The sequence below is a fragment of the Amycolatopsis sp. NPDC051061 genome (assembly GCF_040682935.1).
Classification (GTDB): Bacteria; Actinomycetota; Actinomycetes; order Mycobacteriales; family Pseudonocardiaceae; genus Amycolatopsis.
Genome location: NZ_JBFBBZ010000053.1, coordinates 1 through 56,731, shown reverse-complemented (window position 1 = coordinate 56,731; position 56,731 = coordinate 1). Strand labels below are relative to the sequence as shown.

The 56,731-nt window shown below is 68.4% G+C and carries 55 protein-coding genes (1 of these 55 cut by a window edge); 26 read left to right on the top strand and 29 right to left on the bottom strand.

Going from position 1 to position 56,731, the window contains the following annotated elements:
• Positions 1-479, bottom strand: the 5' portion of a protein-coding gene (locus AB0N03_RS43385) for an NUDIX hydrolase (protein WP_364385549.1). 7 nt of this gene lie to the left of the window's left edge; the window shows 479 of its 486 coding nt (coding positions 1-479); its start codon is at positions 477-479; its stop codon lies off the left edge, out of view.
• A 570-nt stretch (positions 480-1,049) separates the two neighbouring features.
• Between AB0N03_RS43385 and AB0N03_RS43380 the strand changes: the two genes are divergently transcribed.
• Positions 1,050-1,379: a hypothetical protein gene (locus tag AB0N03_RS43380; RefSeq protein WP_364385546.1), complete on the top strand. Its 330-nt coding sequence runs from the start codon at positions 1,050-1,052 to the stop codon at positions 1,377-1,379.
• A 123-nt stretch (positions 1,380-1,502) separates the two neighbouring features.
• Here the strand turns inward: AB0N03_RS43380 and AB0N03_RS43375 are convergent, their stop codons facing one another.
• Positions 1,503-5,321 carry a helix-turn-helix domain-containing protein gene (locus AB0N03_RS43375; protein WP_364385543.1) on the bottom strand — a complete coding sequence of 1,273 codons (3,819 nt, stop codon included), beginning with the start codon at positions 5,319-5,321 and terminating at the stop codon, positions 1,503-1,505.
• Positions 5,322-5,497: 176 nt separating this feature from the next.
• Here AB0N03_RS43375 and AB0N03_RS43370 point away from each other — a divergent pair, with 176 nt between their 5' ends.
• The 4 genes from AB0N03_RS43370 (at position 5,498) to AB0N03_RS43355 (ending at position 9,755) form a co-directional block, all read left to right on the top strand.
• Positions 5,498-6,664, top strand: coding sequence for a GH25 family lysozyme (locus tag AB0N03_RS43370; RefSeq protein WP_364385540.1), 1,167 nt, complete (start codon positions 5,498-5,500; stop codon positions 6,662-6,664).
• Between the two features lie 14 nt (positions 6,665-6,678).
• Complete coding sequence (locus AB0N03_RS43365) at positions 6,679-7,620, top strand: peptidoglycan-binding protein (protein ID WP_364385537.1); 942 nt, start codon at positions 6,679-6,681, stop codon at positions 7,618-7,620.
• Between the two features lie 65 nt (positions 7,621-7,685).
• The gene (locus AB0N03_RS43360; protein ID WP_364385534.1) at positions 7,686-9,014 is read left to right on the top strand and encodes a peptidoglycan-binding protein; all 1,329 of its coding nucleotides are present in this window, start codon (positions 7,686-7,688) and stop codon (positions 9,012-9,014) included.
• A gap of 15 nt (positions 9,015-9,029) precedes the next feature.
• The gene (locus tag AB0N03_RS43355) at positions 9,030-9,755 is read left to right on the top strand and encodes an AfsR/SARP family transcriptional regulator (RefSeq protein WP_364385531.1); all 726 of its coding nucleotides are present in this window, start codon (positions 9,030-9,032) and stop codon (positions 9,753-9,755) included.
• A 40-nt stretch (positions 9,756-9,795) separates the two neighbouring features.
• Here AB0N03_RS43355 and AB0N03_RS43350 read toward each other — a convergent pair whose 3' ends face one another.
• The gene (locus tag AB0N03_RS43350; protein WP_364385528.1) at positions 9,796-11,385 is read right to left on the bottom strand and encodes a peptidoglycan-binding protein; all 1,590 of its coding nucleotides are present in this window, start codon (positions 11,383-11,385) and stop codon (positions 9,796-9,798) included.
• Positions 11,386-11,607: 222 nt separating this feature from the next.
• On the opposite strand from AB0N03_RS43350, the gene AB0N03_RS43345 reads away from it, so the two are divergent.
• Positions 11,608-11,979 carry a peptidoglycan-binding domain-containing protein gene (locus AB0N03_RS43345; RefSeq protein WP_364385525.1) on the top strand — a complete coding sequence of 124 codons (372 nt, stop codon included), beginning with the start codon at positions 11,608-11,610 and terminating at the stop codon, positions 11,977-11,979.
• Between the two features lie 653 nt (positions 11,980-12,632).
• Here the strand turns inward: AB0N03_RS43345 and AB0N03_RS43340 are convergent.
• Complete coding sequence (locus AB0N03_RS43340) at positions 12,633-12,926, bottom strand: hypothetical protein (RefSeq protein ID WP_364385522.1); 294 nt, start codon at positions 12,924-12,926, stop codon at positions 12,633-12,635.
• Between the two features lie 734 nt (positions 12,927-13,660).
• Here AB0N03_RS43340 and AB0N03_RS43335 point away from each other — a divergent pair.
• Together AB0N03_RS43335 and AB0N03_RS43330 are read left to right on the top strand one after the other, a co-directional pair.
• A complete protein-coding gene (locus AB0N03_RS43335) occupies positions 13,661-14,215 on the top strand; it encodes a sigma-70 family RNA polymerase sigma factor (protein WP_364385519.1) in 555 nt (184 codons plus the stop codon).
• Between the two features lie 29 nt (positions 14,216-14,244).
• On the top strand, positions 14,245-15,273 hold the full coding sequence (locus tag AB0N03_RS43330; RefSeq protein ID WP_364385517.1) for a hypothetical protein: 1,029 nt from the start codon (positions 14,245-14,247) through the stop codon (positions 15,271-15,273).
• Between the two features lie 385 nt (positions 15,274-15,658).
• On the opposite strand, the gene AB0N03_RS43325 is transcribed toward AB0N03_RS43330, so the two are convergent.
• Complete coding sequence (locus AB0N03_RS43325) at positions 15,659-16,324, bottom strand: hypothetical protein (protein ID WP_364385514.1); 666 nt, start codon at positions 16,322-16,324, stop codon at positions 15,659-15,661.
• On the opposite strand from AB0N03_RS43325, the gene AB0N03_RS43320 reads away from it, so the two are divergent.
• The gene (locus AB0N03_RS43320) at positions 16,325-16,993 is read left to right on the top strand and encodes an ABC transporter permease (protein WP_364385511.1); all 669 of its coding nucleotides are present in this window, start codon (positions 16,325-16,327) and stop codon (positions 16,991-16,993) included. It begins immediately after the preceding gene.
• A gap of 270 nt (positions 16,994-17,263) precedes the next feature.
• Here the strand turns inward: AB0N03_RS43320 and AB0N03_RS43315 are convergent, their stop codons facing one another.
• From AB0N03_RS43315 to AB0N03_RS43285, 7 genes are all read right to left on the bottom strand, one after another.
• Positions 17,264-18,466, bottom strand: a complete 1,203-nt coding sequence (locus AB0N03_RS43315) for an ABC transporter permease (protein ID WP_364385508.1) — start codon at positions 18,464-18,466, stop codon at positions 17,264-17,266.
• Entirely contained in the window at positions 18,463-19,155 is a 693-nt protein-coding gene (locus tag AB0N03_RS43310) for an ABC transporter ATP-binding protein (protein WP_364385505.1), read from the bottom strand. Before AB0N03_RS43310 ends, AB0N03_RS43315 begins: the two co-directional genes overlap by 4 nt.
• Complete coding sequence (locus tag AB0N03_RS43305) at positions 19,152-20,225, bottom strand: peptidoglycan-binding protein (RefSeq protein ID WP_364385503.1); 1,074 nt, start codon at positions 20,223-20,225, stop codon at positions 19,152-19,154. Before AB0N03_RS43305 ends, AB0N03_RS43310 begins: the two co-directional genes overlap by 4 nt.
• On the bottom strand, positions 20,222-20,770 hold the full coding sequence (locus tag AB0N03_RS43300) for a hypothetical protein (RefSeq protein WP_364385500.1): 549 nt from the start codon (positions 20,768-20,770) through the stop codon (positions 20,222-20,224). Before AB0N03_RS43300 ends, AB0N03_RS43305 begins: the two co-directional genes overlap by 4 nt.
• 56 nt (positions 20,771-20,826) lie before the next feature.
• The gene (locus AB0N03_RS43295) at positions 20,827-22,596 is read right to left on the bottom strand and encodes an ATP-binding protein (RefSeq protein ID WP_364385497.1); all 1,770 of its coding nucleotides are present in this window, start codon (positions 22,594-22,596) and stop codon (positions 20,827-20,829) included.
• Positions 22,589-23,278, bottom strand: a complete 690-nt coding sequence (locus AB0N03_RS43290) for a response regulator transcription factor (protein ID WP_364385494.1) — start codon at positions 23,276-23,278, stop codon at positions 22,589-22,591. The genes AB0N03_RS43295 and AB0N03_RS43290 overlap by 8 nt, the downstream gene beginning before the upstream one ends.
• Before the next feature lie 307 nt (positions 23,279-23,585).
• On the bottom strand, positions 23,586-24,791 hold the full coding sequence (locus AB0N03_RS43285; RefSeq protein WP_364385491.1) for an IS110 family transposase: 1,206 nt from the start codon (positions 24,789-24,791) through the stop codon (positions 23,586-23,588).
• 408 nt (positions 24,792-25,199) lie between these two features.
• On the opposite strand from AB0N03_RS43285, the gene AB0N03_RS43280 reads away from it, so the two are divergent.
• Positions 25,200-25,694: a hypothetical protein gene (locus AB0N03_RS43280; RefSeq protein WP_364385590.1), complete on the top strand. Its 495-nt coding sequence runs from the start codon at positions 25,200-25,202 to the stop codon at positions 25,692-25,694.
• On the opposite strand, the gene AB0N03_RS43275 is transcribed toward AB0N03_RS43280, so the two are convergent.
• A complete protein-coding gene (locus AB0N03_RS43275; RefSeq protein ID WP_364385488.1) occupies positions 25,586-25,981 on the bottom strand; it encodes a transposase in 396 nt (131 codons plus the stop codon). The two genes, AB0N03_RS43280 and AB0N03_RS43275, sit on opposite strands and share 109 nt — an antisense overlap.
• A 381-nt stretch (positions 25,982-26,362) precedes the next feature.
• On the opposite strand from AB0N03_RS43275, the gene AB0N03_RS43270 reads away from it, so the two are divergent.
• Complete coding sequence (locus AB0N03_RS43270; protein WP_364385485.1) at positions 26,363-26,743, top strand: hypothetical protein; 381 nt, start codon at positions 26,363-26,365, stop codon at positions 26,741-26,743.
• A gap of 55 nt (positions 26,744-26,798) precedes the next feature.
• On the opposite strand, the gene AB0N03_RS43265 is transcribed toward AB0N03_RS43270, so the two are convergent.
• Together AB0N03_RS43265 and AB0N03_RS43260 are read right to left on the bottom strand one after the other, a co-directional pair.
• Complete coding sequence (locus tag AB0N03_RS43265; RefSeq protein WP_364385482.1) at positions 26,799-27,239, bottom strand: rhodanese-like domain-containing protein; 441 nt, start codon at positions 27,237-27,239, stop codon at positions 26,799-26,801.
• Positions 27,239-27,694 (bottom strand): hypothetical protein, encoded by a 456-nt coding sequence (locus AB0N03_RS43260; protein WP_364385479.1) that lies wholly within the window; start codon positions 27,692-27,694, stop codon positions 27,239-27,241. Before AB0N03_RS43260 ends, AB0N03_RS43265 begins: the two co-directional genes overlap by 1 nt.
• Positions 27,695-27,764: 70 nt before the next feature.
• Between AB0N03_RS43260 and AB0N03_RS43255 the strand changes: the two genes are divergently transcribed.
• The 3 genes from AB0N03_RS43255 (at position 27,765) to AB0N03_RS43245 (ending at position 29,500) form a co-directional block, all read left to right on the top strand.
• Positions 27,765-28,550, top strand: a complete 786-nt coding sequence (locus tag AB0N03_RS43255) for an MBL fold metallo-hydrolase (protein WP_364385476.1) — start codon at positions 27,765-27,767, stop codon at positions 28,548-28,550.
• A 274-nt stretch (positions 28,551-28,824) separates the two neighbouring features.
• A complete protein-coding gene (locus tag AB0N03_RS43250) occupies positions 28,825-29,214 on the top strand; it encodes a carboxylesterase family protein (protein ID WP_364385473.1) in 390 nt (129 codons plus the stop codon).
• Positions 29,147-29,500 carry a hypothetical protein gene (locus tag AB0N03_RS43245; protein ID WP_364385587.1) on the top strand — a complete coding sequence of 118 codons (354 nt, stop codon included), beginning with the start codon at positions 29,147-29,149 and terminating at the stop codon, positions 29,498-29,500. Before AB0N03_RS43250 ends, AB0N03_RS43245 begins: the two co-directional genes overlap by 68 nt.
• A 278-nt stretch (positions 29,501-29,778) precedes the next feature.
• Here AB0N03_RS43245 and AB0N03_RS43240 read toward each other — a convergent pair whose 3' ends face one another.
• On the bottom strand, positions 29,779-31,206 hold the full coding sequence (locus tag AB0N03_RS43240; protein ID WP_364385470.1) for a carboxylesterase family protein: 1,428 nt from the start codon (positions 31,204-31,206) through the stop codon (positions 29,779-29,781).
• A 95-nt stretch (positions 31,207-31,301) separates the two neighbouring features.
• The gene (locus AB0N03_RS43235; protein ID WP_364385467.1) at positions 31,302-32,366 is read right to left on the bottom strand and encodes a hypothetical protein; all 1,065 of its coding nucleotides are present in this window, start codon (positions 32,364-32,366) and stop codon (positions 31,302-31,304) included.
• 243 nt (positions 32,367-32,609) lie between these two features.
• Here AB0N03_RS43235 and AB0N03_RS43230 point away from each other — a divergent pair, with 243 nt between their 5' ends.
• The 4 genes from AB0N03_RS43230 (at position 32,610) to AB0N03_RS43215 (ending at position 37,237) form a co-directional block, all read left to right on the top strand.
• Positions 32,610-33,518: a helix-turn-helix transcriptional regulator gene (locus tag AB0N03_RS43230; RefSeq protein ID WP_364385464.1), complete on the top strand. Its 909-nt coding sequence runs from the start codon at positions 32,610-32,612 to the stop codon at positions 33,516-33,518.
• A 69-nt stretch (positions 33,519-33,587) separates the two neighbouring features.
• Entirely contained in the window at positions 33,588-34,010 is a 423-nt protein-coding gene (locus tag AB0N03_RS43225) for an organic hydroperoxide resistance protein (protein WP_364385461.1), read from the top strand.
• A 210-nt stretch (positions 34,011-34,220) separates the two neighbouring features.
• Positions 34,221-35,753, top strand: a complete 1,533-nt coding sequence (locus AB0N03_RS43220; protein WP_364385458.1) for an amidase — start codon at positions 34,221-34,223, stop codon at positions 35,751-35,753.
• Positions 35,754-35,776: 23 nt separating this feature from the next.
• Positions 35,777-37,237 (top strand): amidase, encoded by a 1,461-nt coding sequence (locus AB0N03_RS43215; protein ID WP_364385455.1) that lies wholly within the window; start codon positions 35,777-35,779, stop codon positions 37,235-37,237.
• A gap of 13 nt (positions 37,238-37,250) precedes the next feature.
• Here the strand turns inward: AB0N03_RS43215 and AB0N03_RS43210 are convergent, their stop codons facing one another.
• Positions 37,251-37,670 (bottom strand): IclR family transcriptional regulator C-terminal domain-containing protein, encoded by a 420-nt coding sequence (locus AB0N03_RS43210; RefSeq protein ID WP_364385581.1) that lies wholly within the window; start codon positions 37,668-37,670, stop codon positions 37,251-37,253.
• A gap of 136 nt (positions 37,671-37,806) precedes the next feature.
• Here AB0N03_RS43210 and AB0N03_RS43205 point away from each other — a divergent pair, with 136 nt between their 5' ends.
• Entirely contained in the window at positions 37,807-38,748 is a 942-nt protein-coding gene (locus AB0N03_RS43205; protein WP_364385452.1) for a hypothetical protein, read from the top strand.
• Between the two features lie 960 nt (positions 38,749-39,708).
• Here AB0N03_RS43205 and AB0N03_RS43200 read toward each other — a convergent pair.
• Positions 39,709-40,905, bottom strand: a complete 1,197-nt coding sequence (locus AB0N03_RS43200) for a multidrug DMT transporter permease (protein WP_364385449.1) — start codon at positions 40,903-40,905, stop codon at positions 39,709-39,711.
• Between the two features lie 32 nt (positions 40,906-40,937).
• Between AB0N03_RS43200 and AB0N03_RS43195 the strand changes: the two genes are divergently transcribed.
• Positions 40,938-41,336 (top strand): hypothetical protein, encoded by a 399-nt coding sequence (locus tag AB0N03_RS43195; RefSeq protein ID WP_364385446.1) that lies wholly within the window; start codon positions 40,938-40,940, stop codon positions 41,334-41,336.
• 579 nt (positions 41,337-41,915) lie between these two features.
• Here AB0N03_RS43195 and AB0N03_RS43190 read toward each other — a convergent pair.
• The 3 genes from AB0N03_RS43190 to AB0N03_RS43180 are packed head-to-tail and all read right to left on the bottom strand — an operon-like array spanning position 41,916 to position 43,766.
• A complete protein-coding gene (locus AB0N03_RS43190) occupies positions 41,916-42,491 on the bottom strand; it encodes a TetR-like C-terminal domain-containing protein (RefSeq protein WP_364385443.1) in 576 nt (191 codons plus the stop codon).
• Positions 42,484-43,320 carry an alpha/beta hydrolase gene (locus tag AB0N03_RS43185; protein WP_364385440.1) on the bottom strand — a complete coding sequence of 279 codons (837 nt, stop codon included), beginning with the start codon at positions 43,318-43,320 and terminating at the stop codon, positions 42,484-42,486. Before AB0N03_RS43185 ends, AB0N03_RS43190 begins: the two co-directional genes overlap by 8 nt.
• A gap of 50 nt (positions 43,321-43,370) precedes the next feature.
• Positions 43,371-43,766, bottom strand: a complete 396-nt coding sequence (locus AB0N03_RS43180) for a hypothetical protein (protein WP_364385437.1) — start codon at positions 43,764-43,766, stop codon at positions 43,371-43,373.
• A gap of 994 nt (positions 43,767-44,760) precedes the next feature.
• Here AB0N03_RS43180 and AB0N03_RS43175 point away from each other — a divergent pair.
• Complete coding sequence (locus AB0N03_RS43175) at positions 44,761-45,426, top strand: response regulator transcription factor (protein ID WP_364385434.1); 666 nt, start codon at positions 44,761-44,763, stop codon at positions 45,424-45,426.
• A gap of 9 nt (positions 45,427-45,435) precedes the next feature.
• Here the strand turns inward: AB0N03_RS43175 and AB0N03_RS43170 are convergent, their stop codons facing one another.
• Together AB0N03_RS43170 and AB0N03_RS43165 are read right to left on the bottom strand one after the other, a co-directional pair.
• Entirely contained in the window at positions 45,436-46,359 is a 924-nt protein-coding gene (locus AB0N03_RS43170; RefSeq protein WP_364385431.1) for a Rieske 2Fe-2S domain-containing protein, read from the bottom strand.
• A gap of 141 nt (positions 46,360-46,500) precedes the next feature.
• A complete protein-coding gene (locus tag AB0N03_RS43165) occupies positions 46,501-47,505 on the bottom strand; it encodes a hypothetical protein (protein WP_364385428.1) in 1,005 nt (334 codons plus the stop codon).
• Positions 47,506-47,930: 425 nt separating this feature from the next.
• Between AB0N03_RS43165 and AB0N03_RS43160 the strand changes: the two genes are divergently transcribed.
• Positions 47,931-49,229, top strand: coding sequence for an MMPL family transporter (locus tag AB0N03_RS43160; RefSeq protein WP_364385425.1), 1,299 nt, complete (start codon positions 47,931-47,933; stop codon positions 49,227-49,229).
• Here AB0N03_RS43160 and AB0N03_RS43155 read toward each other — a convergent pair.
• The 3 genes from AB0N03_RS43155 to AB0N03_RS43145 form a co-directional block, all read right to left on the bottom strand.
• Positions 49,198-50,646: a HAMP domain-containing sensor histidine kinase gene (locus tag AB0N03_RS43155; protein WP_364385422.1), complete on the bottom strand. Its 1,449-nt coding sequence runs from the start codon at positions 50,644-50,646 to the stop codon at positions 49,198-49,200. The genes AB0N03_RS43160 and AB0N03_RS43155 overlap by 32 nt on opposite strands.
• Complete coding sequence (locus AB0N03_RS43150) at positions 50,643-51,326, bottom strand: response regulator transcription factor (RefSeq protein ID WP_364385578.1); 684 nt, start codon at positions 51,324-51,326, stop codon at positions 50,643-50,645. Before AB0N03_RS43150 ends, AB0N03_RS43155 begins: the two co-directional genes overlap by 4 nt.
• 474 nt (positions 51,327-51,800) lie before the next feature.
• Positions 51,801-52,007, bottom strand: coding sequence for a hypothetical protein (locus AB0N03_RS43145; protein ID WP_364385419.1), 207 nt, complete (start codon positions 52,005-52,007; stop codon positions 51,801-51,803).
• A 497-nt stretch (positions 52,008-52,504) separates the two neighbouring features.
• Between AB0N03_RS43145 and AB0N03_RS43140 the strand changes: the two genes are divergently transcribed.
• A complete protein-coding gene (locus AB0N03_RS43140) occupies positions 52,505-53,062 on the top strand; it encodes a DinB family protein (RefSeq protein ID WP_364385417.1) in 558 nt (185 codons plus the stop codon).
• Positions 53,063-53,823: 761 nt separating this feature from the next.
• Here AB0N03_RS43140 and AB0N03_RS43135 read toward each other — a convergent pair.
• A complete protein-coding gene (locus AB0N03_RS43135) occupies positions 53,824-54,732 on the bottom strand; it encodes an SDR family NAD(P)-dependent oxidoreductase (RefSeq protein ID WP_364385414.1) in 909 nt (302 codons plus the stop codon).
• Positions 54,729-55,346: an NAD(P)H-binding protein gene (locus AB0N03_RS43130; RefSeq protein ID WP_364385411.1), complete on the bottom strand. Its 618-nt coding sequence runs from the start codon at positions 55,344-55,346 to the stop codon at positions 54,729-54,731. The genes AB0N03_RS43135 and AB0N03_RS43130 overlap by 4 nt, the downstream gene beginning before the upstream one ends.
• Before the next feature lie 78 nt (positions 55,347-55,424).
• Between AB0N03_RS43130 and AB0N03_RS43125 the strand changes: the two genes are divergently transcribed.
• The 3 genes from AB0N03_RS43125 to AB0N03_RS43115 all read left to right on the top strand — a co-directional run.
• Complete coding sequence (locus tag AB0N03_RS43125; RefSeq protein ID WP_364385408.1) at positions 55,425-55,994, top strand: helix-turn-helix domain-containing protein; 570 nt, start codon at positions 55,425-55,427, stop codon at positions 55,992-55,994.
• 213 nt (positions 55,995-56,207) lie between these two features.
• Positions 56,208-56,351, top strand: a complete 144-nt coding sequence (locus tag AB0N03_RS43120; RefSeq protein WP_364385406.1) for a hypothetical protein — start codon at positions 56,208-56,210, stop codon at positions 56,349-56,351.
• A 9-nt stretch (positions 56,352-56,360) separates the two neighbouring features.
• A partial coding sequence (locus AB0N03_RS43115) for a transposase (RefSeq protein WP_364385405.1) occupies positions 56,361-56,731 on the top strand: 371 nt, incomplete at its 3' end.

The following is a 56,731-nucleotide window of genomic DNA, read 5'->3' as shown; positions in this document are numbered from 1 at the left end:
GCCGAAGTACCGACCACACGCTTGGCGATCTCCGCGTCCAGCGGACTCATGTCCTCGCTCACTGGTTCCGATGGTTTCCACCAGCGGAAGTCCAGCGCTTCGTCGCTCACTGTCAGCCGCGGCACGACCTGGAGCTGAACCCGATAGACAGCAAGTAGCTCCCGGCGCTCCGGCTTTGTGAGATCGAACTCGGCCACGGCAGCGACGGCCAGGTCCGGCAGGTGGAGACCGGTCTCCTCGCGCAACTCCCGCACCGCTACTTCGCGTGGGGTTTCACCGGGCTCTTGCGTTCCTCCGGGAAGTTCCCACTGCTTCCGCCAGCTGTCGAAAATCATCAGGACGGCGTCCGAGTGGCCGACAACCACCAGTGACGCGGGCACAATCACTTGCTCCACCAGACATGCCAGCTCCTGTTCTGTGACGGAACGAAAGTCGACCAGGGCGTTGCCGGCGCGGTCACGGATCGGAAGTGCGGCCATGATGCCGATCCAACCTCAACACCGGCAGTGGCATGTGCGACGAGCCACTCGAGTACGCACATCGGCATGAGCGGATTTCCGGTGAGGCGAATAGCCGCCATGGCAGTCTCGACGCCACTACGTCGCGGCTTCGAGATGCCCGACGAGTGGGTCCTCCGTCGCGGAGGCGGCGGCAGGTCGTAACGGGTTTGCCGGTCCCGGCAACGGGGCACGAAGTGGTCGCAGGGAGATCATCGTGGAAGTCCGACTTCCGACCATTGCGCTACAGGCCGAACGGATTAACTTTCCGCAATAGAGGTACGTCAGACCGTCGCACGGCGGCATATATCTTATAGGGCAGGCCTAACTGCGGCAGCGAGTGATCCATTTCGAGATTTACCCGATCAGCTAGACGGAGGTTGCAGTCGGGTTCCCGTCAATTACTGTCCGTAAGATACTGGTCGTTCAAGTAGGCAGGGAAGTGCAACAATGCGTCCTACTTCTGATCTCGTGCGTACTCGTGACAGCAGGGCCGTCTTGCCCGTCTTGGCCGCAGCGCTCCTTGGCCTGTTTGCGTTCGGGGTGATACTGGTGATCACTGCCCCGTTCGATGGGCAAGCCAGGAGTAGTCTGGGTGGAAGCCTCATCAGTGCCGGCGGTATCGGTGGTGCTCTCTTTATTGTTGAAGTATTGCTTGATCGCCGTCAACTTGCACGCGAGCGGGTGGTCTCCGAGGCGCTCCGCGTCGACTTGCTGGACGGGGCTAACGCGATAATGGCGTCTTCAGTGCGTGCTCATTGCGAGTTGCTCTGGTCGCGACTGGTGAGGAATCTCGATGCGGACCTCGATTTTCCTCCGGAAGGATGGTGGTCGGCGACACTCGCTTATCGGCATCGCGCTGATGGCCGGTCTGCGGCATGACAGGACGTTCGTGATGGGCGGCGTGACGACGGCGGAGCTTTCGTCTTCGGATTTCGATTCGAACGGGGAGGGCACGGATGTCCGGCGTCGTACCGACCGCGACAGACATCACTTGCCGAACAGTCATCCGCAGGGAGCGGGGAACGTGGCTTCGGGCACATGCTGAGCCCAGCGTTGTGGGGTCAGCACCCCCGCGGTGTCGGCGCAGATGTGCCGCGCCGCCTCCTGCACGTCCATCGCCGTCAGTTGAACGGTGCGATCGTCGCCGGCGGTCGCGAGCACCGTGCCGTCCGGGCTGAACACGGCGCCGTCGATAGGTGCCGTGTGCGTGGTCAGCGCCTGCCCGATAGGCGTGGCGTCGGCCGGATCGCGGACGTCCCACAGCCGGATCATGCCGTCCTGGCCCGTGCTGGCCAGGATGGCGCCGTCCGCGGTGAAAGTCACCTGGTAGACGAAGCTGGTGTGGCCGATGAGGGGCGCGCCGAGCTGCTGCGGCGTTCCCGTGCCGCTGACGTCCCAGAGCCGGACGGTGTGATCAGTGTCGGCGGTGGCCAGGTAGCGGCCGTTCGGGGCGAAGGCGACGCCCTGGACGCCGCCGGTGTTGGTGGTCAGTCGCCGGGGCTGCCCCGGGCGGCCGGGATCCGTGATGTCCCACAGCAGCACGGTGTCGTCGGTGCCGGATGCGGCCAGTTCGTGGCCGTCCGGGCTGATGGTCAGCCAGGTCACGCTCCCGGAGTGGCCGAGGAGGGTCGTGACCGGTGTGACGTGCTCGCGGTTCGTCACGTTCCACAGCCGGACCACGCCATCGGCGCCGGCCGCGGCCAAGATGTGTCCGTCCGGCGTGAAAGCGACCTCGGTAACGGCCTGGGAACTCCCGCTCACCAGGTCCGGCCATGCGGTGGCGTGATCGAGATCGGCCACGTCCCACAACCGCACGGTGCCGTCACGGCCGGCGCTGGCCAAGGTATGTCCGTCGGGGCTGAACGCGACCTGGTTGACGGCCTTGGTGTTTCCGGTCAGCGGCTGTCCGAGTGGTGTCGGGTGCCGTGGGTCGGTGGTGTCCCACAGGCGGACGGTGCGGTCGGTGCTCGCGCTGGCCAGGACTTTGCCGTCTCGCCGGAACACCACGCCGTTGACATAACTGGTGTGGCCGATGAGTACGGTCTCGGGCAGGCGCCACAACCGCACCATGCTGTCGGCGCCGACGCTGGCCAGAGTCTTCCCGTCGGCACTGAACGCGAGCCAGTAGATGTAGCTGGTGTGCCCGGTGAGCGGCCGGCCCAGCGGAACCGGGTCACTCGGCTGGCTGAGGTTCCACAACCGGATGGTTTGATCGGCTCCGGCGGTGGCGAGCACGGTGCCGTCGTGGTTGAAGGCCACCGCGAACACCGAGTTGGTGTGCCCGGTCAGGGGGTGTCCGAGTCTGGTCGGATGCGCTGGGTCGCTGACGTCCCACAAGAGCACGGTGTGGTCGTTGCCGACCGACGCCATGAGGTGGCTGTCCGGCGTGAACGCGGTCGCGTAGACGGTGTCGGAGTGCCCGGTCAGCGGCGGTCCCCACATCGTCGGGTCGGCCAGGTCGGTGACGTTCCACAGCCGGATCACGTGGTCGTGGCCGGAGCTGGCGATCGTGCGACCGTCCGGGCTGAACGTCGCCGAGGCGACCGCGTCGGTGTGGCCGACGAGGGGGTGCCCGATCGGTGTCGCGTGCGCGGGATCGGTCACGTTCCACAACCGCACTGTCCGGTCCGCGCCCGCGCTGACCAGCGTCCGCCCGTCGGGACTGAAGGACACGGAGAACACGATGTCGCTGTGCCCGAGCAGCGGCGGACCGGCGGGTCCGGCATGGGCGGGGTCGGCGACGTCCCACAGCCGCACGGTGTGGTCTCGGCCGGCGGTGGCCAGCAGCCGCCCGTTCGGGCTGAACGCCACCCACATCGCCCGGTCTTGATGTCCGGTCAGTGGTTGCGTCCACAACGTCACGTGCGTCGGGTCGCTGATGTTCCACAACCGCACGGCGCCGTCGGTGCCCACGGTGGCCAGGGTGCGCCGATCGGAGCTGAATGCCGCGCCGTACACGGTTTTCGTACCGCCGTCGACCAGCGAGGACAGTGCGACGTTCTGTGAGCCGAGCACTGCGGCGCGTTCTTGCGGCGCGTCCTTCATCCGCTCGGCGGCCAGCGAAAATTGGGCCGACAGCGAGATGTCGGTGTCGTGTACCTGCTGTGCTTCGTCTGCGGTGTGCATCGCTACGGCGGTGTCACGTTGCGCTTGAGCGATGTCGCGCTGCTGACGTGCGTACACCGCCGCGGTGGACGCCGCGACCGTAAGCACCGCCAACACGGCGACCGCGGCCCGGGTCAGTCGGCGGGCGCGGTTCTGCCGTCCCGTCGACGAGGCGAGAAAGCGCTGCAAGCGCGGATCCCGCTGCACGTCCTCTCGATGGTGGGTGGCCCATTCCGAGGCCATGGCCAACCGGTTTCCGCGGTACAGGGCGGCGGGGTCGCGGCCTTCTCGATCCCAGGTCAGCGCGGCGTCGAGGAGTTGCTGGTGCACAAGCAGGCCCTGCCGGTCCTCGGCCACCCAATCGCGCAGGCGGGGCCAAGCGTGCAGCAGGGCCTCGTGGGTCAGTTCGACGGTGTCGGCGTCGACCGTGACCAGTCGGGCCCGCACCATCGTGTCCAGTACCGGCGTGGCGTCGGCCGGCAGTTCGTCGTGTCGCGCCCGCCGCTTGGTGTCGTCGGCGCCGGCGTTGAGGGCGATCAGGCGTAGGAGGACCGCGCGCGCCAGTCGTTGCCGGTCGGGAGTCAGGCCGGTGTAGACGGTCTCGGCGGTCCGGGCCAGCGCCTGGTGCATTCCCCCCGATGCTTCGTAGCCGTTGAGCGTCATCATGGTGCCGCGGCGTCGGTACCAGGTTTCCCGCAGCGCGTGCGACACCAGTGGCAACGTGTTCGGCTGACCGGCCGCGTCCGCGATCACCTTGGCCAGCAGGGCGCTCTCCACCGCACCTCCGTCGTCCACCGTCGGCTGGCTGATCGCCCGGCGCAGCTCGTCGGTGGTCATCCGGCCGACGAGGAGTTGCGCGTCGCGGAGTGCCTCGACGAGTGCGGCGTGCTCGGCGCAGTGGGCGTAGAAGTCCGCTCGGACCCCGATGACGACACGGGTCCGGCTGTTGCCGGCCTGTGCGGCTGTCAGCACTGCGTCGATGAAGGCGGCGCGTTCGGCGGCGTCGGAGCACAGCGTGAAGAGTTCTTCGAACTGGTCGATCACCAGCAGCAGTTCGGCGTCGGCCGGCCCGTTCGCCAGTGCCTGCAACACGGTCAGGTGCAGCGCCCGGCGGTCGCTGCCCAGTTCGCGGCGCAGCGCGATCGCCGAACCACCGGCGAAGGCGGCGATCCGGGCCGCGCACTCGTCGAGCGGATCGGCGCCCGGCGTGAACACGATCACCGGCCCGTCCGGCTGCCGTCGCGGCACGAGACCGGCTCGGATCAGCGAGGACTTGCCGGACCCGGACGCGCCGAACACGGCCACGAACCGACGCTCGGCGACGCGTGAGACGAGATCCTGGGTGAGTGCCTCCCGACCGTGGAAGCGCTCGGCGTCCTCCGGCTGGAACGCGGCCAGGCCGGGGTAGGGACAAGGCGTGCCGGTGTCGAGGTCGTCCTCCGGCTGGTCGAGGGTCTGCGTACCGGCCACGTCGCGCCAGTGCTGTTCCCACTCGGCCGGGTCGCCGCCGCACGCCTCGACGAACGCCAACGTGACCGCGAGGCTGGGCAGCCGGCGCCCGCCGGCCGCGTCCGCGAGCGTGGTCGACGAGTAGTGCGCCTGCCGCGCCAGTTCGCGGTAGGGCGGCTTACCGGCCTTCTCCCGCAATTGCCGCAGCTCGGCGGCGAACCGGCTGAGCGCGTCGTCCCCCTCGAGCGGCCGCTCTGATCTCGGCACCGCCACCACCCTCCCCGGTTGTCGGCCACCCATTGTCCGAACCTCGATGTCCGGAGTCCAGACGACGAAGCCGGACAACCCCGTTTGCCGTAGACCGATAGCCATGCACCCCCGGCGAAAGGGTCACGCCAGTGGCTGAAAGAGGACGAACGGTAGCGGCGTTGATGGCCGCGACAATGTTGACCGCAACGGCGGCATTCCCCGTCAGCACGGCGAACGCGACGGGCGGACCGGAGGACCACCACGCCGGATCCGGTCTGGCCGCACGCACCACGCAGCGGTCGGCGCCGGCCACGACGGGATCGGTGCGCGGCCCGGACGTCAGCGGATACCAGGGCACCGTCGACTGGGCCTCGGTCGCCGCCGCCGGCGCGTCCTTCGCCTACGTCAAGGCCACCGAGAGCACCAACTACGTCAGCAGCTACTTCGGCCAGCAGTACAACGGAGCCGCCGGCGCCGGCCTGATCCGCGGGGCCTACCACTTCGCCCATCCCGACGCATCCAGTGGCGCCACCCAGGCGGACTACTTCGTGGACCACGGTGGCAGCTGGCGCGCGGACGGCACGACACTGCCCGGTGCCCTGGACATCGAGTACAACCCGCACGGCGCCACCTGCTACGGCCTCAGCGCCGCCGCCATGGTCTCGTGGATCTCCGCCTTCAGCAGCCGATACCGGGCACGCGCCGGCCGGGCGCCGGTAATCTATTCCACCACCGACTGGTGGCGCCAGTGCACCGGCGACTACGCCGGCTTCGGCGCCACCAACCCGCTGTGGATCGCCAACTACTCGGGCACGCCGCTGCCGCTGCCGGCCGGCTGGGCCAGCGACACCATCTGGCAGTACGCCGACTCCGGCACCTTCCCCGGCGACCAGAACACGTTCAACGGCACCCGCGACGACCTGCGCACCTTCGCCCTCGGTGACTATGCTCCCCCGCCTGTCCGCGCCTGGCCGATCGTCCAGCAGGGCGACCGCGGCACCTCGGTGACGACGATGCAGGACCTGCTCGACGCCCGCGGCGCGACGCTGACCGTGGACGGCGACTTCGGCCCGGCGACGCTCGCGGCCGTGAAGGCGTTCCAGTCCGCGCACGGGCTCACCGCCGACGGCATCGTCGGCCCCAACACCTGGCAGGCGCTCGTCGTCACCGTGCAGTCCGGCGACTCCGGCCCGGCCGTCCGGGCCGCCCAGACCGAACTCGTCGCGCACGGCGCCGCCGTGACCGTCGACGGCCGGTTCTCCGACACCACGCGTGCGGCGGTCGTCGCGTTCCAGACCGGCAGTCAACTCACGGCCGACGGCGTCGTCGGCCCGGACACCTGGCAAGCACTCGTCTCCTGACGGAAAGGATCACCGTGCACATCCACATCACCTCGAGGTGGGCCCGCCGTGTCGGCCTCGCCCTGGCCGCTCTGGCCATGACCGCCACGATGGCCGCCATCATCCCGGGACAGGCCCTCGCCGACACCGACGTCCGCCAGACGCAATGGGATCTCGCCGGCCTGGCCTACCTGACGTTCACCGATATCGACGGGGTGTCCGGCCCGCAGACCACCGGTGCCGTGTCGGCCTTCCAGACCGACCGCTGCCTGACCGTCGACGGCGTCACCGGGCCGGAGACCAACTCCGAGCTCGCCGCCCAGGTCACCAAGATCCAGGCGGCCGCCGGCGCCCCCCAGGACGGCATGTTCGGGCCGACCACCGAGGCGGCCGTGAAGGCCTGGCAGACCGCGCACAGCCTGAACCAGAACGGGCAAGCCGACGCCGCGACCATGACCGCGATGGGCATCGACCGGATCAAGACGCCGTGCTCGCGGCCCACCCAGGACGAAATGGTCCAGAAGATCCTGTCCATCGCGCAGCAGGAAGCCGCCAACTCCGCGCACAACCGCGAGATCGGCGGCTACAACTGCAACTACTACAGCACCCAGCTCGGCGTCGGCAGCGGCGGCTGCTCGAACGGCTGGCGCTCCGAGGCGTGGTGTGCCGACTTCGTGCGCTGGGACTGGATCAAGGCCGGGGCGAGCACCAGCGGCATCAACGGCCTCGCGTCGAGCCTGGAGGACTACGGCAAGGCACACGGCACCTGGCACACCAGCAACCCCAAGCCCGGTGACGCCGTGTACTTCACCTTCGGCCACGTCGGCATCGTCGTGTCCTCGACCGGCAGCACCATCACCTACATCTCCGGCAACACCTACAACCCGGCCACCGGCAACGACGACGGCCTGCTGCAGAAGACCATCTCCCGCACCGGCACCAGCATCGGCGGCTACGCCTCGCCCGTGGTCAAGTGACCGGCTCCACGCCGGCCGCGTCGAAGGCGCGGCCGGCGTGGACCAGGTTCGGAAAGGACAAGCAAGTGCGTGTCATCTCCCTTGCGGCCGCCTCGATCGGCGTGGCCGCGCTGTTCCCACCGGCCGCGATGGCCGCGCCGTTGCCGGGCTGGCAAGCCGACCTCGTCGCCGATGTCGCCCAGACCAACATATCCACTCAGGACGGCGCCATCACGGTACTCGACTCGACCTGGAGACAGGGCTACGCGGTGGATCTGCTCGCTGTGCACGAACTGTCCACGCCGACCGACCGGGTCGACGCCCGCCTGTCGGCCCGGATTCCGCCCGGCGCCCAGGTCGACATCGACGTCCGCGGCCGGCTGGCCGACCGGAGCTGGACCGAGTGGACGGCGGCCGGAACGGCGTTGCCGGTGGCCGCGACGGCCGTGCAGGCCCGGATCACCCTGCACGGCAACGGGCCGGCGGTCCCGACCGTCACCGGCTTACGCTTGTCCGCCGACCAGGCAGGGATCCGGCCGGCGGCCACCGGGACCCCGCTGACCTACCGCGCGTTCGCCACTCGTGAGGGCCTGACCGGCCAGACCACCGCGAACGGCCACGTCATCACGTCCCGGGACCACTTCGTCGCGTTGCCTTCCGGAAAGGCCTTGTCCGCCAAGGGGAGTTCCACCTACTCGGTAAAGCTGTGCAATCCGGCCACCAACAAGTGCGAGGTAGCGCCGGTCTGGGATGTCGGGCCGTGGAACACCAAGGACGACTACTGGAACCCGGCCTCGGTGCGCCAGTCGTGGAAGGACCTGCCGCAGGGCAAGCCGGAGGCGCAGGCCGCCTACCAGGACGACTACAACGGCGGAAAGGACCAGTACGGGCGCGCGGTGGGCAACCCGGCGGGCGTCGACCTCGCCGACGGCACGTTCTGGGACGGCCTGGGCATGACCGACAACGGCTGGATCCAGGTCACCTACCAGTGGACCGGCGCCGGCACACCGGCACCCGGCTGGCCGATCGTCGAGCAGGGTGACACCGGCACCACGGTGAAGACCGTGCAGTACCTGCTCAACGTCCGGCAGCAGGCAGGCCTCGCGGTCGACGGTGACTTCGGCCCGGCCACGCTCGCGGCCGCGAAGACGTTCCAGTCCGCGCACGGCCTGACCGTCGACGGCATCGTCGGCCCGAACACGTGGTCGGCGCTCGTGCCGGTGGTGACGTCCGGCAGCACCGGCGACGCCGTGCGGGCAGTGCAGAACGAGCTGACCGCGCACGACATCACCACTCCCGTGACCGGCGTCTTCGACGCCGCCACCGACACCAACCTGCGGAGCTTCCAGACCGCCAACGGGTTGTCGGCCACCGGCAGCACCGATGCGGAAACGTGGAAGGCCCTGGTGAACTGACCGGTGGCCGGCACGGTGACCTTCACACTCCTCGGGCCCGTCACGGCCCAAGACGAGGACGGGCCGCTGCCGGTCGGCGGTCCCCGCAGCCGGACAGTGCTGGCGGCGCTGGTGCTGGCGGCCGATTCCATGGTGACGGTGGAGCGGCTGGTGGACCTGGTCTGGGACGTGCGGCCCCCGCACACCGCTCGCCGGCAGGTGCAGAACCGGGTGTCGATGCTGCGGCTCGCCGGCGTGCCGATCGAGACCTGCCCGTCCGGCTACCGGCTCCGAGCGGACTGCACGAACTCGGATGTCGTGGCGTTCGAGAAGGCCGCGCGGGACGTACACCGGCAGCTCGGGCACGGCTTCCCTGACGCGGCAGCGATGTCGGCGCGACGGGCACTGGCGTTGTGGCGTGGTCCCGCACTGGCCGGAGTGAACCTGCCCCGCCACGCCGCGCTGCTCGAGGAACTGCGCTTGGACGTGCTGACCGCCCGGGTGGATGCCGACCTCGCGCTCGGCCGACACGGCAGTGTCGTCGTCGAACTCGCCGCCCTCACCATGCAGCACCCGCTGCGGGAACGGTTCGTCGGCCAGCTGATGACCGCGTTGGTCCGTTCCGGACGCCGGGGCGAGGCACTCGCCGCGTACGACTCGGCGCGGGTGCTGCTGCGGCAGCAGTTCGGCGTCGAGCCGGGTCCGCAGCTTCGCCGGCTGCGGGCGGACGTGCTCGGCGAGACCTTGGCGTCCACCGGCTGATCGAGGCGCGCGGGACCGCTGTCCCGCGCGCCGGCCAGGATCAGTTGATCAGGTCACGCCAGGTGTCGCGGCCGACGACGCTGTCCGCGGCGAGGCCGTTGGCGGTCTGGAAGGCCTTCAACGAGGTCACCGTCGCCGCGTCGAGGGTGCCGCTGATCGTGGTCGCCCAGCCGTGGGCGGTGAGCTCGGCCTGGACCGCGCGCACCGCGTCCCCGGTGCTGCCCGCGTTCACCGTCGGTACGAGCGCCGACCACGTGTTCGGGCCGACGGCACCGTCCGCGGTGAGGCCGTGCGCGGTCTGGAAGCTCTTGACCGCGGCGAGGGTCGCCGGGCCGAAGTCGCCGTCGACGGTCAGGCCGGCGTTGTGCTGGCTGTTCAGCAGGTATTGCAATGCTTTGACGTCGGTGCCAGTGCCCCCGTTCTGCACCAGTGGCCAGGCGAGCAGGGACTCCCGCATCGCGTACACCACGCGGCTTCCCGGGTCCTCCGACAGCGACCACAGCTCGTCCCGGCCGGGCCAGTAGCTCAGGTCCTCCGGGTAGGGCTGCAGCACGTTCTCGTACTTCGCAACCGATTGCCGGGCGGTATAGGAATACAGCGAACCGTAGTGGGCGCCGCTGGTCGAATAGCTGGTGGACGCGTAGTAGCGGCCGCGCACGGACGCGGTCCCCTGCGTCTTGAGAATGCCGGTTTCATACGCTTCGATCCCGTGCACCAGCCCGTCGGCCGAGGCCGCGAGGGTGTGGTCGGCGGCGTTGAGCGGGTACCGGACGATTCGATGGTTGTCGGTGGCCTGCGTGTTGTATTCCGAGATGACCATCGTGTCGGAGCCGCCGGTGCGGTCCAGGGCCGTGGAGGAAAACCGGAAGGCCGGGTAGCCGCCGGCGGTCGAGGTGTTGTAGGTGAAGGCCTGCGGCAGCACGTACTTGTAGCCGAAGGCCTGATAGGACCCGTCGGACTGAAGGCCGATCCCGTCGCCGCCGGTGTCGACCGACCAGAGGTGGTCGAGGTCGAAGACCCGTAGGCCGCCGGTGGTGTCGACGACGTAGATGTAGTTGCCGTACCAGAACATGCCGCCGCCGTGCACGGCGTCCCCGCTGCTGTTGGTCAAAGGCTTGAAGTCGGGCTTGCCTGCCGAGCTGGTCGTCGGCAGCACCAGCAACACCAGGCGGTACACCGGATGGGCCGGGTCCGAGTAGTCCACGAACGCGATCCGGTCACCACGGTCGACGCCACCGGCATGCCAATACCAGCCTGCGGCGAGCACGGTCTGCGCCTGGTAGGCCCCGGACGGGTCGGCGTCGGCGCTGGAGGTGATGCCCTGCGGGTACCAGTCGGTACCGTTCTGGTCGTCGGCGCCGGGCGTCGATTGCCAGCAAAACGCCTCCACCACGGCCGGAGCGTGCGCCGCGCAGGGCTTCGCCGTGCGGTTCGCGCTCCCGATCACATCCGGGAACTTCGCCGTGGGCAGCACCTTGTCCAGCGCGGCGATCGTGGGCGAGTAGGAACTCTGCTGCAGGCGGAAGTTCGCCGGGGTCAGTCCGGTGGGCGCCGCTGCCGCCATTCGTGGCGCCACCAATGCGAGGGCGGCGACCACCAGTATCGCGGTCGGCTTTTTCCAGTAGTGCATCACGGGGATTCCTCCTGATCGAATCGGTTCGACCACGGTGGCGCACCACGTCCTCGATCCGTCACAAGCGGGCGCACGGGCATGCCGTCGGTCCTGGCAGCGGCAGTTGTCCGGAGACTGTTGTCGGAGCCCGCAACCCGAACCCGGACAACGGCAACGTCGGTAGAGATGACGGCAGGGATGGAGCGAGAGGCTCCACCGAGGTAAATCAGGGAGGCCTGCATGAACACGATGAATGGTGCCGTTCGCGGCGGATTGGCGATCGGCGCGATCGCTGTCGCACTGGGCATGGTTGCCGCGCCCGCCGCGTCGGCGGCGACCCCGCCGAAGACCATCGTCAAGGGCGACAGTGGACACGGTGTGTGGTGCGTCCAGCGCGCCGTGAACAACTACTACAAGACCTATTACGGCAAGACCGGCAACGTCATCGCCGAGGACGCCCAGTTCGGCACCGGCACCGCCGACTGGGTGGCCTGGTTCCAGGGCCGGCACGGACTGTCGGCCGACAGCGTCGTCGGCAAGAACACCGGGCACTTCGTCATCATCGAGGACGGCTACTACGGAAACTACTGTAAGTCATATGTGCCGCACTGAGCAGCGGTGAAGCGATGAGGCCGAGGTAGGGGCGGCCTCATCGCTTCACGTCCCGCTGGATCAACACCAGGCTCACGCTCGTCACTGGAAAGCGTCGTCCACGTACGGCTCCAGGCGGCATCGACAAGATCGAGAGGCGCGTCGGGAAAATCGATGTTCACCGAGTGCACAGTGTTCCCTGGTCATCAGCATCTGCGGAAGCGCTGAGCCGTGGAGCACAATCGCTCAACGGCAGACCTGTTCGGGCGAGCATCCAGAATTTCAGCGTTCCAGGAACTTCTCGACGTTGCCGACAAGTGGCCGATGAGCGGACGGCTTGCACCTGTCTCCTGGACAACTACGTAAATGACAGCTTCCTTCGTTCAGAAAGTTCAAGGAGTACTTTCGAGCCTCGAGCCGGTCAGGTTGACGCATCTGTTCGCAGCATGCTGACCGTCGTCCGACCGGTCGCCCGGCTGCGAAAGCAACCGTAGCGCTCGGCTGCCCACTCATCGACTCGGAAGTGCTCAGGCCGTCCGCTTTGTCAGCCGTCAGCCAGCCTCAGCTCAAACGAGGCGAACGCGCTGATCGCGGCAGAGTAGGACGTTCGAGGCCGCGCTGCGTTCGGCGCACGGGCAGGCACGTGCCCTGGGCCAGTGGCTGGGCCAGTTCGGTCAGGACGGCCACCGGCTCGGTCGGGTCGCCGGTGACTCGCAGAGGGCGTGGGCGGCTTCGGCTCGGGTCCAGTCGTCGGTGGAACCGGTCAACGTCCGCAGAACATCGGCGCACGCGGCCGCGTGGGATTCGAGGTCCGCCAGCAGCGCGATCGTCGTGGGTCGGAGCCCGGGTTGGGTGATGTGGTGGGTCAACGCGGTGATGCCCAGACCGGGGTCCGCGGCGGTGCGCCACAGCGCCCAGACCACGGTCGGCTCGGCGACGTGGTCGCGCAGCGCTCGTGCGGCATCCACGGCGGCTGGTTTGGCTGCCCCTATCGCCGCTGGCGGGAGGGACAGTGTCAGTGGCCCCGCCCATAGGCAGCGGCAACGTGGCGCCGGCGTCCTGCGGCCTGGAGCGAGGTGCCCCAGAAACGCCCCAGGAGGGACCCCTGTGCACCTGTCGAAGTGGATCACACAAGATCGGCCCGGGACGTGAAGAAACCCCTCCAACCAGCCGAAACGACCTGATCGAAGGGGTTCTACAAGAGTGTGGAGCTAAGGGGGCTCGAACCCCTGATCCCCTCACTGCCAGTGAGGGTCGATCATGATCCTGACCTGCGGCGATAGGGAATCGCCTGGTCAAATGTTGCGCTTCGGCGCCGTTGTTGGCAACTGTGTGTTGTTGAGTGCAGTTGTGACAGGTGGTTTGCCCCAGCTGTGCCCCAGTGAATTAGTGAGAGGAATGGCGGCGCTCGTATCGAACATCCGGCGCAGCCAGCAGGCGACACGGGGCTTGGATCCACCCGAGCACTACCAGGCCGAGCCAGGTCGTGTTGCCGGCCCACTCTCGTGAGCGGCGTTGCGTGAGGGCCCCTACCGGGTTGAGGTGCCGCTGAGAGCGGCTCACCGGGACGCACGCTCTGCGGCTCCTTATCGCACACGTCGCCTGACCAGCGATGTTCGTCATGGGGTGACCTAACCTGAACGCTTTGGGCGGGCGTTGGCAAAGACGGGGTGTCAGGGCGAAGCGAAACCCGAGGAGCTTCATGTCGTCAGACGCGGAACTGATCGGTAGGTCGCTGCGCGGAGACACCGATGCCTTCGTGCAAGTGATCAGCCGGCACGAGACCGCGCTCGGGAACTATCTGGCGCGCAGAGTGGGGCGGCAGGCCGCCGAGGACGTGCTCGGCGATGTGTGGGTGGCGGCTTACGAGTCCCGTGCGAACTATGACCCTTCGTATCCCGAGGCCAGGCCTTGGTTGTACGGCGTCGCGCTGAACATGCTGCGCCGGCACTGGCGGTCCGCACCGGCCGAGGAGCCGGCGTCGGACCTGACCGGCGTGGCGAGTGACTGGAATCCCTGGCCGGCGGTGGATGCCCGCGTGGACACGCAGGCACTGCTGAGCAGGGCACTGGCTCGGCTCAAACCGGAAGAGCGGGAAGTGCTGGGCCTGGTCGCCTGGGAGGACCTGACCGTCGCCGAAGCCGGGCGGGTACTCGACATCCCGGCCGGCACCGCCCGCCGCCTGTTGCACCAGGCGCGCAAGGCATTGCGTGAAGCCCCCGAAGTGGTCGCGCTGCTGCAAGTCCCGACAACGTGAAAGACAGCCTCATGGATGAAATGGATCTCATGAAGAATCTACGTGACGTGCCGTCCCCCGGTCCCGAGGCCTATGACCGTGCCCGCACGGCACTGCAGACGGCGATGGGGGAACCCGTGGCCACGGTCGTGCGACCGAGGCGCTGGTTCTCCTGGCCCAAGGTCGGCGTCGCTGCCGTGGGCGCGGCAGCCGTCGCGGCGGCCGTGGTGATGGCTACGTCCGGCGGCAGCGTCCCGGCCGGCCCGTCCGGCGCGGCCCCGCAGGCGATCGAGGCACCGCAGGCGGTCGAGGCGCCGCTGGTGAAGCTGGCTTCCGCGGTCCAGGCGGCCGGCACGCAGCCAGGAGACGCGTCGCTGATCATCAACACGAAGTTCGGGCTGGACAACAAACCGGACCTCTACTACACCCTCTACACCGACAAGGGCCAGCAGTTCACGGGCGACTCGGCGAAGACCCTGGTGGACGCAGTCGCCAAGGGCCACGCCGAGCCTGCTACGCCGTACGACGGGAAGGTGATGGCGGCGGCCCGTCTCGCCGCGAACGGCGACGTCGACAAGGCCAGGATCGCGATGATCACCGCGGCCGGCAATGCCCTGGGAGTCGGCCTGAGCCCCGCCGAGGCCGACAAGGCCTGGGCGGACGCCCAAGCGGAGACCGCGGAGATGTTCCGCAAGATCGGCAAGCCGGTTCCGGCCCCCAAACCGCGTCCGACGGGCAAGGACCTGGAGAACCTGATCAACAACCACCTGTGGAGCAACGTCGAACATGCGCTGTTCGCCAACGCCGCCGATGCGGAGGTCCGCGCGGGCGTGCTGAAGCTGTACGCGACCATCCCGGACATGATCGTCGGAAAGACCGACGTCGACGGCCAGGCCGCGCTGACCCTCACTGCGCCCCCGGCCATCCTGGGCGGTAGTACGGACGTCCTCATCATCAACGCTGACAACGGCCTGCCGATCCGTGAGGAGATCACCTCGGCGGAATCGTCCCAGCACTGGGTGGTGAACTACAAGTCCTCCCGCGTGACCCTCGCCGACGTGGCCGCGGGCAAGATCTGATCCTCGTACCGAACTGTCCTGGGAGGGCCGAGATCATCTCGGCCCTCCCAGGACAGTTCTGTCCGTGCGTCGCCGCCGTTCTGCATCCGGTAGCTGCTCGTCTGCCGGAGTAGTGCGAGTGAGCTTCCCCGAGATCGTGGGGCGCGACCTTTGCACCGTCGCGGCTGAAATGCGTGTCGTCGTCGGAGTCCGGCGGTCGCCTGGCAAAGCTCGTGAAGCTCACTTGGCGGATCGCCCGCACATCGGCAGAAGAGGACGTTTGAGCGGTGGTGTGAGTTCCGCGAGGTGCCGCAGCGCGTCGACACCTGGATCAGCTTCCGAGGGTTGTCCGGACACCTTGGCGTTGCCCCGATCCTCCGGACCCTGACGTGAGGTGGCCGGAAATTCAGGCACGTCGCTTGCTCTTGTTCTCGCTCGTGGTCAGCCAGGACAACGCTCGTCTGAGCAGTCCCCTCGCGGGCCGGTGGCCCGGTTGGTCGTTGACGAGATCACCGGGTCCGACGCCGTACTCGCGGCGCAGGTCGCCGAAGCCGCGTTGGCGGTTCTCCATCTGTTCGCCGAACAGCTCGAGGATCTTGCGCTTGTGTTCCTCGATCGTCCGCTTCGACTTGTGCAGGCGGTCGGCGACCTCCTGGTCGGACAGACCGCGATCGAGCAGCGCCAGCGTCTCCTCGAGTGGCAAGGACAGCCGGACGTCCCGGCATTGCCTGATCAACTGGCGTAGGGCGTCGTGTAGGGCGGAGGTCACGATGGTGCCATTGCGGCCGATCTCGATCACCGCTTGCGCCAGTACGCCGTCGTCGCCGAGGTATTTGCTGACGTACCCGGCCGCGCCGGCGGCCACGCAGCGTGCGATGGGTTCAGGCCGCGCTTCGGCGGTGTAGATGAGGACGCGCTGGCCGTGTTCGTGCACGAGTTTGCTGATGGCTCGCACGCCTTGTAGGACTGCCGTATCGCCGGTTTGCCGGTTCAGGCACAGATCCAGCACGACGACGTGGCAACCGTGCTGTTGGAGATGGACGAAGTCGTCGATGGTCCCCCAACTGCCCACTTGAGTCAGCGGAAACCAGGGCCCGCCGTCCGTCTCGGCCCGAGCGACGTCGTGCTGCTGGGCCTGCTCGGTCCCCGGACCCGTCCGCTGCGGGCCGTGCTGTCCGCGCTGGGCATCTCGATCGGGATCGCCACGGTGATCGTGATCATCGGCATCTCGGCGTCCGGGCAACGGGCGCTCGACGAGCGGCTTTCGCTACCGGGCACCAACCTGCTGCGCGCGGAAGCGCAATTCGACCAGGGCACCCGGACTCTGCCACCGGTCCCGGCCGAGGCGGCGAAAATGACCGCGCGGATCCCACCGGTCCAGCTGGTCAGCCAGGTCGCCAACACGCACGCTCAGGTCCGCCGTTCAGCGGCCATCCCGGCCAGCGAGGGGTCGGGACTGACGGTGCTCGCCGCGGCGAATGACCTGCTGCCGGTTCTCGGCGCACACGTCGCGTCCGGTGTCTTCCTCAATCCGGCCAACGCCGCGTTCCCCACGGTCGTACTGGGAGCCGTCGCCGCGACCCGGCTCGGCATCACCTCGCTCACTCCGCAGGGACGGCAACCCGCGGTGTGGATCGGCGAACGCGCCTTCACCGTCGTGGGGGTGCTCGCCCCCAGCCCGCTGGCCCCGGAGATCGACGGTCCGTGCTGGTCGGCTGGCCGGCGGCGATCGGTTACCTGAAGTTCGACGACCATCCCACCGTGCTGTACGTCCGCGTAGACGAGGGGGCGCGCCGCCTCGACGACCTGTGCCCGGTGGCGAGTGATACCTTGCGCGGGCTTATGACAGCACGCCATCCGTTGCGTCGCGTCGTCCTTTCCAGCTGAGCGGCAACAACTTCCGCGTGGCGTAGCGGTCGGCACCGTCGACACTCCTGCGGGACTCGAGATCGTTCACCAGCATCGGCGACATGGGCTTGAAATCGGCCATGGGGCCGCATGTCGACTGCGTTCAGGTGGCCAACGCGTCGGTCGGCGACAGCTTCGACGCCCGCAACGCCGGGTGGAGGCCGGCGAGGACGCCGACGACCAAGGCGGATGCCACCCCGTCTGCCACACCGGACAACGGAATCGTCGGGGGCCAGCCACGCCACACGGCGTAGTCCACGGTGGCGAGCAGCCCGACAGCGACGCCGGTGAGCCCGCCGAACAGGCACAGCGCCACCGACTCGGTGAGGAACTGGCCGCGGATGTGCCGGCGGGTCGCGCCCAGGGCACGCCGCAGCCCGATCTCGCGAGTGCGCTCCAGCACCGAGATGATCATCGTGTTGGCCACGCCGACCGCGCCGACCAGGAGCGCGACGGCGGCCAGGCCGAGCAGCAACCCGGAGAACGTCGTCTCGGAGATCTGCTTGGCGGCCAAAGCGTCCGACGGCCTGCTGACGATGATCCGCCCGGGATCGGCGGGGAACATCGTCTGCGCGAGCACCCCGCGGACCGCGGTGATCTGGGCTTCGTCCACCCGGACGTACAGCACGGTGGGATGGCTGTCGAACTCCAGGTACTGGATCGCCGCGGGCCAGCCGACGAGCACGGAGCGTTCGATCTCCGGGGCCAGCGGGCTGGGGGCGAGCACCCCCATGACGGTGAAGGCGCGTTCGCCGATCCACACCTCGGGTTGCCGTCCCGCGGGGTCGAGCGACGTTATGCCGAGCCGGGTCGCGGCGACGGCTCCCAGTACGACCGTGGGGAACGCGGCGTTGGCCGGATTGAGGAAGACACCGGACGCGACGTGTGCGCCGAGAACCGGCAGCAGGTCATTCGCCGCGGCGAGCACCGTCAGTCCCGACCCCTCGCTGGCCGGGATGGCCGCTGAACGGCGGACCTGGGCGTGCGTGTTGGCGACCTGGCTGACCAGCTGGACCGGTGGGATCCGCGCGGTCATCTCCGCGGCCACGGCCGGGACCGGCGGCAGCGTCTGGGTGCCCTGGTCCACGCGAGCTTCCGCCCGCAGCAGGTTGGTGCCCAGCAGCGAGAGCCGGTCGTCGAGCGCCCGCTGCCCGGAGGTGGAGATCCCGATGACCACGATCATCGTGGCGATCCCGATCGAGATGCCTAGCGAGGAGAGTGCGGCGCGCAGCGGACGGGTCCGGGGACCGAGCAGACCCAGCAGTACGACATCGCCGGGGCCGAGGCGGACGGCGGGGCGCGTCACGCCGTCCCTCCCGGCGGCCGGGACGTGTCCGATCGGATGCGGCCGTCGAGGATCTCCACCCGCCGCGGCAGGCCCGCCGCGATCTCCCGGTCGTGGGTGATCACGGCGACGGTGGTGCCGCCGCCGTGCAGGTCACGCAGGAGACTCAGCACGGCACCGCTGGTGCCGGTGTCCAAAGATCCGGTCGGCTCGTCGGCCAGCACCAGGGATGGGTTGTTCACCAGCGCACGCGCGATGGCCACCCGTTGCTTCTCCCCGCCGGAGAGCTGGTGCGGCCGGTGACTTCGGCGATGGGCCAGGCCGACCCGTTCGAGCGCGGCCTCGGCCAGCGGCCGGCGCCGGCGCCGGGGCACCCCCGCATACAGCAGGCCGGTGGCGACGTTCTCGGTGGCCGTGAGCCCGTCGGTGAGGTGGAAGTGCTGGAACACGAAGCCGATCTCCCGGGCGCGGAGCGCCGATAGCGCGCGGTCGGGCAGCGCGGTGACGTCTTGCCCGGAGACCTCGATCGTCCCGCTGGTCGGGTGGTCCAGGGTGCCCATCAGGTTGAGCAGGGTGGACTTGCCGGAGCCGGACGGGCCGGCGATCGCCAGCAGCTCGCCGGACTCGATGGTGAGCGTCACGTCGGTGAGCGCGCGTACCCCACCGGGGTACTCTTTGCCTGCAGCGCGGAGTGCGAGCACCGGGGTCATGACACTGTCACCACTCGCTGGCCTGCGGCGAGGTCGCTCCCGGACACCTCGACCCGGCCGTCGGCGAACAGACCGGTTCGCACCGCGACGAGCGTCGTGCGTCCGTCGGCGACGACCTGCACGGCGTACCCGCCTTCCTGCAGCGCGAGCAGCGCGCCGACCGGCACCGCGAGCACGTCGTCGTGCCGGGCCGTGGTGACCGAGACACCGACGCTGCCGGAATCCAGGGAGGACACCTTGTCCTGGTCGTCGACGGAGATCGTCACCGTCTGCTCGGGCCCGGAGCGCGTTGTGTTGCCGCCCGGCGACGGGGTCGCGGCCCCGTCCGGGTCGGTGCCTACCGAGGTGACCGTGCCGGGCGTGTTCGTCCCGTCCGGCAGCGTGAGGCCGACCTTGCTCCCGGTTTTGAAGAGGGCGACGTCGACCTGGGTGGGATCGACCGGGGCGGTGACCTGCCGGGCGGTGCCGGTCAGGGTCAGCAGCTCTGCCGCCGCCGGTGCGCCCGGCTGCGCCTTCAGGGAGCCGATGCGGACTTCGCCGTTCAGCACCGCGACGTCACCCATCTCGAGCACGCCGCTCTCTTCGAGCTTGTTCTTGCGCTGCCACGCTTTCAGCGCGGTCGCGGTGCCGTCGCGGTACGCGTCGCCCGTGGGCGCCGTACGGTAGCCCAGCGCCCGGAGGTTCGCGTTGACCTCCCGGACGTCCGGTCCCGGTGTGGCGGCCGGATCGATCGTCCGGTACAGCGGGAGATCCCCGAGGAACAGCACGACGGGTTCGGCGTCGACCGAGTAGAGCCGGTCGCCGTGGTGCACGACCGTGCCTGCCGCGGGCAGCCAGGTCAGCGTCCCGGACTTTCGTCCGGTGTAGACGGTCGCCGGGCCGTGGCCCAGCGTTCCGTCGAGTGTCACCGAGGTGGACAGAGTCGTCTTCGCGACGACGGTGGTCACGGGAGGCGCCGGCTGAGCGGCCGCGGTGGGCGGCGTGGGCCGCGTGGCGAACACGTACGCGGTCGCCCCGCCGACGACCAGCACCATGACCGTGCCGAAGCCGGCCAGGGCGCGTTTCCTCATTTGCCGATGCCCTGGGTGGCAACGTCCTTCTCGCAGGCCGGCGTGAGCTCCATTCCCTTTGTGATGGAGGCGGAGTCGTTCTCCGGGCCGCCGAAGCTGAAGAGCATCCGCCCGTCCTGCGGTGGTTCCTCGTTGACGTACTTCACGCCCTTGGCCCGCAGGCACTGCACCACAGCGTGCACGAAGTCCGCGGCGTGCGGGTTCGAGGCGTCCAGCTCCCACGGGGGCAGCGGGTCCTTGGACACGCAGGCCGCCCGCGCCTTCGCCGCTGCCTGGTCGGGGTCGGGCAGTGTGGAGATCTTGGCCTTTTCGAACCCGTTCTGCGCCATGCACGTCTCGTAGATATCGGAGAGGGCCACCGCTTCGGCGTTGGTCATGTCGATGCGCTCACGCGGGCGGCCGTTGTCCGGATCGGCGGGCACGGCGGACGTCGTGGCCGAGCCGGCCGTGGGCAGCGTGGCCACCCGGTCGGGCGCGGGCGGGGACGAGCAGCCGGCCAGCAAGGCCACCGCCGAAGCGGCCAGCATGAATCGGAAAGGGGTCACCCGCTCAAGGTGCCCCATGACTGTGAAGATCTCGTGGAGACGGCACGAACGAACCTTCACCGGTCCCCGGGCGCGGGCAGACACAGCGTGAAGGTGCTGCCCCGGCCGGGCGTGCTGGTCACCGTGACGCCGCCGCCCTGTGCCTCGGCGAGCTTGCGCACGATCGCCAGGCCCAGGCCGCTGCCGCCGGTCCGCCTGGTGCGCGACTTGTCCGCCCGCCAGAACCGGTCGAACACGTGCGGCAGGTCCTCCGGGGCGATGCCGGCGCCGGTGTCCGCAACGGTGATCAGCACGGACGGGCCGTGGCGGTGTCCGGACACTGTGATCCGGCCGTCCGGCGGGGTGTGGCGGACGGCGTTGGCCAGCAGGTTGCCGACGATCTGCCGCAGCCGCACCGGATCGGCCTCCACGAGAAGGCCATCGGGAATGCTCACGTCGACGCGGGCGTCATGGGCCGCCGAAACATGTCGCAGCAGTTCCGTCGCGTCGACCTCGACCCGCTCCAGGCTCAGCATGTCCGCGTCGGCCAGGGCCAGGTCGCGCAGGTCGTCGACGAGGTGTTGCAGAAACAAGGTTTCCTGCACCAGCGAGGCCACCAGCTCGTCGTCGAGCTCGGCGACGCCGTCCTGGGTGGCGATCAGCCAGCCCCGGATGGTGCCCAGCGGCGTCCGCAGCTCGTGCGAGACGTCGCTGATCAGCTCCCGGCGCTGGTCCTCGGTCCGCGCGGCGTGCGCGGCCATCTCATTGAACGCCGTTGCTAGCTCCGCGATCTCCCAGCTCGCCCGCACCTGCGCACGGGCATCGGCGTCACCGGCCCGCATGCACCGGGTCGCCGTGGTGAGCTCGCGGACCGGCCGGATGACCCGGTTCGCGAGCAACATCGCCACCCCGATGGTCAGCACCAACACGATCGCCGTCGCCCCCGCGATCCGCAGCAACCCGTCGGGCGACAGTCCGAAGCCGGCCTGTCGATTGCTCCGCGCGCTGGTGACCTGCAGGTACGCGATCGGTGCGACGTACGGCCGCAACAGCTGGCGGCGGGCGTCCACGAGGCACTGGGTGACCCGGCGATCGTGCATCCCGGCGGCCGGGCGCACTTCGCCGTGGGCGTCGAGCGCGACGGTGACGCCCTCGCCTCGACCCAAACAGCTCTTCATCGCCGGCACCAGCTGCTCCAGGGCCGCCTGTTCAGTCGGGGTAGGGGTCACCTTCGGGGTGTCCTGGAAGCCGATCGGCCAGTTCGCCACGTTCAGGTCCTTCACGCAGTCCGGCGACGCGACGCCCTGAGCCAGCCGCAGGTACGGGCGTCCGCCGGGCACCTCGGCGATGGTCGCGGCGGCGCCCCGGGCCCGCAGGCACTGGACGTCGGCTTCGATGCGCGCTTCCAAATCTGCGTGTTCCGCGGTGCTCAGCCGGAACGGCCCGACCACGGCGGGGTCGATCCCGTCGGGGAACTGCGTGCGGGCCAGGGCGTTGTCGACCGCGAGGGGGTCGATCTGCAAGGAAGGACCGGTCTGTACCGGATCGGACGGGTCCGCCGAGCCGGCGATGGGCCCGCCGCCCACGGGGGTGAGCGTGATCCCGGCACCGAGGTTCGACGACAGCCCGGCGAGCGTGGGCCGCACGCCGCTCCAGTCGGTGTGCGTGGCCGCGTAGTCGACCAGGCTGCCGTACACCTGAGCGGACATCTCGTTCACCCGGACTTGTTGCTCGGCGATCGACCCGGTGGTTCCCTGCACAGCCAGCCAAGCGGTCGCCGCAACCGCGCCGGCGGCCACCAGCACCGTGCCGCCGAGCAACCGGACCCGCAGCCCGCGGCTAGCCACCGTCGGCGATCTTGTAGCCGACGCCGTACACCGTGTGCAAGTACTGGGGCCGCCGAGGATCGGCCTCGATCTTGCGGCGCAGGTTCTTGAGGTGCGTGTCGGCGGTCCGTTCGGTGACGAAGGTGTCTTCACCGTGCGCCCGGTTGAGCAACTGTCGACGGCTGAGCACGCGCCCGGGCTCGGCCAGCAGCGCCTCCAGGATCCGGAACTCGGCCGGTGTGCAGTCGATCGGACGGCCGTGCACGCGGACGGTGTGCCGGACCTGGTCGAGCACGAGCGCACCGATGCAGAGCGGCAGAACCGACCGGTGACCGGCCGGTCCCGCCCGGCGCAGCAACGACCGCACTCGCGCCATCAGCTCCCGGGGGTCGTAGGGCTTGGTGACGTAGTCGTCGGCACCGAGGTCGAACCCGGTCAGCTTGTCCTCCGCCGTCGACCGCGCGGTCACCACCAGCACCGGGACGTCGGAATCCCGCCGCAGGGCCCGCACCACGTCGAAGCCGTCGATGCCGGGCATCATCACGTCGAGGACGAGCAGGTCGGGTTGCCTCAGCTTCGCCTGGTCGACGGCCTCCCGTCCGTCGTGCACCACGAGCACCGAATGAGCCTCGTGCCGCAGATACCGGCGCAACAGCTCAGCCTGCTTGACGTCGTCCTCGGCAACCAGCACAAAAGCGCACATCGCCCGCCCCTTCTGATGGGAATCTTAGCCGGACACCAGAGGCAGGATCGCGAGCGTGAACACCGGGCTGGTCAGGGCATCGCCGTCGAGGAACGTGTCGAACCGGGAATTGGTCGCCAGCAGCTGGTCTTCGCCCAAGGCGATTCCGGTGGGGGTGTCGGCTTCCGGTTAGGTGCGTTCGAAGATGATCTTGGCCGTGCCGCCTTCCGACCTGCGGCCGGGTTTGTGCACCGTGATACCGGCAGCTGAACGCGGATGCGCTTGCCAATAGCGAAGAAGGTAACGGGGGGGTGTCCCTATGTGATTGTCAAGCCGCGGCTGCGGTGGGAGTGGGTTCGGGGTGGCGGTAGTGGGTGCCGTTGCGCAGCATGGCGTAGAGCACGTCGCAGCGGCGGCGAGCCAGGCAGATCAGCGCGGCGTTGTGCTTCTTGCCCTCAGCCCGCTTGCGGTCGTAGTAGGACCTGCTGACCGGGTCACGCAGTGCCGCGAACGCGGCGAGGAAGAACGCGCGTTTGAGCTTGCGGTTGCCGGTCCGGGCCGGGTGCTCGCCTCTGATCGACGATCCGGAGCTGCGCGTGACCGGCGCGATGCCAGCGTAGGCAGCCAGATGCCCGGAGGAGGCGAAGTTGGAGGCGTCACCGACCTCGAGCAGGATCCTGGCGGCGGTCCTGACGCCGATGCCAGGCATCGAGGTCAGGACCCCGGCAAGAGGGTGCGCATCAAGTATCCCCTCGACCTGCTCGGCGACGGCTTTGCGTTGCTGCAACACGGTTTTCAGGCTGTCGGCCAGCCTCGGGAGGACCGTGTCGGCGGCTGCGGTGCCCGGGACGGTGACGGTCTGCTCGCCCAGGGCGGCCATGATCGCCTCGATGAGTTTTCCGCCCATGCGTGGCGCGTGGACCTTCGCGATCGCGGTCAGTTTGCGACGACCGGCCTGGGCGATGCCAGTCGGGCCGCCGCAGCGGGAGAGAATCTCCAGCACTGCCGGATGCGAGATCCGCGAGCCGATGGCGCGTTCGAGAGCGGGGTGGATACCGGTGAGCAGGCCACGGATCCGGTTGCTGAGGCGAGTGGCCTCGCCGGCCAGGTCGTCGTCGAACCCGACCAGCACGTCCAGCTCGGCCAGCGTTTCGTCGCCGACGTCGACCGGGCGCAGCGTGTGCGGCAGCGAGCGGGCCGCGTCGGCGATGACGAACGCATCCCGCGCATCGGTCTTGGCCCGGCCGGGGTAGAGGTCGGCGATGCGGCGCATCGCCAGGCCGGGCAGGTAGGCGACCTGGTGCCCGGCGGCCCGGGCGACTGCGACCGGCAGTGCCCCGATGGTGGCGGGCTGGTCGACCACGACCAGCAGTGCTCCATGCGCAGCGAGCTTGTCGAACAAGGCTCTCAGCTTGGGTTCGGTGTTGGGCAGCGGCCCGTCATGCAGCCGCTTCCCGTCCGGGTCGAGACCGACCGCGTGGTGTTCGCCCTTGCCGACGTCCAGGCCGAGGAACACTCCGAAACTGCTGCTCATCCACCACGCCGTTCAATCGTCGGTTGTGGTCACCGGTCGAGCATCGATGGCCGGCACCCACGTTACGACGAGACCTACCTTGCGGTGGCCGTGTCCCTATCAGCGGTCCCTCGATGCCACCAGATCCGGTGACACCACCCCCCGGATCATGCGTGCGACTGGGGGCGTTAGTCATGCCGGGCCTGGTGACCACAGCTCCTTGATCAGGAACTACGAAGAAGGTAACGGGGGACGCAGCGCTTCCCTGCGGGAAATAGCCGCCCTTGCAGGTAACCGGTGGTCTCTCGATATCACCACGCCTCGCTGACGGGCGGTTCGCCCTGCCGTCCTTATGGGGAATTGTGCTGCCGTCCTATGGGAGATGTGGCGTTGTCGCTCGCGTCCTGAGCCAAGTTTGAAGTCCCCACCTTGGAGACCTTGATGCATGAACCTGACGAAACCGCGGTTGCTCCCCGGCGGTCGCCGCGAACCCGCCGGAACGCTCTGCTGATCGCTGCCGCTGTCATCGGAGTGGCCGCGGTGGCGGTGGTCGTCGTGCGGGTCGGGTCAGCCAAGCCGACTGGCAGCCCGTCGGCTCCGGCGCAGAGCACGAACCTCAGCACGAACCCGACCGCGAACTGGCCCGACATCAAGCTGATGTCGGCGACGCAGGTATGGGACCTGGCGGCCAACCTCAGCGTCGGCGCCGTCGACCAGCCGGTCCGCCCCGGGCAGTTCCGGTACGTCAACCAACACACGTGGGTCATGAACACTATGCAGACCGGTGACAAGACCGGCTACAGCTACGTACGTGTTCAGCTTGATGTTGTTGTGGGAGCGACCGGGAGCCATGGTCCGGTGGTGAATAGCTGGGTGAGTACGTCGAGGAGATCCATGCCGTGCTTGGTGGCAGTGGACAGGTAGGAACGCAGGACGGCGAAGTCGGCCAGCCCTTGGAGGCTGCGCCATGTCCCGGAGATCTTGAGTTGCAGCTTGGTGGGTCGCAGATCTCTCTCGCTTTGGTTGTTGCTGAACCAGATCGCGGTGTCGGTCGTGAATCGCAGGATGTCGGTGGCGTCGCGAGCGAACCGTTCGACCAGTTTCGCTGCTTTCCCGTCTGGTTCCGCCTTGGTGGCTGCCCGGCCGGCGCTGATCGCCCCGGCCCGGGGAGTGGGACCACCACGTCGGACGGCGACTGGACCGGTGGGCACTTCGTCGGCCAGTTGTGGCTCGCGGCCACGCGAGACAAGCGGTTCCCCGGTGCCGCGCGCGAGTACTCCGCGCGCCTCGACGGCCGCGAAAATTCACCGGCCGTGTTCCGCGGCTTTCTCTTCTACTACGGTGCGTTGCTGGGAGCCCGGCTCCTTGGTGACGACGGTGCGTGGGAGCGCGCGGTCCGCGGTGCGAGGGGCTGATGACGGCGTACAAACCCGGCGGCAGGCGTCACTCCGCTCGGGACGGCCGCGGAGGAAGCGCACAGCGTCGGTGACAGCGAGACCAGCATCGACGTCGCCACCGGTGCGATCGTCCGCCGGTACAGTCACAAGGGCTTCTGGGCCAAGAGCACCTGGGCGCGGGCGCAAGCGTGGGCGATGCTGGCGTTCGCGATGGCAGCGCACCGTCTGCTCCGGCCAGCCGGAGCTGCTGGACGCCGCGGTCACGGCGACCGGCCGGTGGACCGGAAACGTCCGGACGATCTGGTGGCGTACTGGGTCTTCGACGACCCCGGTATCCTCCGGGACACGTCGTCGAAGACAATCGCGGCGGCTGCGCTGCTCAAGCTGGCGGAACTCGTTCCCGATGGCGAGAACTACCGGCTGATGGCTCGGCGTACCGTCCAGGCACTCGTCGGCGGCTACTTGCGCACTGTGCCGGGAATGCCTCCTTCGATCGGGATGCTGGGGCAGGGGTGTTACAACAAGCTCCTCGGGCTGGCCACTGACCACGAACTGGTCTGGGGGATTACTGCCTGACCGAAGCGCTGTCCGTGATGGCGGGAGAGCTGAACCCGCTGTCCGTATAACGGGATCAACTCCTGTATCGGATCGCCGCCGACCCTCCGCGCTGGCCGGCTTGTTCTCCCTGGTGGACCCACGCGGCGTAGCCGCCGAGAAGGTCGGATACATCGGTGTGACCGGCGCGCCGGAGGACGCTGGCGGCGATCGACGAACGGTGTCCGCCCGCGCAGTGCAGCACGATCGGATGGTCGCGCGGGATTTCCGCGATCCGTCCGGGCAACTGAGCCAATGGGATGTGCAGCGAACCTGCGATGGCGCCTGCCGCGCGCTCGTCGTCTCCGCGAACGTCGACGATCAGTGGCGACGCGACGGCGGCCAGGCTGCGGCGGAGGTGATCCGCGGTGATCCGGCTCGCGCTGTCGAGTTCGTGGGCGATGGCCGGCAGGGCGGCGCTGGGATCGTCCAGGTGCCCCGCGACGCGGTCCGAACCCACTCTGGCCAACCGGGTCACTAGCTCGTCCTGCCGTTCGTCCGGTGCGACGAGGACGATCTCGCTCCCTGGCGGGATGACGGTCGCGGCCTGCTCGGCGAAGCGGCCGTCGGCGGGTACGTTGAGCGAGCCACCGAGGTGGCCCGACGCAAAGTCCTGCGGACTGCGACCACTGGCCCGAGTTCGGACAGCAGGTTCAGCACGGCGATGCCCAGCAGCAGCCGGTCGGGGCCGCCGTCGCCGGTGAGCACGCCCAGCGCGGCCCGCTGCCGCGCGGGTAGGACGTCCGCGCGGTCCAGCACGGGGCGCAGCAGCTGGTGCAGGCCAGCGAACGGGACATCGGTCTCGAGCCGGTGGCCGGACGCCCGCAGGACCAAGCCGTCTGCGTCGGCCGCGGCGCGGTTCAGGCGCGCGGTTTTGCCGGTTCCCGGGCCACCGACCAGGATCAGTGCCTGCCCTTCGGTGACGAGGCTCACCAGGCGAATCTACCTGATGCAGTCAGGTGACTGATTCGGCGAGGACCTCGGACGGGTCACCATCGGGCCCATGCCCGAAATCACCCGAGTGCTGGAGAAGGAGTGGCCGACCCGGCCGCCCACGGCGATGTTCCCGGACCTGCCGCAGTCCTTCTGGGACGTTCGTCCGCACTTCTGGGATCCGGCAGACGGCCGGCTCGTCAGCCGTACGTACACCTGGGTTGTTCGCGTGAACGGCCTGCTGGTGCTGGTCGACACGGGAATCGGCGACGGCAAGGAACGGCCGGAGATGCCCGCTTTCCACCGGCTCAAGACCGGCTTCCTGGCCCGGCTGGCCAAAGCGGGCGTCGAACCCGGCGACGTCGACGTCGTGGTCAACACGCACCTGCATGCCGACCACGTCGGTTGGAACACCCGCCTGGCCGGCGGCGAGTGGATTCCGACGTTCCCGCGCGCGACCTACCTCTTCCCCGCAGCCGACTACGAGCACTTCCGCGACGATCCGGTGATCGCCGACAGCGTGCAGCCAGTGGTCGACGCGGGCCAAGCCGTTCTCTGGCGGGACGGTCACCGCATCTCCGACGATTTGACGCTCGAGCCGGTTCCCGGGCACACCCCAGGCTCAAGCGTGCTGAAACTGCGCGAGGACGCCGTGTTCGCCGGCGATCTGCTGCACAACCCGGCGCAGGCGCTTGAACCGGACTGCAACAGCATGTTCTGCCTCGACGCGGCCGAGGCCAGGGCCGCGCGCCGGCAGGTCCTCGGCTGGGCGGCCGACCGCGGCGCGCTGGTGCTGCCCGCTCACTTCGCGGGCGGCCCCGTCATCCGGAAGGGATCGGGCTTTGCGTTCGCCTGAACTGCGTGGACGGCGCGAGAACGGCGTGTGGATCTACCAGGGCATTCCGTACGCCAGGCTCGAGGACCGGTTCGGGCCGCCGCAACCGCCGCGGGCGGGCTTCCGGGACGCCACGGCGCCCGGGCCGACCTCGCCACAGGGACAGCGGTCGTTTACCGGCACCGACTGTCGGCGATCCTCGGCGCCGGTTGGGAACCGGGGCCGGACTACTTGAACGTGAACGTGTGGACGCCGGACACGGTCGCCCGGGACCTGCCGGTCCGGCCACGCCCCGATGTACGACGGCACGGCTTTCGCTCGCGACGGCGTCGTGCTCGTGACCCTCAACTACCGCCTGGGTGCCATCGGCTGGGTCGACCTGCCCGACGCACCGTGTAACCGCGGTCTCCTCGACGTGCTGGCGGCGCTGGGCTGGGTCCAAACCCACATCGCGGAGTTCGGCGTCAATCCGGGCAACGTCACGCTGTTCGGCCAGTCCGTGGGCGCGATCCTAATTGCCGCGCTCCTGGCGAGCCCCGAAGCGGGGCGGATTGGTGCGCCGCGCGATTTCGCAAAGCGGCGGAGCGCACATCTTCACGCCGGCTCAGGCGGCCCGGGTGACGACGGCGCTGGCGGCGAAGCTCGGCGTGGCGCCGACGGCTCGGGCGTTCGCCGAGGTCGGTGACGCCGACTTGGTCCAGGTCAGGGCGGAGTTGCACGTCGACACACGTTACGGCCGTTCACTCGGGGTGAGTCCGTTCAAACCGGTGGTGGACGGCACTCCGCGTCTCGCGCCGATCGACCTCGTCATCGGCACCATCGAGAACGCGGCTGACCTGTACATTGCCGAACCGGTCACCGATGCCGACGTATTCGCCGCCGCGATCCGGCGGCACCCGGCCCCGGAGTGGCTGGCCGCGAGGTTCCGGGCCCGGTTCGCCGCCCGGCCGACCAGCGGTCCGCGCTGGTGACCGAACAGTTCGGGCCGGCTCGGCGCAGCTCGTCGAGGCGCATCGGGGCCGGGTGTGGACAAATCGATTTGCGCGCAACGGCGGTGCGCCGCACTGCGCCGAGTTACCGTTCGTGTTCGGGCGCGGGCCCCTGCACGACGCCTGGGTCCAGTTCGCCACGACCGGTGATCCCGGCTGGGCACCGCACCCGGCGACGAAGCGATTCTCCGTGACCGCGCACCCGGGGTGACCGCCCTGCCGGTCAGTTCATCGAGCGGACGTTTACCACCGGACGCGCATCAAGCGAAAACGCGAGTCGTGTCCTCGGCCCAGCCGGGCGTACCCGTCTTGATGAACCGGACCCAGGCGCCGTGGGTTTCACCAACCAGGGCCGGGTCCGGTGTTTCCGGCCCGAGCAGGTTCTGCCGGCCGTGCATCGACGGCAGGTCGGCGCGGTCGAAGACGAAGGGAAGTTCGACGCAGTGGCACGCTGCCAGCCGGCCGTCATAGGCGCCGGACGCCCATCGGAACTCGTAGGAAAAGGTCTTGCCCCGAGACCGAACCGAGTGAGCGTCGGCCAGGCGACGGCTGCCCGCGTTGAACGCGTCCGTGATGAGCCTGGCCAGTAGCTGCCCGTCGGACCAAGTGGGGTGCAGCGAGCGATAACGGTCGACTCGAACATCCGGATCGCGGAACCTCCGCCGCGCCGCCGCCATCAGTTCGGCGTCACCCGCGGTCTCAAGCAGTCGTGTCGGGACGGTGTACAGGTTGCCTTCGTCGGCGTTGCTGCCGATCAGAAGGTCGGTACCGAGGCGGGAACGGAGGGTGTCCGTGGGTTGGCCGGTGAGTAGCACGCCATCGATCACCGGTTTGAACGGGCTAGTGGCGATCGAGGTGTCGACAAAGCCGTGCCCGGCGTGGTCGAGGGGCGGCATCCTGGTCAGTAGTTCAGCGAGTTCGAGGTCGGTCAGTTCCGCGAGCGAGGCCGCGGTTGCTTCCCTCCCTAGCAACGCCGAGACAGCTCGAGTCGCCAGATTCGCTTGGGCCGGTTCGAATGCGCAGTCTCCAGTGCCGCTCTGGCTGATGGCGCGCTGGAACAGGCCTTCCGCCGCCGGGCAGGCCAGAAGCGTCGCGACGAGCATGGCGCCGGCGGACTGGCCCGCAACGGTGACGCGAGCTGGATCACCGCCGAAGGCCGCTATGTTGTCCGCCACCCACCGTAGACCGGCGAGCACGTCGAGAAGGCCGCGGTTGGCTGGGGCGTCGGGTACTGCGAGCCATCCTGCCGGACCGAGGCGGTAATTCAGCGTGACCAGGACGATACCGTCGCGGGTGAAGGACGTTCCGTCGTACATCTCGGCGGACCCAGTACCTGCTGTCAGACCCCCGCCGTGGAGGAACACCAGGACCGGTAACCCATGTGCGGTGGGGTTGGGCGTGCTGACTGTCGCGGTGAGATAGTCGGTGCCGGTGTAGCCACCACTTCCGAGGATCGAGCTCAAGTCGAGATCACCGAAGTGCCGTCGCGGCGCGGGAGCACTCGCTCCGGCAGCCGTCGCGTCGCGTACGCCGGTCCAGGGCGTTACGGGGGCAGGTGGCGCGAATCGCCGCGGGCCCACCGGCGGTGCCGCGTACGGGACGGAGTGGAAGACGACGCCGGCCGAGGTGAGAGTGCCCCTCAGGAGGCCACCGGTGACGTGTGTTGTGCCGGGCGGACACTTTTGCACAGGAGTCTCCCCAATCGTTCGAGTGCCATGCCGAATTGTCCGTTTGTGCGAGCCGGCCGGGCAGACCGCTGGTCTGCCCGGCCGGCTCACGCATGTCAGCGAGTGTGAACTTCGCGCAGCACGAAGCCGGAATTGGGCTTCTTCTGCAGAAGGTCGGCGAGGCCGCCACTCACCGTGTAGGTGGCACCGCGGGGCCCAGCAGCGATTCCGCTGGTAACCGGGTCGGGAACGGTGTCGGTGACGGTGACCTTCGCGCTGCGCCAGGAGTGGTCGAAGCGGATACGCTGGACGACGGCGTCCTTGCCGCTGAGCAGGCCGCTGCTGACGGCTGCGATCGAGCCGTCCGGCAGGCCGCGCAGCGATGCCGCGAGCGGCACCAGGTTGGTGTTGAGCTGGACGCGGGCGGCCTGCTTGGGGTGATCGACCGGCACTCGGACCAGAGAGCCGTCGGCCTTGGAGACGATCAGCAGGTTGTCGCGAACCAGCACCAGGGAAGTGGCTGCCGGGGAAAGCAAGACGCCCGGGACGCTGACGTCGGGGTTGCCCGCCAGGAGCGGGCTGTTCAGCAGGACGGATGCCTTGCCGTCGTGGGTGACCCGGTACAGGTTGGAACTCTGGGTGTCGGCGACGTAGGCGGTACCGCACGAGTCCACGACGACGTCGGCGGCCAAGTGCGCGCCTCCGTCGTGGGCGGTCGCGGCCAGGTCGGCGTACCACTGCCGCTTTCCGGTCCGCAGGTCGTAGCTGGCGAGCCCGGCGACCTTCAGCGGCCCCGCGGCGTTGGTGGTGTCGGCGACTCCGAGGTCGACGTTGGTAACCAGAACCCGGTTGCGCGCGCGGTCGACGCGGACACCCTGGAACGACACCATGGACGGATCGTCGACCAGCGTGCGCACGCTTCCGTCGCGGTTGACGATGGTGATCAGGCCCTTCTTCAGGGAGCCCACCACGAAGCTGCCGGTAGCCGGATCGTAGTCGGCGGAGTGCGGGAACACCTCCGGGCCGTTGACGTTGATGGTCGCCAACGGCGACCGCGTGGCCTGGTGGTGGCCGACGGACTGTGCTGCGGGGCCGGCGTAGGCGACCGAACCCATCAGGGCGGAAGTGGCCAGGGCGGCGGCGAGGAAGACCGCCGCAATTCCAGAAGATCGCAGTTTCATCGAATTCTCTTTCGGTGTCTGTTCCGCCTACCGGCTGGAGGCCGGTGATGGTGCTGCTGGGGCAGGTCGTTCCCCCCGCGCCTCGGCAGCGGATGAGTACTTGGCCGATCGTGGGGTACGAAACGGCGGACAGCCTGACCCTGGCGTTGTCAGGCTCACCGTCCATCGGTGACGGCTTGTCCGGCGCCAGACCCACACTGACAGGGTCAGGCAAACCCGGGAGACCGCTCCATAATGGGACCCATGACCATCAAGTCGGAGCTGGGGCAGTTCTTGCAGAACCGCCGAGCGCAGCTGAAGCCCGCTGATGTCGGACTGCCGATGTTTGACCAGCGGCGACGGGTGCAAGGCCTGCGCCGCGACGAACTGGCACAGCTGGCGGGGGTGAGTGAGTCCTACCTCACCCGGCTGGAGCAGGGACAGTCGCTCAACGCTTCACCGGAGGTCCTCGACGCCCTCGCGCAGGCTCTGCGTCTGGACGAGACCGAACGACGTCATCTGCACGACCTCGCCGGGGCTGCTCGGCAACGAGGCCGAGGCCGGCACCGGCGGCCGGCTCCCGAACGCGTCAACGCGGCGACGCAGCAGTTGCTCGACTCCCTGGACAGTACGCCCGCGGTAGTACTCGGACGCAACAGTGATGTGCTCGCCTGGAACCGCACCGGACACGCACTGTTCGCCGGCCACCTCGATCCGCTCAGTCCCGCGGACCCGGCTCGACGGCCGAACACCGCGCGCCTGGTGTTCCTGGACGCACACACCCGCGACCTCTACGACGACTGGCCGAAGAAAGCGCGAGACGTAGTGGGGAAGCTCCGCTTCGCGGTCGGCCAGTTCCCGGACGATCCGGGACTGGCCGCCTTGATCGGCGAACTGGTCATGCACAGCAAAGAGTTCACTGCCCTCTGGTCGGAACACCGCGTCCGAGACTGGAACATCGCCACCCACCGGATGCGTCACCCCCTCGTGGGCCCGGTGGACGTCATCCAGCAGGCGATGGCGCTCCCGGACGGACGTGGGCAGCGGATCGTCATCGTCTCGACCGAGCCGGGCTCACCCTCTCGAGCGGCACTCAGCCTGCTGGCTCAGCTCACTGCCCACCCTGAATACGAACGTACTGAAATGCAGACGCTCGCGCGCGAATCGAAGTAAAGGGAAAAATCTCGTTATTTTCAGTAATTTCCCACTGTCCGAGTTCAACCATTCCGAGAAGGAAAAGCCATGCCTGCCATCTATACCACCGAAGCGATTTCGACCGGCGACGGCCGCAACGGTGAGGTCCGCACCGCCGACGGGGCGCTCGACGAAGTCCTCGCGGTGCCCAAGGAGATGGGCGGCCCGGGGGGCGACAAGACCAACCCGGAGCAGCTCTTCGCCGCGGGGTACGCCGCTTGCTTCCACAATGGATTGAGGATCATCGCCGGCGAGCGGAAGATTCGCGTGTCCGACTCGACCGTGGCCACCACGGTGAGCCTGCTCTCCCTCGAAAGCGGCGGCTTCACGCTAGCGGTCGAACTGACAGCGCACCTTCCCGGCCTGGATCAGGCCACGGCGGACGAACTCGTGGAGGCCACCCATCAAGTGTGCCCGTACTCGAACGCGACTCGCGGGAACATCGATGTAGCCCTTGCCGCGAAGGTGTGACTCTCACCTGAAGTCGCCCAGGTACTGGCTCCTGAACGTGATGAATCTTCCCCACGGCGCTGGTCATCCATCCGGCTGGCTCCCGGGAACTGAACCGTCAGTTCGGCGGCGTCGATGCCCCGGGTCGCCGGCCGTGCCCCCGACCTCCGGCCGGCGGCCCGGACCCACTTCTCGCTCACTCCCGCCTGCATCGCCGAGCAAGGAGCCGCCATGCCTGTCCCGCGTCCCACCAACCATGCCCTTCTGGCCGCTGCCGAACATCACGGCTTCCGGCTCGGCCCTGATGACCTTGCTTCGTACGCGGCCCTGATCGACGCCACGCTCGGGTCCTACGACGTGGTCAATGACCTCTACCCCGCCACGACGAGCCCGGCCCGGGAGCATTGGGCACCTTCGGCCGAAGAGAACGTGCTCGGCGCCTGGGCGCGGCGGTGTGACGTCTTACCCGAAGCCGGCGGCGTGCTCGAGGGGCGCACGGTCGCGGTGAAGGACAACATCGCGGTGGCCGGCGTCCCGATGGTCAACGGGTCGGCATCGCTGGAAGGGTTCGTGCCCTCCGTCGACGCGACTGTGGTGACCCGTGTGCTCGGCGCGGGAGCGCGCATCGCCGGCAAGTCGGTTTGCGAAGACCTTTGCTTTTCCGGATCGAGCTTCACGGCGATCTCCGGGCCGGTCCGCAACCCGTGGGCGTCGTCGCGCTCAGCCGGCGGTTCCTCGAGTGGCAGCGCCGCACTCGTCGTGAGCGGAGCAGCCGACCTCGCCTTGGGAGGTGACCAGGGCGGATCCATTCGCATCCCCGCCTCGTTTTCCGGCGCTGTCGGTCACAAGCCCACCTATGGTTTGGTGCCCTACACCGGTGCGTTCCCGATCGAACGCACGCTGGATCACCTCGGCCCCATTGCTTCATCCGTTGCCGATGCTGCCCTCCTGCTCACGGTGCTGGCCGGGCCGGACGGAGCGGATCCCAGTCAGTCCGTGAGGCCGCCCGCGGTCACCGACTACAGCGATCTGCTCGACGTGCCGGTCGACGGTCTCCGCATTGGCTTGGTCCGAGAGGGCTTCGATCACGAGTCGTCGATGAACAGCGTGGACGATCTGGTCCGCTCGGTGGCGCGGGCGGTACCCGGCGCCGTCGTCGAAGAGGTCTCGATTCCGTGGCACCGGCAGGCGTTTCACCTCTGGAACGTCATCGCCACCGACGGTGGTGCTTATCAGATGCTGGATGGCAACGGCTACGGGTTGAACTCGTCCGGTCGTTACGACCCCGAATTGATGCAGTTCTTTGCTCGGCAGCGCATCGAGCGTGCAGACGAGTTGTCCGATACAGTCAAACTGGTTGCCATGTGCGGCCACTACGGGGTGCGGACACTGGGCGCTGCAAACTACGCGAAGGCTCGTAACCTTGTGCCGGTCGCCCGCGCAGCCTACGACGAAGCACTGAACAAGTATGATGTCCTCGTCATGCCGACCGTGCCCTTTACGGCATCACTCCTCGCTACGCCGGACGATACGCGGGCAGAGGTGATCGACAAGGCGCTCGGGATGATCGCGAACACCGCACCTTTCAACGTCACCGGTCACCCCGCAGTTTCGGTTCCCGCCGGTTTTGTCGACAGCCTGCCCGTCGGTCTGATGATAATTGGCCAGCATTTCAATGACGATCTTGTGCTACGAGTCGCCAGGCAGATCGAGATCGTGCGTGGCCCACATTCTTTCGCTGCCGGGGCGACTGCGGCCGTGTGACGTTACCAAAACTTGGAGAACCCGTGAGGATCGAGGAATACGCCGAGCAGGACGCGGTCGGATTGGCCGCGCTCGTCGCCGCCGGGGAAGTCACCGCCGCGGAGCTGGTAGCTGTGGCTGGGGATGCCATCGCCGCGGTCAACCCTCGGGTGAACGCCGTCGTGGAGACCTGGGATGTGGACGAAGGGGCGATTCGTCAGGTGGCTGCGAAAGGCGGTCCCCTGGCGGGCGTGCCGTTCCTGCTGAAAGACATCGGAGTCGCTCAAGCCGGAAGACCGATGGAGATGGGCTCTCGCCTCACCCAAGGCTTGATCTCGCCTGATGATTCCCGGCTCGGAAAGATGTTCACGGATGCGGGTCTGGTGTCCATCGGCCGTACGGCGGTTCCTGAATGGGCGTGGAACACCACGACCGAGTCAGCGCTGTACGGGGTGACCCGCAATCCCTGGGATCTGGAACGCACCGCCGGAGGATCGAGCGGTGGTGCCGCTGCCGCGGTCGCCGCCGGAGCGGTGCCGATGGCGCATGGCACCGACGCCGCGGGGTCGATTCGTATCCCGGCCGCGAGCTGCGGACTGTTCGGGCTCAAGCCGAGCCGGGGCCGGGTGTCCAACGGGCCGGCACTGGACGAGGGCCTCAACTTACTGGCGTCCCAGCTCGGCATCAGCCGATCCGTGCGCGACAGTGCTGCTTTGCTGGACGCCGTCTGCGGTTATGACATCGGATCGCCGTTCAACATCGCGCCCCCGGGCACGACCTACCGTCAGGCAGCGGAGGTGGATCCGCGACGGCTCCGCATCGGCGTCCGCACGGAGCCCCTCGGTGGTCAGAAGCCCAGCCAGGCCGTGGTCGCCGCGATCGAGGAAGTCGCCGAGCTGTGTGCGGAGCTCGGCCATCAGGTGGAAGCCGGTGGCCTTGACCCCGGAGTCGGCTGGGAAACGTTCGTTCACGACAGCTCGGTGCTGTGGGTGAGCAATCTCGCCACGTGGATCGAGGATGCGGCAGCCGGTTTCGGCCGACCGGTCGACGAGACCACCCTGGAGCCGCAAACGCTCGCCGTCCACCGAACTGGACGGGAAACTTCGGCGATGGATCTCGTTCGCGCCCTCGACGCTCGAAACCGGATGACCCGGGCAGCGGTCTGCGCGTTCGAAGAATTCGATATTTTGCTGACCCCGACTCTGCCCGACGTGGCCTTGCCGCTTGGCACTCAGCTCCGCGATCTGGACGGCATCGACGGGCACGGCTGGACGGAGAGGTTGTTCGATCTGTCTCCCTACACTCCGTTGATCAACACTGCCGGCCTGCCCGCGATGAACTGCCCGCTGTCCATGCATCCCGAATGCGGGCTTCCCATCGGAAGCCAGTTCGTGGCCGCTCCGGGCCGGGAAGATCTGTTGTTCCAGCTTGCGGGACAACTAGAGCGTTCGCGGCCGTGGCAGGGCCGCCGCCCGCCGATCTGGGCCGGAACTATCGACAGCTGAGGGGACATGCAGCTCAATGCTGTATTTCCTGCGCGACGCGCAGTAGTGTTGAGCGCGCGGTCCGCTGCCATTCGTTCGTGCCCCGGCGGGGAGGAGCGGCTACGCCGAGTGCCGTCATTGGCTTGCCCGCAATCACCAGTGGTACCGCGACCGAGACGAAGTCGGTACCTCGCGCCACCTCGTAGCCCCGCCGTCGGGTGCTGGCAAGTTTTCGCTCGAGTTCGTCTCGCGACATCTGCGGGACCCGATCGGTCGCCGGGACCGTCCCGTCCGGGTAAAGGGTGCGTACCCGCTCGAGCGGAAGAGCGGCGAGTAGGACCCGGCCGGCCGCACTGTTGCCGGCGGGCAAGCGCGTGCCGGTCTGATCGGCGACCCGGACGATTTGCGTCGATTCGACGCCACTGACGTAGACCGCGTTGGCGCCGCGCAGCACGACCAAATTTGTTGTCTCGTCGAGTTGTTCGCTTGCGCTGAACTACCTTGACGTGATCAGCCGGCATCTCCGCGACCAAGGACGCGAGGGGCTCGACGAGAAGTGGCGGATTCTCCCGGCTGGGGGAGCGTCCAACGTGCCCGCCTTCGTCGCTTTGCTCGGACGGAAGATCTCGGTGACCGTCCTGGTGGACTCGGGGACAGAAGGCGGCGGGAAGGTCGAGGCGCTCGGCAAGGCGCTCGCGACCGAGGCTGATACCGAATTGCGCCGGACACTGCTGCGACCTGACGAAGGCGGCACCGTCCGCGGTGTGCAAGCCGAGGTGACGGTCGAAGCCCTTGCCCTTGACATCTCGCTCGAATCCTCTCGCGCTGGCCTCGTGAAGGCCATCATGCGCGCCCCCAGTGTCCGCCCAGAAGCTGGAGAGGCACGCGCGGCACAACGCCTCGCCGATCTGCTCATTGACGGTATGGGGACCGACGCGCAAAAGCACCTGTCCGCATTCTGGGAACGTGCGGCCCGCAGGCTCACCAACCTCGTCACGGACCAACTGAAGAAAGTCGCCAACCAGGATGTTGTGTTCTCCGATGAGGTGAAGTTCCAGAGGCTGCAGAAGGAACGCCAGACCACCAAGGAGCACCTTGGCGGGCACTCGGAGCCGCACTCGAAGTCGGTCTCCTACGACGGTTGGAAGAAGTGCCTCTACGAGTACGCCTGGTTCGACACTTCACCTGAATACAAGGCCGCACAGGCGCTCGATGAGGCGCCCAACGTCGTCGTGTGGGCACGCCTCCACATCAAAGACCTGCCGATCACGTGGACGCAGGAGGGCCGCGAGTACAACCCCGACCTCGTCGCAATCGAGGAGGTCAACGGGCAACGAACGTGCTGGCTCATCGAGACCAAAATGAACAAGGAAGCCCACGCCGAAGACGTTCGGGCCAAAGCGAAGGCCGCCAAGACCTGGGCCAACACCGTCAACAACAACGGCAAGTGGCACTACATCCTCCTGACCGAAGATGACGTCAACGACGCCGGACTTGACTGGAACCAGATGAAGGCATTCGGGGCACGGTAAGTAACGCCCTGCCGTCATGGTCACGATGAGTGCGGCTCGGGGTATGGGAGAGCGAAGGCCCACGTCAGCAACGACCCCACCTTGATGAGACGACGCCTCCCGCGCACTCAAGCTCGCCCGACGCCCAGCAGATGCTCGACGAGCCACGCGCTGGACGAACTCACGGCACCATGGTCGCGCGAGCCGCTGATGGCGGCGGCAGGTGCCCGGCTTGCCGCCACCGCCGCAGCACCTTTCGGCCGTAGTTGTTCGTGCCCGCGATCCGGTCCAGCTCCGCGCCGGTCGGCGTAAAAGCCCTTGGACCGCTCGGTCACGTAGTGCGCCACATCCGCTGTACGGCGGACGAGGTTCGGCCGGCGGCCGAACCTCGTCCGGGACCCCGGCCCTTGTGTCGATCATGTTGGCCGTTCGCGGCGGCCTCCGGGCAGAGCTACTGTCGTGGACATTCGCAGGTCACGATAGGTGCGGATGTAGTCCGAGCCTGGTCGGGGGCGCGTGTGACATCTACACGACCCCTTGACGCTCGAGAACTGCGGTGTCTGTGACTTCTCGGGTTTCCGGCGGCTCATGCGCCGGCATCGAGGGTGCGCGCAGGTCAAAGCCGCGGGCTCTTCGCGGTCGGGGCCAAAGGCGATGAAGCTGGTTTGCTGGTAGTCCCTATCGAACGCCATTGCGCGGGGGCGATGTCGTCACCCCGGCCGCCGCCTCGGTCGATTCGTCCAGGAAGGCACCAGCTGGGTAGTTCAGGGGAAGCCGCCGGGTGAGGGACGAACAACCGCCGCGGACTTCGCGACGCAGGCTGTCAGCGGCGGATGTCTTGTCAGCGCTTGCCGGGTGACAGCTACTTCTTGGCGGCGGCAACTTTCCTGCGCGGCATACGCTTGCGGGTTGGCGCTGGAGGCTCTTGCTGTGCGCATTTGTACGCCGCGATGACATCGGACGTTTACCTAGTTGCTCGAATCATCTGCAGGCGCGCCACAGTGCGTCTTCAGCCGTGGTCTTGGAGTCCGCGACTGCTTTGTCCCATCGTGCTTGCAGGCTGTCGAGGAGGCGTTGTTCGACTGCGGCGGCGACGTGGGAGTAGGTCTCTTGGACTTTGTCTTGGAGGACGTGGCCGAGGCGGAGGGCTTGGGCGATTTCGGGTATGCCGTCGTCGATCATCCAGGTTTTGTGGCTGTGGCGGAGGCCGTGGAAGGTGAGGCCGGGCTTGGCGGGTTGGAGGCGGATGGCGGGGTTGGGGATGTGGAGGTTGCCGTCGGCGGCGGGGCGGAAGGCTCGGCGGGAGAAGTTGCTGCGGCGGTGCCATTCGAGGTTCGGGGTGACGAAGACCTGGCGGTGGCTGTGAGTGGTCAGGTGCCAGCGCAGGAGGCGGACGAGGAACGGGGGCAAGCTGATGGTGCGTTCCGACTCGTCGGTTTTGAGATGGCCGAGGTAGAGCGGACCAGCACAGGGTTCGTGAAGGGCGCCGACGTCAGGATCCAGGTGGATGGAGCCGGTGTCGTCGTCGTAGAGCTGGACGTTGCTGCGGTCGAGGCCGGTGAGTTCGCCCCAGCGGGCTCCGGTCCAGCCGCCGGTGGCGACGAGGACGGCGCCGCATGGTCCGTACTTGAGGGCGACCTGGTCGGCGACGTGGAGGACCTCGCCTGGCTCGCCCCAGATCTTTCGTGGAGTGCGCTGAGCGCGGCGACGTCGCCCGCGGCGGCGGGCGACGAGGGGATTCGCGGCGATCAGCTTCTCCGGGACGGCGTCGGAGAGCAGGAGGGAGAAGCACTTGATGATGCTGTCGACCGTGGTCTTCGCTAGCCCCGAGGCGCGGAGTTTCTTCTCCCAGGTGCGGATGCTGAGGTTGGTGAGTTCGGCGAAGGTGGTGTTTCCCCAGCGGGGGAGGATGTGGACTTTGAGGAAGCTGCGGTAGTTCTCTTCGGTGCGTTGGTCGATGTCGAGGGAGTTGAGCCAGGCGGGGGCGAATTGGGCGATGGTGGTGCGGCTGTCTTCGGGGTCGATCCAGGTGCCGGTGCGTTGTTCGTGGAGCATGGTGCTGATGTGGTCTTCGGCGGCGTCGGGGTTGGGGAAGCCGGAGATGGCGCCTTTGGTGCCGTTGGTGCGGCGGTAGCGGATTCGCCAGGTGTCGTCGCCGGCGGGTTCGGTCCAGGGCACGGTGAACTCCTGTGCTGTGGTGTGGGGGTCGCGTGGTGGTGCGTGTCCAGGACCGCTCCATAGGCGACAGAGGGGAAGCGTGTTCGGCGAAGAACCTCGTCGTGGTAACGAAGTGGGTGTCAGCGACGGGTGCGGCGTCGGCGTCCGGGGCGGCCGGTCTGGTCGTGGTTGTTCGGTCCGCGGTGGCCGGCGGCGACGATGGCGCGGAGGTTTTCTTCGGTGAAGCGCAGGTGCTTGCCGACGAACGTGCAGGGGATGAGGCGCTGGCCGGCTTTGCGTCGGAGCCAGGACTCGCCGACGGTCAGTCGCTCGGCTGCGGCTGCCGGCGTGTAGAGGAGCTGGCCTGTGTTGCCGGTGGGGGAGTCGTTGGGCTCGGACTGCCGAAGTGGGTCATCGGTTGGCAGGGCGGCCTCGAAGTGCGCGACGGGTAGTGGTCGCTGCTAACTCCGCTCGACTGCGTCCGGGGAGACAGGATGGCAGCGAGACGCGGCCAACCACCTCGAGGGTGGCGCAGGTTGGTGGCGGGACATGTGGCCGACGCCGTGAAGGCGCTGACTCAGAGAACCTTTGGTGATCCACCCTGTTCGGGGGACGCTACTGGGACACTTTTCGTGACCCCATTTCGCCGCGATCCGGCCGGTGCCCCAGTTTTGCCCCCGCTACCAGCTGGTAGCTGAACTTCTTCTTGGCGAAACTCAAGATCCGGGACAACGAAAAAACCGCCCTACCTGGATCTTTGGATCCGGCGGGCGGTGTTTCGTCAGAGTGGAGCTAAGGGGACTCGAACCCCTGACCCCCTCGCTGCCAGATCATGGTCCTGACCTGCGGCGATAGAGAATCGCCTGGTGAAATGATGCGCTTGACCGCCGTTGCCTGCAACTGTGTGTTATTCAGTGCAGTTGTGACAGGGGGTTTGCCCCAGCTGTGCCCCAGTGAAATTAGTGAGAGGAATGGCCGCGCTTGTACCTTCCGAGACCGACCGCCGCGCACCGCAGCCGTTCATCGGCAGGTCAGTGGCGGTCGTTCAAGGTGCGTAGACCGTGATCGATGAAGTCGATCATCCAGGTGAAGCTGACGTCGACATCCGCGTCGATCCGGAAGTTGCCGGCCGCTTCCAGGGTGGCGAATCCGTGCAGAACGGTGCGCACCATCCGCAGGGCGTGGATCTCCTGGCCCGGGTCGATCCGGTACCCGTGCAGCATGGCCGACCAGGAGGCGAGCACCCGGCCGGCCGCGGCGACGAGCGGGTCGTCGGGCCCGGTTGGCCTGACCGCGTTGCCCGCCGCGTAACGGCCCGGGTGTTCCTTCACGTACGACCACATCGCGCGGGCGCCGGCGATGAGGGCGTCGCTGCCGGCCCGGCCCTGGGTTGCGTCGCGGATGGCGTCGGCGAGTTCGGTCATGGCCAGGACGGCGATTCGGTGGTTCAGGTCGGCCTGGCTGGTGACGTGCTTGTAGAGCGAGGGCGTCTTGACCCCGAGCCGCTCGGCGAGCAAGCCCATGCTCAGCTGGGAGAAGCCGATGTCGTCCGCCAGTGCGGCGCTGACCTCGGTGACCAATGCCGGGGTGAGTCCGGCCCTAGGCACGGGTCAGCGTCCTGGCCAAGAAGGGCAGGGTCAGCGCGAGCACCTCATCCGGCGTCTGGACGTGCGGGTAGTGCCCGGCGCCCTCGATGACCGCGAGTTCACCGAGACCCGCAGGCAGGTCGGCGATGATCCGGTCGCCCTCGGCGCGGGGGTCTGCCCAGTCCGGGTCGACGCTGCCCTCGATGACCAGGACCGGGCACTTGACGTTGGGCAGCTGTTCACCGGCGTCGGCCGGGCTGCTCTTGCACATGGACTGCATCGCCTTCATTCTGCCGGGCTCGCTCAGCTTGGCCACGATCCGGGCCAATTCGCTGTGCCAGTCGGCGGGCTTGACCGGCATCGCGACGTCGAGGTACTTCTTCCAGCCCTCGATACTGCCTCCCATGATCACTTTCGCCATCTGGACGTAGCCGGCCCGGAAGCGCTTCACCCGCAGCAGCCCGCCGAGGTCGATCGACTGCTTGCGGGTGAACGGCGCCAGTTCGACGACACCGGTGATCACCTCGGGCGCGGTGGCGGCCGCAATGGTCGCGGCACCGCCGCTGATCGACTGACCGATGAGCACGGCCGGACCGCCGAGCCGGCGTACGACGGCGACCAGGTCGCCGGCGATGTCGGTCCGGCTGTAGCCGTCCCAGCCGGCGCTGGAGTCGCCACAACCGCGGATGTCGACGTTGGCGACCCGGTATCCCCGCGCGGCCAGGGCCGGGGCGAGGAAGCGGTAGGAGTGGCGGCTGTCGCCGATGCCGTGCGCCAGGACGACGAGGGGTCCTTGTCCGGTCACGTCGTAGGCGATGGTGTTGCCGTCGAAGCTCAGGTGCTGGGTCATGGTGCCTTCCGCGGAACTGGCTAAGGTTGATAGCCTTAAAGCTAGTGTCGTTAGCTAGCCGTGTCAACACGTCTTTTCGAGCAAGCGCTGCTGGTCAAAGCGGCTCGCCGAACCAGTGGACGAGCGCGGGTTCGAGGTCGTCCGGGTGGCCTGCGCAGCACGTAGCCGTCCGGCCGGATGAGCATCGGCTCGGTGCCGGCGCCCTGACCCGCGCGGTGTACCCGGTCCTGCCAGCGGGCGCCGACCTCGGCGAACTCGTCCGCCGGATCGAGCAGGACGCCGCACCCGCGCCGCAGCAGCTCGTGCGACCGGACCCGGCCGAGGTCCTGATCCGGCGCGGGACGGCCGACGAGCGGCTGGTCCCCGGCGCCCGGCATCGGGTAGCGGATGCCCATCCCGGACAACACGTCGTCGAGGTGGTACTGCACCGCCCGCAGTTGCGCCAAGGCCGCGAACAAATCCTTGGCCGCCGTCCGTGCCGGTACCAGGCGGCCTGCCGGGCCGCGTTCGTGATGCGGCGGGCGTACCGCAGTTCGACCAGGCGCACCCGGGGACCGAAGACGGCGCGCAGTCCCTCGCGGATCTCGTCCTCGGTGACCGGGACCTCCCGGGGCAGTGACCGGCCCGGGCCACTACGACTTTGATTCGGACGTGAAATTGCTGTCTTGGCCGAACGAAATCGCGACGAGTTGGCAAACCCCTATGAGCCGGTCTCCATCGGCGACCTTATCCGAGCCGCCATCCGCTGTCGCATCAGCATCACCGCCGCCGCAGAACGGATGACTCAACTCGGGTGCCGCGTACCCGACCTGGAGACTGTGCTGCCGCCACTACTCGCTCGCGTCCCGGCTAACCCGGGCTCATAGAGGCCAGTGGTGCCGTGAACAACGGCCGTGCGTGGGGCGCCGGTCTTCCAGGTGAGGCAAGTGCCTGTCTGTGCAGACCCAGAACTCTGACGCGGCGGAAAGCAGCGTCGCGTTCGGAAGTCGGCATCCGGAGCGATCATTGTCACAAGATACGGGTGGTCCGTATTCCGCAGGCGAAACTGGTTGCATCCTGCATCCGGGCTGGTCTGACGGTAGCACCACGTGCTGTTCATCCGCTCATCGGCAGAAGAGGACGTTTGAGCGGCGGTGCGGACTCCGATGCCATCGTGTGGTCGGTCCGGCCGACCGGGAGTGCGCAACGGTCAGCGAACCATCGCCGAAGTGCTGGGCGGATGTTCGAGGGCAGCGAAGCGCGTAGCAGCCGGTCCAGCTGAGCGCCGCTTTAACAGTCGTCTCAGATTCGCTCGATATGAAGTAGGCGTCGCCGGGCGACGCGGGTCTCGGCCTCGCCGGCATGGCCGAATGCGCCGCGCTCTACGGCGGCACGGTCAGCGCCGGCCCCCGCATCGGACGGCGGCAGGACCGTCTACGCGACCCTGAAAGGCAGCCGTTCATGATCTCTGTGCTCGTGGTGGACCCCCAGCCGCTGCAGCGCTTCGGGTTCCGCATGCTGCTGGAGAGCTCCCCCGACACCGAGATCGTCGGCGAGGCCGAGAACGGCGCCGAGGCCGTTCGGCGGACCACCGAACTGCGTCCCGACGTGGTGCTGATGGACATCCGCATGCCGGGCGTCGACGGGATCGAGGCCGCCCGGCGCATCGTCGCCGCCGGGGGGCGTTCGCGGATCCTGGTGCTGACGACGTTCGACATGGACCGGTACGCGCTCGCCGCGCTGCGGGCCGGGGCGAGCGGTTTCCTGCTGGAGGACACCCGCCCGGAGGTGCTGCTCGCCGGCATCCGGGCCGTCGCCGCCGGGGAGGCGGTGGTCGCGCCGGCGCTGACTCGGCGGCTGCTCGACGCGTTCGCCGACCGGCTTGGCGATGATCTCTGCGGGCCCGTGCGGGAGGATCCCCGGCTGGACTCCCTGACCGGCCGCGAACGCGAGATCTTCGTCGCCATCGGCCACGGCCTCACCAACGGCGAGATCGCGCAACGGTTCACGCTGTCGGAGTCGACGGTGAAGTCCCACGTCGGGCGGGTCCTCGCCAAGATCGGCGCACGGGACCGGATCCAGGCCGTCATCCTCGCCTACGACCTGAGACTCACCCTGCCGGTATAGCGCTTCTGGTTATGCGGTGACGACCTGCCCGTCGACGACTTGCACTGGCACTTTGGTCAGGGGTTTCGTCGCCGGTCCGGCGGTGACCTGGCCGCTGCCGTCGAAAGTGGAGCCGTGGCACGGGCAGCGGAAGCCAGAGCCTGCGGGCGTGACGGGGCAGCCCTGGTGTGTGCAACCTGCGAGGAATGCCAGGAAGGTGTCGGTCGAGGGGCGCACCAGGTATGCGGTGGAACCGTCCGGTGTGGTGAAGCTTGTCGACGAACCGACGGCGATGGCAGCCACCGCAGCGATCACTTTCGGGGAGTTCGTTGCTGTTGCTGTGGCCTGGCTTGGTTTCGGTTTAGTGGCAGTGATACGGGCAAGGGCGATGACGCCGCCGCCGAGGGCAGCGGCCGTCGCGGTGATCAGACCGCCCCAGAGCAGAATGCGTCGCTCGTCGTCCGGGGTGGGGTTCGGTCGGCGGCGACGTATCGCGGTGCGCAGGCGGGTCGTCGTGGAGAACAGGCCTGCGTCGCCGGCGATCAGCAGCGGGGTCCAGGCGGCGGCGAAGACGATGTCGGCGCCGAAGTAGTACGGGTCGGTCGTCCAGCTGACGGTGAGGAAGAAGCTCAACGCGAGGAGAAACCCGCCGAGTGCGGCGATGCGGGTGAACAGCCCGAGCAGAGCACCCAGCCCGACAGCGACCTCGCCGAAGGCGATGACCAGGCCGATGACGGTCGGGAATTCGGCCGCGAATGACACCAGCGGGCCGATCGGGGAGGTGGCCGCGGCGTGCAGCATCTGGGCGTGGACGCCGAGGGGTGAGGTGTCGTCCAGGTAGTGGGTGTCGAGGATTTTGGAGAGGCCTGCGTAGAGGAATGTGCCACCGAGGAAGACGCGCAGCGGCAGGAGCGCCCAGATCTGGGTGCGTAGCGACGCATCGGCCCGTGGCATTGTTTCGCCAGGGGGAGGCTCAAGGGACAAGAGAAGTCGCCTTTCAGGGTCGCAGATGAGAATCCCGGTGCGGATGTGTGTGAGCTCAGAGCTGTTTTCGGCTTGGTGACCGCAGTGAGCTCACACACGTTCGACGCTTCGTCAGGACTTGCGGGGGGAGACCGTCATGATGCCCGCGCACATCTCGTCGCTGGTGCCGTCGCCCCACACCACGTAGCGCGGCGGCAGCTTGCTCAGCTGTGGCAGCCGTTTGCGCAGCCCCGCGTCGTGCGTACACGTCACCCGCAGCGTGTCTCCCGGACCGATCTCCACCGGCGACGGCAGCTTCACCAGTCGCTGGTTGTCGAAGTCGAACTGCGGCACGTCCAGCACGACCTTGGCGTTCGGTGTGCCGGGGTTGAGTTCGACCCTGATGGCCCGCCCGAGCAGGTGCATGTGGCCGAAACCGGCGAACAGCGTCATCGGCGCCTCCACCTTGTGGTCGCACGTCTGGGTGTCGCCTGGCTTCGGCGCGCTCTGGCCGCACTCCTCCACCTGTCGGTCCGCGGTTTCGCCGACCTCCGGCCCGAACCGCTTCGTCACGTCCGCGATCGAGGCCGCCCGGTCACAGAGCGGACCCGACTCGCCGGCGGCGCAGGGCAGGTCGGTCGGCGCGTCGAGCGGCAACGTGTCGAGTTCCCTGGTCTGCGGCGTGCCGTCCGTCAGCCGCAGCCGCACCGCCGTGCGGTCCGATCCGCCCGGCTTGCCGTCGGTCGCGAGCAGGTTGTAGTGCATCTGGAGGATGACCAGGCTGCCTGGCTCCAGCTTGAAGCCGGCGTCCTGGGTGAACAGCGTCTCCGTGGCGCCCGGCGCCCAGGTGTCCGCCCACGTCGCCTCCCCCTCTTCTACTTCGGCGCCCTTCACGCCGGTCCCGCCGAAACACTGCCAGCCGGGGCCGGGGGTCTTCGCGTCCTGCTCGCGCACCGCGGCAGCGCCGCCCGGCGGCACCATGTACACGATGGCGTGGTGCGCGAGGGCGACGTTCTCCGGCGTGACCTGGGTTCCGGTCAGGAACGCCGTCTTGGTCAGGCCCGGATCGATCACCTGGCACCGGTACTCGTCCGTGCCGCCGCCCTCCGGCGGCGCGGGCGTGTAGGCCTCGGCCACCTTCAGGTCGGCGAACCGCTCGCCGGCGCGCAGCGGCTGCGGTGGAGCCGCTGGCTGGCCCGCGTGCGCGCTGTGCGGGCCGTTCGCGGCGGGCGCCGCACTGTTGTCAGCCTTCGACCCGCAGGCGACGACGGCGAACGCCGTCGCCAGCCTTCGACCCGCAGGCGACGACGGCGAACGCCGTCGCCAGCGTCATGGTGGCCGCTCCAAACCTCCACAGTGGACTATCAGGTTTCGTCATAGCCTGAACGCTAGACCCGATTCCGTCCCGTTTCGTCGTACTGCGGTCGTCATTCTCGGGAGGAAGGCGGTACGACGGTACTACTGGGCCCGAAATCACGCCCGTTTTAACGGTCGTTTCAGATTCGCTCGGTACGAAGTCGGCGTCAGACAAGCGACGTAACACGTAGGTAGGGGGCCAGTGAATGGCAGTCAACGCAGCGCAGTCCGGGGAAGCGCCGACCAGTCGGTTGGCAGGCCGGTGGGTGCCGTGGTTGGTGCTCGGCTTGTGGGTGGTGCTGGCGGTGGTCATGGTGCCCCTGAGCGGAAAGCTGAGTTCGGTCACCACCGACAGCGCCGCGGTTACCCTGCCGGCCGGCGCCGAGTCCACGAAGGTCGCGGTGCTGGAGGACAGTCTCCCCGGCGGGGAAGACAACACCTTCGTCTTCGTGTACCACCGCGCCGGTGGCATGACCGACGCCGACCGCGCGACGGTCGAGCGCCACTACGACACGCTTGCCAAGCGGTACCCGCCGAAGGTGGTGGCCCCGGCCGGCGAGGGCGACGAGGGCCCACCGACGAGACCCTCCACCGACGGCAAGGCGATGATGTTCACCCTCGATGTGAGCACGACCTACGGCGCACCGGAGGCCATCGTCGGCCCGTTGCGTGACGCCGCGAAGGACCGCCCCGCCGGCCTGGAACTCGACGTGACCGGCCCCGCCGCGATCGACGGCGATATGGAATCCGTCTTCGACGGCATCGACCTGCAGGTCTTGCTCATCACCGTCATCGTCGTCGCGCTCCTGCTCATCATCACCTACCGCAGCCCGGTGTTGTGGTTCATCCCGCTCGTGGCCGTGGGCGCGGCCGCACTGACCGCGATGGCGACCGTCTACCTGCTCGTCAAGGGCTTCGGCATCGTGGTCAACGACCAGAACTCGGCGCTGCTGACGATCCTGGTGTTCGGCGTCGGCACGGACTACGCGCTGTTGCTCATCGCCCGCTATCGGGAGACACTGCACCACCACGAGAACGTCCGGGTCGCGATGGTCCACGCGCTACGCAGCGCGGCGCCGGCCATTGTCGCGTCCGCGGCCACCGTGGTCGCCGGCCTGCTCTGTCTGCTTTTCGCGGACCTGAACAGCACCAGCGGGTTGGGCCCGATCGGTGCGGCCGGCGTCCTGTGCGCGCTGGTGGCCATGCTGACCCTGTTCCCGGCGATGCTCGTGGTGCTCGGCAGGCGGGTCTTCTGGCCGGCCATCCCGCGGTTCGGCACGGCCGTGGCGGAGAAGCCGGGGCTGTGGGGACGGCTTGGCACCGCCTTCATGGGCCCGACGGCCGCCCTTTGCTCCTGCGCCACGCGCCAGGGTCGGGGTCGGCGCATCGCGGTGTCCTGCCCCGACGGTGAGCCGTGCGGAGCCATGCCCGAGGGCCGCCGTCCCTTGTCCTGCGCCGCGCCGCCGGGGCCGGTCAGCGCACAGCGGTGTCCTCCCCGGCAGTGAGTCGCGCGATCGGGGCGGGCGGGGCCGCGGCCGGAAGGTCGACCCGGAGCAGCGCGCCACCGCGTGCGGACCGGCCGACGGTGACCCGGCCGCCGTGGGCGTCGACGACCCGCTGCACGATCGACAGCCCCAGACCGGATCCCGGCAACGCCCGGGCGCTGTCGGCACGGTAGAACCGGTCGAACACCCGAGGCACGTCGGCGGCGTCGATGCCCGGCCCGGCGTCGTCGACCTCGAGCACCGCCGACGCGCCCTCGGCACGGAGCCGGACCTGGACCGGCTGGTCCGCGGGAGACCACTTGCCGGCATTGTCGATGAGGTTGAGCACCGCCCGTTGGAGGCCGGCGGGACGCCCGCTCACCCACACGGAGCTCACGTCGAGCGCGACCTCGATGTCGGGCACCCGGGAACGCCCCCGGGTCGCGGCGGCCACCACCACGTCGGCGAGGTCGAGCACCTCGGTGCTCTGGTCGCTGACGTCACCGCGTGCCAGGTCGGTCAACTCGGCGGCCAGGGTGCTCAACTCGGCCACCTGGACGCCGAGGTCGTTGAGCAGCCGGGTCCGGCTCTCCGGCGGCAGTGCGCTGTCCAGGGTGCCGCGCCGCTCGAGCCGGATCAGCAGCTCGGCGTTGAGGCGCAGGCTGGTGAGTGGGGTCTTGAGCTCGTGGGCGGCGTCCTCGGCGAGCAGCCGCTGGGCCCGACGGGATTCCCGGAGCGCGGCGAGCATGTCGTTGATCGACTGGATCAGCTGCCGGATCTCCCCGCCGCCCTCGTCCGGGATGGCGGCGTCGAGATCCCGGGTGTGTGCGACACGGACCGCGGCGGCGCTCAGCCGGTCGATCGGTGCCAGCCCGGTCCGCGCCACGGTCCGCCCGACAAGGGCGCCGCCGGCCACGCAGAGCAGCCCGATCAGCAGCATGCCCCACCCGAACCGGTTGTTCGTGCTGCCATCGGCGATGCGGGCCGCCTGGACCGCGCCGTCGCCCGCCCGCAGCGTGTAGACGAGGTAGCCGTCGTCGCTGTCGTTCGATTCCATCAGGTCGGCCGATGCGCCCTGCGCCACGCGCTTGGCGCCCTCGCTGACGGGCGGCAGCGCGGGTTGGCCGGCCGGTGTCCGGGTCGAGCCGTCGGGCAGGATGACCCGCACCAGCCCACCGGATCCGGGATACGGCGGTAGCTGGACCTGCGCCAGACCGGCGCGCTCCGCGTTCGTCGCCAGGACGCGGGAGTCGGCGCGTAGCTGATTCTCGGCGGTGTCCTGCAGCTCCCGGTCCAGTAGCTCGATGGCCACTTGGAAGGCCACGAACACGCTGACCGCGATGGCCGTCGCCGCGATCACCGTCAGCCTGGTCCGCAGGGACCGCCGACGCCACCACCGGGTCAGCCGGCGCGGTTCCCGGCCGGCGGCCCTGCTCACGGAGGAGTCTCCCGCAACGTGTACCCCAAGCCGCGCAGCGTGTAGATCAATCGCGGCTCACCGTCGGCTTCCATCTTGCGGCGCAGGTAGCTCACGTACACTTGGAGGTTGTTGGCGGTGGTGCTCATGTCGAAGCCCCAGATCGCCTCGAACAGCGCGGCGCGGGTCAACACCCGGGTCGCGTTGCGCACGAGCACCTGCAGCAGGGAGAACTCGGTGCGGGTCAGGCGCAGCGGCCGCCCGCCCCGCCACGCCTCGAACCGGTCGGGATCGACCCGGACGTCGGCGAACGACAGGATCTGCGACTCGTCGTCGCCCGGCGCGCGGCGGCGCAGCAAGGCCCGCACCCGGGCCAGCAACTCCTCGGTGGCGAACGGCTTGGGCAGATAGTCGTCGGCGCCCGCGTCCAGCCCCGCGACCCGGTCGGAGACCTGATCCCGGGCGGTCAGCATCAGCACCGGCAGCTCCCGGCCCGCCGCCCGCAACCGCCGGCAGGTCTCCACCCCGCCGAGGCGAGGCATCATCACGTCGAGGATCAGCAGATCCGGCGAGTCGGCACCGACCCCGTCGAGCACGGCGAGACCGTTGGCGACGGTGCTGGTGTCGTAACCCTCGACTTGGAGCACCCGCTCCAGCGACTCACGGATGGCCGCCTCGTCATCCGCGATCATGATCCGCACGCCGGCCAGCCCCCTCCAGTCGATGCATTTGCCGCTCATCCTCCCCGACCAACCTGAAGCCAGCATTAAAGCGTCGCCGCTGCAGAGGCCGCAGACGCAGTCGAGGGCTTCTTCGGGGCTGCCGGAGGGTAGGCCGCTGGGCAGGACGTTGTCTTCGTACATGGCCGGCCAGGTAGATCGCGAAGGCATGACCGGTCGTTGGGTCAGTCGTCGCCCACGACGTTCATGAGCTGGGTGCTGTCGGCGAACTGCCAGTGTGCCGCGATCTCCGAAACCGTGGGGTGGGACGGCGAGAGGAGCGTGCGGCGCGCCTGCTCGAGGCGACGTCGGCGGATGTACGCCGCGACGGGCTCGCCGGTGACGCGAAGGCCCGATGCAACGTTCGCAGCGAGACCTTGAGGTGGCGCGCCAGCAGCGCTGGTGTCAGGTCCGGGTCGGTGAGTAGTTGATCGGCGAGGTTGCCGGCCGTGTGGATCAGCGGGCCGGCCAGGCCGGGTTCGGTGCCGTCGAATACCCGTGCAAAACCCCGCGGACCAGCTCCACCAATGCGTTGCGGCTGGCGTGGACGCCGTCATCGCTGAGGTCGCCGAGTGTCGCGTGGACAACACTCGTGTGTGCCAGCAGCATACGAACCTCCGCGGCGGCGGCCGGGCCGGTCGCTTGCGTGCCGTCGGCGAACAAGCCAGCGCCTCGGCGGGCAGCCCGATCACCTGGGCGGTAGTGCCCGCGGCGACGTCGTAGCCGGTGAACCCGGTCGAGCGGCTCAGCAGGAACTGACCGGCGTCCACAGCTATCGTGTCGCGTTCACGTCTGAGGATGTAGGCGCCACGATGCACCACGTAGAGCCGCAGTTCGCCAATGTCGGGAAACGCGGAATCGACCCGTACCCGCGTGGCGGCTTCGAAGTCTGTGATGACTGAGTCCCCGACGCGGGAGGCGAGACCACGAACGATGGCTCCGGGCTGTGGCTTCGTGGTGGAACGCGGGCAACGTGAAACCGTCGCCGACCTGCGCTTCCCAGCCGTCGCGGAAGGCGTCGACACGGAACCGTTCGGTGTCCAGCCTAACCGAGCCGTGTACCGAGTCCATTCGGCCATCCAACCACGTGGCAGGCATCGTCGATCGAGACGGCACGCGTATCCAAGACCGCGGGGGTACCGGATTTCTAGGGTCGGGACGTGGATCCGAAAATCTATCTGCACCTGTACTTGCAGCAGGTGCGCGACGTCCTGGTGTGGAAACTCGACGGCCTGTCCGAGTACGACGCGCGCCGGCCGCTCACCCCGACCGGAACCAATCTGCTCGGACTGGTGAAACACCTGACGGGCAACGGGTTCGGCTACTTCGGCGAAGTGTTCGACCGACCCGCCCACACGGGAGAATGGCTGGTCGACCGCACTCAATCGGAGGACTTCCTCGCCCGCCCCGAGGAGACACGCGAGGACATCATCGCGCAGTACAAACGGTCGTGGGAGCACGCTGACGCCACCATCGCGGCACTCGATCTCGACTCACCCGGCAAGGTTCCCCACTTCCCCGAAGGCTGGTGGAATGCGCTCACCCGGATCTGCAGGACCAGACGGACGAATTCACCGGCTTCATCGGTACAAGGGCACTTTGCACAAGGTCCGCATACGTCAGCAGGTCTTTGCCACCAGCTCAACACTAACTTCTTCCCCTTGTTCGCCCGCACCCACAATCCCAATTCGCCCGAAGCCCACAGCCGTTCGGCGTAATCCAGCGCGATCTGTGTCTTCCCGATCCCGCCCAAGCCCGACACCACACCGGTATGTACCCGAGGTTGCCGGTCAGCACCGCGGCGTCGCCGCGCCCCAGCGCCTGTGCGAGCAAGCGCGAAGTGCCTGGACGGTCTTGAAACGCCGCCGCCCGTTGCGGCGCCACACCCGCTCGGTGCAGGAGGGCCGCCGGGCGGCTTTGCTGGTGAAAGTGCACGTCACCGTGGATGGCGCCGACTTGGACCAGACTCCCGGACACGCCGCCGGTGACGTCGTTGGCTACGTCGCCGTGCGGCGGCTGGTCGGGGCGACGACTCATCGACCCGTATCCGGAGGCCCCTCCCACAGCGAACGGGCGCCCATATCGATCCGAATGGGGAACGCGGCTGCCACCTGATCGCGTCCCCACCCCGCAGTAGAGCGCGCCAAGCGGAGAAACGTCCGCTCATCGGCAGAAGAGTGTGTTGGTCGTCCAGGTCGGCCGCACGAGAGGGGTTCGCCGGCGGCTTCGGGTGAGGGCGGTGGCGACTGCAGGGGGACGTCGGCGAGGTCGCGGCTGTGGATGTGTGCGGCGTGGTGGGTGACGAAGTCGCGCAAGGGGATGTCGGCGGCGCCGATCGGACTGGTCGAGCGACGCATGACTCCGGGAACTTGGCGCGTCCGGCTCGGCGTTCCGGAGGTGGGGACTGCCGGAGTTTCGTTGATCTACGTGGCCTGGTGGCGCCAAATCCAAGATCGGCTGACAGCTTGCCGGGTGGATGTCAGCCGGCGAAATGGGTCAGGCTCAGTGCGAGGAGTCTCTGCTGGGTGGTGGGGTCGTGGGATACCGGTGGAGTGCTTGATTGCGTGTCGCGGTTGAAGTAGCGGCCAGTGACACCGGTCATCGCTGGGTCGGCCGCGATGCGTGTCGCGCTTGCCGCTCCTTCGGCGGGGGTGAGCAGGCTTCGGCGGATCAGTGTGCGCATGGGGCGTAGCAGTGGGGGCACGAGGTCGTCGATGATGTCGGTGGCGACTATTCCTGGGTGCAGGGCGTTGACGGTCACTCCGTCGGCGGCGAGGGTGCGGGCGAGGGCGTAGCCGGCGGTGACCGTCATGAGCTTGGCGCGTGCGTAGGCCTCGAATGGCGCGAACCCGGCAGCGGGATTGAGTTCTGTGAGGTCGTCGATGCCGGCCAACTCGAGGGTCGCTGGACGGGGTTTGCCTGCGAGCTTGATCTGCCGGGTGTCGTTGAGAGTGTCGCTGGCGACGTTCACCACGCGGGCCTGACCGCGTCGCAGCGGCTCGTCCAGCAGGGTGATGAGGCCGTAGGCGGCGAGGTAGTCGAGGGCGATGTGCATCTCGATGCCGTCGGCCGAGACGCGGTGTTCGGAGAAGTGCGCGCCGGCGTTGTTGATGAGGATGTGTACCTGGTCGTGACGGTTCTGGATGGTCTTCGCTGCGGCGATGACGCCCGCGCGCTGGGAGAGGTCTCCGGGGATGACCTCGAGCCGGTTCGCAGCCTGTGGGCCGATGTGTGCGCGCAGGGCGTCCGCACGAGCGGGGTTGCGGGCGATGGTGATCACGTGCGCACCTGCGTGGACGAGGTCAGCGGCGATGACCTGGCCCATGCCGCCGGTCGCGCCGGTGACAACGGCGACTTTCCGCGTCAGGTCGGGGATGGCGGCGTTCACCGAGTGATCCGCGGGTAGGCGTGGACGTACTGCGGGGTTTCGGCCTCGTCGAGCAGGAACGTGGCGAGATCGGCGCGTCCGATGGAACTCCACAGCCGGATGCGCAGGTCGGTTCCGGCCGTGTACTTCCCGATCGCGTCGTGGTCCGACAGCTTCGGCGGCCGCACAATCGTCCAGTTCAGACCGGACGCGGTGATGAGCGGCTCCATCGATTCCTTGTCGCGCATCCGCTCGGCCACATTCCCCCACACCGCCAAGGAGTACAGCGACTTGTCGTGCGTCTCCAGCACGCCGTGCGCGCTGACGGCGATCAGGCGGGCGACCCCGGCCGCCTTCATCGCGGTCACCGCGGAGCGAATGCCCTCGGTGCAGACCGTCGTCGGCCCCTCGGTGGCTCCGCCCAGCGCGCTGATCACCACGCTTGTGCCCGGCAGGGCACGTGTGAGGGCCGAGACGTCGGTGACGTCGGGCCAGGTCACTTCGTCAAGCCCTTCCCGTGGCGCGAACGTTCCCGCCCGGCGGACCAGCGCGACCACGTGGTGCCCGCGTTCAAGTGCCGTGGACACCAGGTGACGTCCGGTGGCGCCGGTCGCCCCGAGGACCGCCACAGTCATCTGTGATACAGAATGTCTCATACCGCCATGGTGCTCACTCGGCACGCTGCGAGTCAAGTTGTCTCATAAGATTGGTTCGTGACCAGCGAGACAGACCCCCGCTTCTTGCGAAGCCGCGAAGCGATCCTGAACGCCGCCCGCGAGCTGCTGCTGGAAAGCGGCCCGACCGCGGTGACGCATGTGCAGGTCGCCGATCGCGCGGGAGTGGGACGCGCGACCGTCTATCGCCACTGGCCCCAGGCCGAACCCCTCCTCCTCGAGGCTATGGCCACCGTCCCGATGCCGTTCCTCGACAGACCCACCACTCCCACCCGGGAGTGGCTACGGCGAGAACTGACCGCGATCGCCCGCCAGCTCGAGCTCGACGACGTCCGCGCCGTGTCCACGACCCTGGCGAACACCGCCCTGTGGGACGAGAACATGGACACCCGCCGCGCGCAGTTCGCCGGCATCCTCGCCGACCGACTCGCCGCCGCCCTCGACGACGCCGAAGCGCGCGGCGAGATCACCCTCACGCTCACTAGCCGAAACGCCGCCGCCATGACCATCGGGCCGATGTACTACCGCAGCACCATCGAGCACGCTCCGACCGACTCCGCCCTCATCGAAGCCGCCATCGCCGCCTTGGGCACCTGGTCCACCGACTAGCGAACCGCCCGGAACGACTCCACACCCTCACCTCGGCATGTGCGTGCGTCTGGCGGTCTGCCTTCGATCGCCCCGCGGCATGAGCGGACGCCAGGTATCGACTCCCGCGGAGCGATGGGCCGTCTGGCCGAGCTCGTTCGTCCACGGTTGTCCGGGCGGCGCACACTGGGATATGCCCAGAGAGTCCGCTCAAGGTGAAGTCAAGGGAGCCAGGTGGCCGACGAAGGAAACGATCGCATCACCCGAACGCTGGAGCTGGATCTGGAGTACCTTCATCGCACGATCGACAAGTTCGACAATCAGCGCTTTACAATTAGAAGCTGGTCGATTACCGGGACTGTAAAACGTTCGGTGTAACTCCCGATCATGGAAGTGCACCTGATGACCGACATGATGTCCGGCGTGGAGAACGCTGAAGACCCGAAGCCCGAGGACGGCCTGGACGAGCGGCTCGTGGCGCAGCTGGTGAGCCACGCGAAGGCCGGTGGGCTGAAGCTGACCGGTGAAGGCGGGGTGCTGCAGCAACTGACCAAGCGCCTGCTCGAGTCGGCGCTCGAGGGCGAGATCACCGACCACCTCGGCTACGACAAGCACGACCCAGCCGGCCGCGGGACCGGCAATTCCCGCAACGGCATCCGCGCTAAGACCGTGCTCACCGACGTCGGCCCGGTCCAGATCGACGTGCCCCGCGACCGCGACGCCAGCTTTGCACCGAAGATCGTCGCCAAGCGGCAGAA

Excerpts from the sequence above, each read along its gene's own strand:
- AB0N03_RS43370 (WP_364385540.1), top strand. The coding sequence starts at position 5,498 with ATGTTGACCGCAACGGCGGCATTCCCCGTCAGCACGGCGAACGCGACG.
- AB0N03_RS43350 (WP_364385528.1), bottom strand. The coding sequence starts at position 11,385 with ATGCACTACTGGAAAAAGCCGACCGCGATACTGGTGGTCGCCGCCCTC.
- AB0N03_RS43345 (WP_364385525.1), top strand. The coding sequence starts at position 11,608 with ATGAACACGATGAATGGTGCCGTTCGCGGCGGATTGGCGATCGGCGCG.
- AB0N03_RS43335 (WP_364385519.1), top strand. The coding sequence starts at position 13,661 with ATGTCGTCAGACGCGGAACTGATCGGTAGGTCGCTGCGCGGAGACACC.
- AB0N03_RS43330 (WP_364385517.1), top strand. The coding sequence starts at position 14,245 with ATGAAGAATCTACGTGACGTGCCGTCCCCCGGTCCCGAGGCCTATGAC.
- AB0N03_RS43310 (WP_364385505.1), bottom strand. The coding sequence starts at position 19,155 with ATGACCCCGGTGCTCGCACTCCGCGCTGCAGGCAAAGAGTACCCCGGT.
- AB0N03_RS43305 (WP_364385503.1), bottom strand. The coding sequence starts at position 20,225 with ATGAGGAAACGCGCCCTGGCCGGCTTCGGCACGGTCATGGTGCTGGTC.
- AB0N03_RS43290 (WP_364385494.1), bottom strand. The coding sequence starts at position 23,278 with ATGTGCGCTTTTGTGCTGGTTGCCGAGGACGACGTCAAGCAGGCTGAG.
- AB0N03_RS43285 (WP_364385491.1), bottom strand. The coding sequence starts at position 24,791 with ATGAGCAGCAGTTTCGGAGTGTTCCTCGGCCTGGACGTCGGCAAGGGC.
- AB0N03_RS43270 (WP_364385485.1), top strand. The coding sequence starts at position 26,363 with ATGCTGGCGTTCGCGATGGCAGCGCACCGTCTGCTCCGGCCAGCCGGA.
- AB0N03_RS43255 (WP_364385476.1), top strand. The coding sequence starts at position 27,765 with ATGCCCGAAATCACCCGAGTGCTGGAGAAGGAGTGGCCGACCCGGCCG.
- AB0N03_RS43250 (WP_364385473.1), top strand. The coding sequence starts at position 28,825 with ATGTACGACGGCACGGCTTTCGCTCGCGACGGCGTCGTGCTCGTGACC.
- AB0N03_RS43235 (WP_364385467.1), bottom strand. The coding sequence starts at position 32,366 with ATGAAACTGCGATCTTCTGGAATTGCGGCGGTCTTCCTCGCCGCCGCC.
- AB0N03_RS43230 (WP_364385464.1), top strand. The coding sequence starts at position 32,610 with ATGACCATCAAGTCGGAGCTGGGGCAGTTCTTGCAGAACCGCCGAGCG.
- AB0N03_RS43225 (WP_364385461.1), top strand. The coding sequence starts at position 33,588 with ATGCCTGCCATCTATACCACCGAAGCGATTTCGACCGGCGACGGCCGC.
- AB0N03_RS43220 (WP_364385458.1), top strand. The coding sequence starts at position 34,221 with ATGCCTGTCCCGCGTCCCACCAACCATGCCCTTCTGGCCGCTGCCGAA.
- AB0N03_RS43185 (WP_364385440.1), bottom strand. The coding sequence starts at position 43,320 with ATGACCCAGCACCTGAGCTTCGACGGCAACACCATCGCCTACGACGTG.
- AB0N03_RS43175 (WP_364385434.1), top strand. The coding sequence starts at position 44,761 with ATGATCTCTGTGCTCGTGGTGGACCCCCAGCCGCTGCAGCGCTTCGGG.
- AB0N03_RS43170 (WP_364385431.1), bottom strand. The coding sequence starts at position 46,359 with ATGCCACGGGCCGATGCGTCGCTACGCACCCAGATCTGGGCGCTCCTG.
- AB0N03_RS43160 (WP_364385425.1), top strand. The coding sequence starts at position 47,931 with ATGGCAGTCAACGCAGCGCAGTCCGGGGAAGCGCCGACCAGTCGGTTG.
- AB0N03_RS43130 (WP_364385411.1), bottom strand. The coding sequence starts at position 55,346 with ATGACTGTGGCGGTCCTCGGGGCGACCGGCGCCACCGGACGTCACCTG.